Annotated in this window: 49 protein-coding genes and 2 tRNA genes (2 of these 51 cut by a window edge); 26 read left to right on the top strand and 25 right to left on the bottom strand. The window is 65.4% G+C overall.

All coding sequences use genetic code 11. The features are described 5' to 3' along the window. Nucleotides 1-24: the 3' end of a tetratricopeptide repeat protein gene (locus ABZ677_RS20205; RefSeq protein ID WP_358372607.1), read on the top strand. 864 nt of this gene lie to the left of the window's left edge; only the last 24 of its 888 coding nucleotides appear in the window; its start codon lies off the left edge, out of view; its stop codon occupies nucleotides 22-24. A 9-nt stretch (nucleotides 25-33) separates the two neighbouring features. Here ABZ677_RS20205 and ABZ677_RS20200 read toward each other — a convergent pair whose 3' ends face one another. From ABZ677_RS20200 to ABZ677_RS20190, 3 genes are read right to left on the bottom strand one after another with little or no spacing between them, the layout of a single operon-like run. Continuing rightward, nucleotides 34-1482, bottom strand: a complete 1449-nt coding sequence (locus ABZ677_RS20200; RefSeq protein WP_358372588.1) for a metallopeptidase — start codon at nucleotides 1480-1482, stop codon at nucleotides 34-36. After that, on the bottom strand, nucleotides 1483-3684 hold the full coding sequence (gene glgB, locus ABZ677_RS20195) for a 1,4-alpha-glucan branching protein GlgB (RefSeq protein WP_037193692.1): 2202 nt from the start codon (nucleotides 3682-3684) through the stop codon (nucleotides 1483-1485). An 11-nt stretch (nucleotides 3685-3695) separates the two neighbouring features. Beyond that, nucleotides 3696-5702 carry an alpha-1,4-glucan--maltose-1-phosphate maltosyltransferase gene (locus ABZ677_RS20190; RefSeq protein ID WP_094635627.1) on the bottom strand — a complete coding sequence of 669 codons (2007 nt, stop codon included), beginning with the start codon at nucleotides 5700-5702 and terminating at the stop codon, nucleotides 3696-3698. A 205-nt stretch (nucleotides 5703-5907) separates the two neighbouring features. Between ABZ677_RS20190 and glgP the strand changes: the two genes are divergently transcribed. After that, nucleotides 5908-8436 carry an alpha-glucan family phosphorylase gene (glgP, locus tag ABZ677_RS20185; RefSeq protein WP_094635626.1) on the top strand — a complete coding sequence of 843 codons (2529 nt, stop codon included), beginning with the start codon at nucleotides 5908-5910 and terminating at the stop codon, nucleotides 8434-8436. A gap of 7 nt (nucleotides 8437-8443) precedes the next feature. On the opposite strand, the gene ABZ677_RS20180 is transcribed toward glgP, so the two are convergent. Both ABZ677_RS20180 and ABZ677_RS20175 read right to left on the bottom strand, forming a co-directional pair. Next, nucleotides 8444-10492 (bottom strand): ATP-dependent DNA helicase, encoded by a 2049-nt coding sequence (locus tag ABZ677_RS20180; RefSeq protein ID WP_358372583.1) that lies wholly within the window; start codon nucleotides 10490-10492, stop codon nucleotides 8444-8446. Between the two features lie 50 nt (nucleotides 10493-10542). After that, on the bottom strand, nucleotides 10543-11799 hold the full coding sequence (locus ABZ677_RS20175; RefSeq protein ID WP_252342119.1) for a nicotinate phosphoribosyltransferase: 1257 nt from the start codon (nucleotides 11797-11799) through the stop codon (nucleotides 10543-10545). Nucleotides 11800-11949: 150 nt separating this feature from the next. Between ABZ677_RS20175 and clpS the strand changes: the two genes are divergently transcribed. The 8 genes from clpS (at nucleotide 11950) to ABZ677_RS20135 (ending at nucleotide 17799) form a co-directional block, all read left to right on the top strand. Then, entirely contained in the window at nucleotides 11950-12309 is a 360-nt protein-coding gene (clpS, locus tag ABZ677_RS20170; protein ID WP_306437425.1) for an ATP-dependent Clp protease adapter ClpS, read from the top strand. A gap of 38 nt (nucleotides 12310-12347) precedes the next feature. Continuing rightward, nucleotides 12348-12917, top strand: coding sequence for a DUF2017 domain-containing protein (locus ABZ677_RS20165; protein ID WP_037193352.1), 570 nt, complete (start codon nucleotides 12348-12350; stop codon nucleotides 12915-12917). Nucleotides 12918-12926: 9 nt separating this feature from the next. Beyond that, entirely contained in the window at nucleotides 12927-14012 is a 1086-nt protein-coding gene (locus tag ABZ677_RS20160) for a P1 family peptidase (protein ID WP_358372579.1), read from the top strand. 59 nt (nucleotides 14013-14071) lie between these two features. Next, entirely contained in the window at nucleotides 14072-14701 is a 630-nt protein-coding gene (locus ABZ677_RS20155) for a rhomboid family intramembrane serine protease (protein WP_358372576.1), read from the top strand. A gap of 112 nt (nucleotides 14702-14813) precedes the next feature. Then, complete coding sequence (locus tag ABZ677_RS20150; RefSeq protein ID WP_179274635.1) at nucleotides 14814-15572, top strand: cyclic nucleotide-degrading phosphodiesterase; 759 nt, start codon at nucleotides 14814-14816, stop codon at nucleotides 15570-15572. A gap of 21 nt (nucleotides 15573-15593) precedes the next feature. Further along, nucleotides 15594-16379, top strand: coding sequence for a ribonuclease PH (gene rph, locus ABZ677_RS20145; protein ID WP_037193345.1), 786 nt, complete (start codon nucleotides 15594-15596; stop codon nucleotides 16377-16379). After that, nucleotides 16372-16986, top strand: coding sequence for an RdgB/HAM1 family non-canonical purine NTP pyrophosphatase (gene rdgB / locus ABZ677_RS20140; protein ID WP_358372572.1), 615 nt, complete (start codon nucleotides 16372-16374; stop codon nucleotides 16984-16986). The genes rph and rdgB overlap by 8 nt, the downstream gene beginning before the upstream one ends. Before the next feature lie 3 nt (nucleotides 16987-16989). After that, nucleotides 16990-17799 carry an alpha/beta fold hydrolase gene (locus ABZ677_RS20135; protein ID WP_358372569.1) on the top strand — a complete coding sequence of 270 codons (810 nt, stop codon included), beginning with the start codon at nucleotides 16990-16992 and terminating at the stop codon, nucleotides 17797-17799. 2 nt (nucleotides 17800-17801) lie between these two features. Here the strand turns inward: ABZ677_RS20135 and ABZ677_RS20130 are convergent, their stop codons facing one another. From ABZ677_RS20130 to ABZ677_RS20115, 4 genes are all read right to left on the bottom strand, one after another. Beyond that, complete coding sequence (locus tag ABZ677_RS20130) at nucleotides 17802-18155, bottom strand: DUF3817 domain-containing protein (RefSeq protein ID WP_037193340.1); 354 nt, start codon at nucleotides 18153-18155, stop codon at nucleotides 17802-17804. After that, a complete protein-coding gene (locus ABZ677_RS20125) occupies nucleotides 18152-18553 on the bottom strand; it encodes a glucitol operon activator (protein ID WP_037193339.1) in 402 nt (133 codons plus the stop codon). Before ABZ677_RS20125 ends, ABZ677_RS20130 begins: the two co-directional genes overlap by 4 nt. An 89-nt stretch (nucleotides 18554-18642) precedes the next feature. Beyond that, nucleotides 18643-19299: a maleylpyruvate isomerase family mycothiol-dependent enzyme gene (locus ABZ677_RS20120; RefSeq protein ID WP_037193684.1), complete on the bottom strand. Its 657-nt coding sequence runs from the start codon at nucleotides 19297-19299 to the stop codon at nucleotides 18643-18645. Between the two features lie 85 nt (nucleotides 19300-19384). Continuing rightward, nucleotides 19385-19466 (bottom strand) — tRNA-Leu (locus tag ABZ677_RS20115). A gap of 83 nt (nucleotides 19467-19549) precedes the next feature. Between ABZ677_RS20115 and ABZ677_RS20110 the strand changes: the two genes are divergently transcribed. Beyond that, nucleotides 19550-20341 (top strand): TetR/AcrR family transcriptional regulator, encoded by a 792-nt coding sequence (locus ABZ677_RS20110; RefSeq protein ID WP_358372565.1) that lies wholly within the window; start codon nucleotides 19550-19552, stop codon nucleotides 20339-20341. Here ABZ677_RS20110 and ABZ677_RS20105 read toward each other — a convergent pair. Next, a complete protein-coding gene (locus ABZ677_RS20105; RefSeq protein WP_358372562.1) occupies nucleotides 20251-21039 on the bottom strand; it encodes a hypothetical protein in 789 nt (262 codons plus the stop codon). The genes ABZ677_RS20110 and ABZ677_RS20105 overlap by 91 nt on opposite strands. A 435-nt stretch (nucleotides 21040-21474) precedes the next feature. Between ABZ677_RS20105 and ABZ677_RS20100 the strand changes: the two genes are divergently transcribed. Beyond that, the gene (locus tag ABZ677_RS20100; RefSeq protein WP_358372559.1) at nucleotides 21475-30774 is read left to right on the top strand and encodes a fatty acid synthase subunit beta domain-containing protein; all 9300 of its coding nucleotides are present in this window, start codon (nucleotides 21475-21477) and stop codon (nucleotides 30772-30774) included. Then, a complete protein-coding gene (locus tag ABZ677_RS20095) occupies nucleotides 30774-31166 on the top strand; it encodes a holo-ACP synthase (RefSeq protein ID WP_008715184.1) in 393 nt (130 codons plus the stop codon). The genes ABZ677_RS20100 and ABZ677_RS20095 overlap by 1 nt, the downstream gene beginning before the upstream one ends. A 77-nt stretch (nucleotides 31167-31243) precedes the next feature. Here the strand turns inward: ABZ677_RS20095 and ABZ677_RS20090 are convergent, their stop codons facing one another. Continuing rightward, a complete protein-coding gene (locus ABZ677_RS20090; protein WP_037193331.1) occupies nucleotides 31244-31963 on the bottom strand; it encodes a TetR/AcrR family transcriptional regulator in 720 nt (239 codons plus the stop codon). Nucleotides 31964-32265: 302 nt separating this feature from the next. Here ABZ677_RS20090 and ABZ677_RS20085 point away from each other — a divergent pair, with 302 nt between their 5' ends. Both ABZ677_RS20085 and ABZ677_RS20080 read left to right on the top strand, forming a co-directional pair. Continuing rightward, nucleotides 32266-33657: a hypothetical protein gene (locus ABZ677_RS20085; RefSeq protein WP_358372556.1), complete on the top strand. Its 1392-nt coding sequence runs from the start codon at nucleotides 32266-32268 to the stop codon at nucleotides 33655-33657. A 61-nt stretch (nucleotides 33658-33718) separates the two neighbouring features. Continuing rightward, a complete protein-coding gene (locus ABZ677_RS20080; RefSeq protein WP_358372553.1) occupies nucleotides 33719-35083 on the top strand; it encodes a dipeptidase in 1365 nt (454 codons plus the stop codon). 4 nt (nucleotides 35084-35087) lie between these two features. Here the strand turns inward: ABZ677_RS20080 and bcp are convergent, their stop codons facing one another. Then, entirely contained in the window at nucleotides 35088-35561 is a 474-nt protein-coding gene (gene bcp / locus ABZ677_RS20075) for a thioredoxin-dependent thiol peroxidase (protein WP_358372550.1), read from the bottom strand. Between the two features lie 77 nt (nucleotides 35562-35638). Between bcp and ABZ677_RS20070 the strand changes: the two genes are divergently transcribed. The 8 genes from ABZ677_RS20070 to ABZ677_RS20035 all read left to right on the top strand — a co-directional run bounded on the left by ABZ677_RS20070 (nucleotide 35639) and on the right by ABZ677_RS20035 (nucleotide 42226). Continuing rightward, nucleotides 35639-35860, top strand: a complete 222-nt coding sequence (locus tag ABZ677_RS20070) for a DUF3618 domain-containing protein (protein ID WP_032375974.1) — start codon at nucleotides 35639-35641, stop codon at nucleotides 35858-35860. 92 nt (nucleotides 35861-35952) lie between these two features. Further along, nucleotides 35953-36026: transfer RNA gene (locus tag ABZ677_RS20065), tRNA-Lys, on the top strand. A gap of 132 nt (nucleotides 36027-36158) precedes the next feature. Continuing rightward, nucleotides 36159-37340: a lipase family protein gene (locus ABZ677_RS20060; RefSeq protein WP_358372547.1), complete on the top strand. Its 1182-nt coding sequence runs from the start codon at nucleotides 36159-36161 to the stop codon at nucleotides 37338-37340. 178 nt (nucleotides 37341-37518) lie between these two features. Then, nucleotides 37519-39015 carry an alpha/beta fold hydrolase gene (locus ABZ677_RS20055; RefSeq protein ID WP_358372544.1) on the top strand — a complete coding sequence of 499 codons (1497 nt, stop codon included), beginning with the start codon at nucleotides 37519-37521 and terminating at the stop codon, nucleotides 39013-39015. A 1-nt stretch (nucleotide 39016) separates the two neighbouring features. Then, entirely contained in the window at nucleotides 39017-39856 is an 840-nt protein-coding gene (locus ABZ677_RS20050) for a serine protease (RefSeq protein WP_358372541.1), read from the top strand. 78 nt (nucleotides 39857-39934) lie between these two features. Further along, nucleotides 39935-40105: a hypothetical protein gene (locus tag ABZ677_RS20045; RefSeq protein ID WP_358372539.1), complete on the top strand. Its 171-nt coding sequence runs from the start codon at nucleotides 39935-39937 to the stop codon at nucleotides 40103-40105. A gap of 83 nt (nucleotides 40106-40188) precedes the next feature. Continuing rightward, a complete protein-coding gene (locus ABZ677_RS20040; protein ID WP_094741630.1) occupies nucleotides 40189-41217 on the top strand; it encodes an LLM class flavin-dependent oxidoreductase in 1029 nt (342 codons plus the stop codon). Between the two features lie 115 nt (nucleotides 41218-41332). Then, nucleotides 41333-42226, top strand: coding sequence for a universal stress protein (locus ABZ677_RS20035; RefSeq protein ID WP_358372536.1), 894 nt, complete (start codon nucleotides 41333-41335; stop codon nucleotides 42224-42226). Nucleotides 42227-42235: 9 nt separating this feature from the next. Here the strand turns inward: ABZ677_RS20035 and ABZ677_RS20030 are convergent, their stop codons facing one another. Both ABZ677_RS20030 and ABZ677_RS20025 read right to left on the bottom strand, forming a co-directional pair. Beyond that, nucleotides 42236-42943 carry an enoyl-CoA hydratase/isomerase family protein gene (locus ABZ677_RS20030; protein WP_358372533.1) on the bottom strand — a complete coding sequence of 236 codons (708 nt, stop codon included), beginning with the start codon at nucleotides 42941-42943 and terminating at the stop codon, nucleotides 42236-42238. Between the two features lie 59 nt (nucleotides 42944-43002). Then, nucleotides 43003-44121, bottom strand: coding sequence for a hypothetical protein (locus ABZ677_RS20025; protein ID WP_358372530.1), 1119 nt, complete (start codon nucleotides 44119-44121; stop codon nucleotides 43003-43005). A gap of 122 nt (nucleotides 44122-44243) precedes the next feature. Here ABZ677_RS20025 and ABZ677_RS20020 point away from each other — a divergent pair, with 122 nt between their 5' ends. After that, complete coding sequence (locus tag ABZ677_RS20020; RefSeq protein WP_037193228.1) at nucleotides 44244-44525, top strand: Rho termination factor N-terminal domain-containing protein; 282 nt, start codon at nucleotides 44244-44246, stop codon at nucleotides 44523-44525. Nucleotide 44526: 1 nt separating this feature from the next. On the opposite strand, the gene ABZ677_RS20015 is transcribed toward ABZ677_RS20020, so the two are convergent. The 3 genes from ABZ677_RS20015 to ABZ677_RS20005 are packed head-to-tail and all read right to left on the bottom strand — an operon-like array spanning nucleotide 44527 to nucleotide 47719. Beyond that, nucleotides 44527-45015, bottom strand: a complete 489-nt coding sequence (locus tag ABZ677_RS20015) for an SRPBCC family protein (protein ID WP_358372526.1) — start codon at nucleotides 45013-45015, stop codon at nucleotides 44527-44529. A 20-nt stretch (nucleotides 45016-45035) separates the two neighbouring features. Next, on the bottom strand, nucleotides 45036-45989 hold the full coding sequence (locus tag ABZ677_RS20010; protein ID WP_358372523.1) for an ABC transporter substrate-binding protein: 954 nt from the start codon (nucleotides 45987-45989) through the stop codon (nucleotides 45036-45038). A gap of 41 nt (nucleotides 45990-46030) precedes the next feature. After that, nucleotides 46031-47719: a nitroreductase family deazaflavin-dependent oxidoreductase gene (locus ABZ677_RS20005; RefSeq protein ID WP_358372520.1), complete on the bottom strand. Its 1689-nt coding sequence runs from the start codon at nucleotides 47717-47719 to the stop codon at nucleotides 46031-46033. 119 nt (nucleotides 47720-47838) lie between these two features. Between ABZ677_RS20005 and ABZ677_RS20000 the strand changes: the two genes are divergently transcribed. After that, complete coding sequence (locus ABZ677_RS20000) at nucleotides 47839-48426, top strand: TetR/AcrR family transcriptional regulator (protein ID WP_230596355.1); 588 nt, start codon at nucleotides 47839-47841, stop codon at nucleotides 48424-48426. Between the two features lie 98 nt (nucleotides 48427-48524). Then, nucleotides 48525-50144 carry an MFS transporter gene (locus tag ABZ677_RS19995; RefSeq protein ID WP_358372517.1) on the top strand — a complete coding sequence of 540 codons (1620 nt, stop codon included), beginning with the start codon at nucleotides 48525-48527 and terminating at the stop codon, nucleotides 50142-50144. On the opposite strand, the gene ABZ677_RS19990 is transcribed toward ABZ677_RS19995, so the two are convergent. The 8 genes from ABZ677_RS19990 to ABZ677_RS19955 all read right to left on the bottom strand — a co-directional run. Beyond that, complete coding sequence (locus ABZ677_RS19990; protein ID WP_358372514.1) at nucleotides 50137-51033, bottom strand: SDR family oxidoreductase; 897 nt, start codon at nucleotides 51031-51033, stop codon at nucleotides 50137-50139. The genes ABZ677_RS19995 and ABZ677_RS19990 overlap by 8 nt on opposite strands. 154 nt (nucleotides 51034-51187) lie before the next feature. Next, nucleotides 51188-51550, bottom strand: coding sequence for an STAS domain-containing protein (locus ABZ677_RS19985; protein WP_358372511.1), 363 nt, complete (start codon nucleotides 51548-51550; stop codon nucleotides 51188-51190). Nucleotides 51551-51743: 193 nt separating this feature from the next. Next, nucleotides 51744-52673 (bottom strand): aldo/keto reductase, encoded by a 930-nt coding sequence (locus ABZ677_RS19980; protein WP_358372508.1) that lies wholly within the window; start codon nucleotides 52671-52673, stop codon nucleotides 51744-51746. 5 nt (nucleotides 52674-52678) lie between these two features. Then, a complete protein-coding gene (locus tag ABZ677_RS19975) occupies nucleotides 52679-53209 on the bottom strand; it encodes a giguanylate cyclase (protein ID WP_358372602.1) in 531 nt (176 codons plus the stop codon). A gap of 162 nt (nucleotides 53210-53371) precedes the next feature. Then, nucleotides 53372-54457 carry a glycosyltransferase family 4 protein gene (locus ABZ677_RS19970; protein WP_358372505.1) on the bottom strand — a complete coding sequence of 362 codons (1086 nt, stop codon included), beginning with the start codon at nucleotides 54455-54457 and terminating at the stop codon, nucleotides 53372-53374. Nucleotides 54458-54511: 54 nt separating this feature from the next. After that, a complete protein-coding gene (locus ABZ677_RS19965) occupies nucleotides 54512-55771 on the bottom strand; it encodes a hypothetical protein (protein WP_358372502.1) in 1260 nt (419 codons plus the stop codon). After that, nucleotides 55758-56867, bottom strand: a complete 1110-nt coding sequence (locus ABZ677_RS19960) for a glycosyltransferase (RefSeq protein WP_358372500.1) — start codon at nucleotides 56865-56867, stop codon at nucleotides 55758-55760. The genes ABZ677_RS19965 and ABZ677_RS19960 overlap by 14 nt, the downstream gene beginning before the upstream one ends. Continuing rightward, nucleotides 56857-57671: the 3' portion of a hypothetical protein gene (locus ABZ677_RS19955; protein ID WP_094741828.1), read on the bottom strand. 418 nt of this gene lie beyond the right edge of the window; 815 of the gene's 1233 nt are visible here — the last part of the coding sequence; the start codon falls outside the window, past its right edge; the stop codon is at nucleotides 56857-56859. Before ABZ677_RS19955 ends, ABZ677_RS19960 begins: the two co-directional genes overlap by 11 nt.

The raw sequence follows: 57671 nt of genomic DNA, 5'->3' as shown, positions 1-57671 counted from the left end.
AAACTCGCGTCCGCCCTGTACTGACAGCGGCACTCAGCTGTAGCGCGCGTCGCACCGATCCTTGCCGCCGAGAACTCCCGAACGGAACGCATCGACTCGGGAGAAGCCGGACGGCAGCGTCGTACCGTTGACGTCGCTGGCGGCGAGGCCGTCGTTGAGCAGTCCGGACACGGCTTCGTCGAGATCACCGGGGGAGAGCCAGACTTCGAGGTCCGTCGTTCCGCTCTCGACGCTCATCGCCGAGGTGATCACTCCGGACAGGCAGGCCGAGCGTAGGGCGGCCTGCGGATCGTCGAGCGTCTGGCCCGCTTCCTTCTGCACCGCGAGCGTGTAGCGCGAGGCGAACAGCACGTAGGCGCTGTAGTCGCCGGAAACGTTGAGCGGCAGGATGTCTCCGCGTCGGGGAGTCTCGGGCATTCCCTGCTCGGCGAGGCCCTCGACGTCGACACCGATGGTGTTGGTCGCCGGGCAGTACGACACCGGTGCGGTGGCCTCTGCGTCGGTGCATCCGGTGGCCGAACCGGAATAGTCGACGGTCGGCGGATCGGCGACGGGCAACACCTTCTCGAAGGATCGGGTGAAGGCACCGAGGGAATCCTCGGTCACCGGTAGCTCACCGGAGTCGTCGGGATCGCTGAACTTCTGCGGCAACGATGCTCGACGCGAATCGATTTCGGCCTCGTCGATGCCGGTGCAGGCCGCCGCGCCGTCGGTGAAGCCGATCTGCACGGCGGTGACGCGCTCGAATGCCGAGCCGTGCACCGATTCGGGATCGTTGGGATCGACGTCGCGCACGGCGACCGTCGCGGCGAGTACGCCGTTGAGTCCGTCCGAGGTGTTGATCGTGAAGTGCGGCGCATCGTCTTCGGCGACGTGGCGGATGAACGCGCCGGCGAAGCAGTCGGCCTGTTGCTCGGCCACGATGGTCGGGGTGTCGTCGCCGACGAGCCCCGATTGATGCTGAATGGCGTGGCCGTATTCGTGGGCGATCACCATCACGACCGACATCGGTCCGAATGCGTCGACCAGAGCCGGGAGCAGAATGGTCCGATCCCACCCGATCGAATCGTCGCGGGTGCAGTAGGCGGCGTTGGGGATGCCGCCGGTTCGGTCTCCGCAGAATCTGATACCCGATCCCTCGTCCTCGGACGCGTCCCACGAGACGACATTCGAGACCGGGGTGAACGACCCCTTGAACAAGCTGGAGTACTGCTCGGCCCAGAACTGTTGGATGTCGTCGATCGCGTTGGTGGCGAGAATGTCCGAGTCGGTGCCCTCGGCGTTCTCCACCTCGATCGTCGAATCGGGGACTCCCGGACGCGGCCCGCTCGGTCCGCTCGTGACCGGGAGTCCTGCGACGGTGAACGGGTTCTCGTAGATCGACACCGCGTTCCCACCGACGGTCTGCGCGCACGAGGTCAGCAGGAGCAACCCTGCAGTGGCGGCCGCGGCCAGTAGTCGGGGTGTGCGGCCGCCACTCATCTATCGCTCCAGTTTTATCCAGATCGCCCCGTTGGCGGGTAGTGCGACCTGGCCTGACGCCGGTCGACCGTGCCACGAGTGCGATGTTGCCGTCACTTCACCGAGGTTGCCCACGCCGGAGCCCCCGTACTCCGTTGCGTCGGTGTTGAGGATCTCTGTCCAACGGCCGGGTTCCGGTAGTCCCACACGATAGCTGCCGTGCTCGTTTCCGGAGAAGTTGAAAATACACGCGATGACCGAACCGTCGGATCCGTACCGCAGAAAGCTCAGCACGTTGTTCTCGGTGTCGTTGGCGTCGATCCACGAGTATCCACTCGGCGACGTGTCGAGCGTCCACAGTGCGGGGTGGGACTTGTACGTCGAGTTGAGATCGGACACAAGGGTTTTGACGCCGTTGTGCAGAGGTTCCTCGTCGATCTGGTACCAGTCGAGGCCACGCTCCTCGGACCACTCACGGGTCTGCCCGAACTCCTGTCCCATGAACAGCAGTTGCTTACCGGGGTGCGCCCACATGTAGGCGAGCATGCCGCGCAGGCCGGCCGCCTTGGCGTAATCGTCGCCCGGCATCCGCGTCCACAACGTGCCCTTGCCGTGCACCACCTCGTCGTGGCTGATGGGGAGAAGGTAGTTCTCACTCCACGCATAGACCAGAGAAAAGGTGATCTCGTGGTGGTGGTAACTGCGATGAATGGGATCACGCCCGAGGAAGCCGAGGGTGTCGTGCATCCAGCCCATGTTCCACTTCATGTTGAACCCGAGTCCGCCGACGTTCGTCGGGCGGGTGACGCCAGGCCATGCCGTCGACTCCTCGGCCACAGTGACGACGCCGCGGTGCTTCTTGTGCACCGTTGCGTTCATCTCCTGCAGGAAGGTCACGGCCTCGAGGTTCTCGCGGCCACCGTAGATGTTCGGCGACCAGCCGCCCTCGGGGCGGGAGTAATCCAGGTACAGCATCGACGCGACGGCATCGACGCGCAGTCCGTCGATGTGGAACTCGTCGATCCAGTACAGCGCGTTCGCGACCAGGAAGTTGCGCACTTCACGGCGCCCGAAGTCGAACACCAAAGTGCCCCAGTCGAGTTGCTCGCCGCGCTGTGGGTCGCCGTGCTCGTACAGTGGGCCGCCGTCGAACCGGGCAAGGGCCCATTCGTCCTTGGGGAAGTGCGCGGGAACCCAGTCGACGATGACGCCGATTCCGGCACCGTGGAGGTGGTCGACGAAGTAACGGAAATCGTCGGGGCTGCCGAAGCGCGATGTCGGTGCGTAGTACGACGTCACCTGGTAACCCCAGGATCCGCCGAACGGGTGCTCGGCGACCGGGAGCAGCTCCACGTGGGTGAATCCGGTTTCGGTGATGTATTCGGCCAACTGCTCGGCGAGCTCGCGGTACCCCAGACCCGGTCGCCAGGACGCCAGGTGGATCTCGTACACACTCATCGGTGCCTGCGTCGGCTCGATGCCGGCCCGGGTGTCGAGCCAGGACTCGTCGTTCCAGGTGTACGAGGACGCGGTGACGACCGAGGCCGTCGACGGTGGGATCTCGGTGGCGAAGGCCATCGGGTCGGCCTTGTCCTTGACCGAACCGTCGGCACCGTGGACGCGGAACTTGTACAGTGCGCCCGGCGCGATGTCGGGAACGAAGAGCTCCCACACACCGGTCGAGCCCAGTACGCGCATGGGCCAGCTGCGGCCGGTCCAGCCGTCGAAGTCGCCGACGAGGGTGACGCCCTGCGCTGCGGGGGCCCAGACCGCGAACGAGGTGCCGGTCACGGCACCGTCCGGAGTCGCATACGACTGTTGGTGCGCGCCGAGAATGTCCCACAGACGCTCGTGCCTGCCCTCGCCGAACAGGTGCAGATCGAGTTCGCCGAGAGTGGGCAGGAAGCGGTATCCGTCGGCGGATTCGGAGACGTGTCCGCCGGGCCACGTCACCACGAGGCGGTAGTCGATCAGGTCCTCGAACGGGAGCAGGGCCGAGAAGACTCCGTGCGCGACGTGGGTCAACTCGTGGTCGACGCCACCGACGCGGGCGACGACCTTCTCGGCGTCGGGCTTGAGGGCGCGGATCGCCGTTCCGCCCGGCACCGGGTGGGCACCGAGGACGGAATGCGGGTTGTAGTGCCGCCCGGCAGCGATGAGGTCGAGATCGTTGTCGGACGGGGCTGCGACGGTGTCTTCGGGTGTTCTCGGATTCTCGGTCACGTTGAATCCACTCACTTTCGGTTGCCGCGGTAGGCCAGTTCGATACGAGCCGGGTACGGGATGTGGGGGAGCGTGAAGATGTGCGCCACCGACGTCCAGGGCTCGAGCCTGACGAAATTGGTGTGGCCCCAGTCGTAGTGGACGCCGCTCACTTCGTCCTTGATCGTGAGGGTGTCCTGCCAGTCGTGGCCGAGGGCAGGCATGTCCAGGTGGATGGTGCCCTCTTCGGCTCCGAAGGGATTGAGGTTGATCACCACCAGGATCGAGTCACCGGTCTGCGGGTCGAACTTGGAATAGCCGATCAGCGCCTCGTTGTCGATGGTGTGGAAGTGGATGTTGCGGAGCTGCTGCAGCGCCGGATGCGCACGCCGAATCGCGTTCAGCGTGGTGATCCAGGGCTCGAGCGACTCGCCGCGGGCCAGCGCACCCTCGAAATCGCGTGGGCGCAACTGGTACTTCTCCGAGTCCAGGTATTCCTCGCTGCCCTCTCGCACGGCCTGGTGCTCGAACAGCTCGTAGCCCGAGTAGACGCCCCAGGTGGGTGCCATCGTCGCCGCGAGAGCTGCTCGGAGAGCGAACATTCCGGGTCCGCCGTGTTGCAGGCTCTCGTGCAGGATGTCCGGGGTGTTGACGAACAGGTTCGGCCGCGCGTCGTCGGCGCGTCGAGCATGCTCCTCGGCGAACTCGGTCAGCTCCCACTTGGCGGTACGCCAGGTGAAGTACGTGTACGACTGCGTGAAGCCGCGCTGCGCCAGCCCGTACATGCGCACCGGTCGAGTGAACGCCTCGGCGAGGAACAGCACGTCCGGATCGGTCTTCTTGACCTCGGCGATGAGCCATTCCCAGAAGTCCGGCGGCTTGGTGTGTGGGTTGTCGACTCGGAAGACCTTGACCCCGAGAGAGATCCAGTATCGGACCACGCGCAGCACTTCTTCGTAGATGCCACGTCGGTCGTTGTCGAAGTTGACCGGGTAGATGTCCTGGTACTTCTTCGGCGGATTCTCGGCATAGGCGATCGTGCCGTCCGGTAGCACCGTGAACCACTCGGAATGTGTTGCAGCCCAGGGATGGTCGGGAGCAGCCTGAAGGGCGAGATCGAGGGCCACTTCCAGGTGGTGCTCCTGTGCGGCGGCGACGAACGCGCGAAAATCGTCCTCGGTGCCCAGTTCCGGATGGATGGCGTCGTGCCCGCCGTCCTCGGAGCCGATGGCCCACGGCGATCCGACGTCCTCGGGACCGGGGGTCAACGTGTTGTTCGGGCCCTTGCGGTTGATGGTGCCGATGGGGTGGATCGGCGGCAGGTAGACGATGTCGAATCCCATCCGCTCGATGCGGGGCAACTGCTCGATCGACGTCGCGAACGTGCCGTGTCGAGGAGAGCCGTCCTCGTTCCATCCGCCGGTGGACCGAGGGAAGAACTCGTACCACGCACCGTTGAGGGCGAGATTGCGATCGACCCACACGTTGACCGCGCGAGAACGAGTCACCAGTTCGCGCAGCGGGTGAGCGAACAGCAACTCGGCGACCGACGACGCGAACGCGGAGGAGACCCGGGCAGGCAGCGGGCGATCGGTGTCGCGCAACGCGGCCGCGACATCGGCCAGCATCTGCCTGCTCTCGGCAGGAACACCGGTGGCAGCCCGCAGGAACAGCCGCGCCCCGATCTCGAGATCGTTCGCGAGCTCGTGAGCACTCTGGCCCACTCCGAGCTTGGCTTCGACGGCATGGCGCCAGGTGCTGATCGGATCGCTCCACGCTTCGATGCGGCAGATCCAGTAACCCGGCCGAGAGGGGACGAACACCGCGTCGAACGTGTCGGGTTCGCGGCCCGGTGTCATCGGGATGCGTTCGAGTTTGCCTCCCGGTCCGCGCACCGACAGTGTCGCGGCCACCGCGTCGTGACCCTCGCGCCAGACGTCGGCGGAGACTGGAAACGTCTCGCCCACCACCGCTTTCGCGGGGTACTTCCCGGTCGTCGTATCTGGAAGGACATTGTCGATACCAAGTCGACCTGTCACTTCACACTCCATTCTTCGCTAGAGGTATGGCTGCGCGGGCGCAACCTCTGATCGAACCGATATTGGTGTGCTTCTATTCGTCAACCGTAATGCAGCAATGCAGATGGCGCGTGCGCCGACGCATACTGCCCGTGACGGGCACCGTGGAGCAGATTTCGTGCAAGCCGCCCATCGACACAGGTGTCCGTGGGTAGGGTTCGACCCTGTGAAAGCTTTGCGCCGATTCACCGTCCGAGCCCACCTTCCCGCCCGCTTGAATGCCCTCGCCGAGCTCTCGACAAACCTCAGGTGGTCGTGGCACTCGTCGACGCAGGATCTGTTCGAGCACATCGATCCACTGTTGTGGACCGAACTCGAGCGCGATCCGGTGGCCGTGCTGGGAGCCGTCGCACCGGCGCGGCTCGAGGAACTCGCGGCCGACGAGCGCTTTCTGGCCGAGCTGGACGCCGCCGAGGCGGATCTGCACGACTACCTCGCCCGTCCGCTCTGGTACCAGAACGAACTGGCCGAGGGACGTGCTCTGCCGTCGGGCATCGGGTATTTCTCGATGGAGTTCGGCGTCACCGAGGTGCTGCCCAACTACTCCGGCGGCCTCGGGATTCTGGCCGGCGACCACCTCAAGGCTGCCTCCGACCTGGGACTGCCGTTGATCGGTGTCGGGTTGCTCTACCGCTCGGGCTACTTTCGCCAATCGCTGACGGCCGACGGCTGGCAGGCCGAACGCTATCCGTCACTCGACCCGCACGGTCTGCCGCTGCGATTGCTTACCGACGACGGCGACTCACCGGTGCTGATCCACGTGTCGATGCCCGGATCTCGGGTTCTGCGGGCACGGGTGTGGATCGCCCAGGTGGGACGCGTCCCGCTGCTGCTGCTCGATTCCGACATCGCCGACAACGACCCGGAGCTGCGTGGGGTCACCGACCGGTTGTACGGCGGCGACCAGGACCACCGCATCAAGCAGGAGATACTCGCCGGTATCGGCGGCGTTCGAGCGATCCGGGCCTACACCCGTGCCCACGGACTGCCCGATCCCGAGGTGTTCCACATGAACGAGGGCCATGCCGGCTTCCTGGGCGTCGAACGCATCCGCGAACTCGTCACCTCCGGAACCCTGGACTTCGACGCGGCGCTGGCGGCGGTGCGGGCCGGCACCGTCTTCACCACCCACACCCCTGTCCCCGCCGGCATCGACCGGTTTCCGGCCGATCTGGTGCGGCACTACTTCGGTAGTGCGGACGGCGGTGCGGACTCGGCGCTGCTGCCGGGTCTGCCGATGGATCGAATCCTCGCCCTCGGCGGCGAGAGCGACGCGTCGGTGTTCAACATGGCGCACATGGGGTTGCGTCTGGGACAACGCGCCAACGGTGTGTCGAAGCTGCACGGCATCGTCAGCCGCGAGATGTTCAACGACCTGTGGCGGGGATTCGACGCATCCGAGGTGCCTATCGGATCGGTCACCAACGGCGTCCACGCTCCGACGTGGTCTGCTCGGGAATGGGCAGAGGGGGAGCCGGGGCCGCTGTCGTCGGATCAGGTGTGGTCCACACGCAACGCCCTGCGCGCGCAACTGGTGGACGAGGTACGGCGCCGGGTGCGGCGCTCGGCGCTCGAACGCGGCTCGACCGAGGCCGAGATCAGTTGGACAGCAAATGTTTTCGATCCCAACGTACTCACCGTCGGTTTTGCGCGACGGGTGCCGACCTACAAGCGCCTGACCCTGATGCTCCGCGAACCCGAGCGGCTGCGCGCCATGTTGCTGGACCCGGTTCGTCCGGTCCAGCTGGTGGTCGCGGGCAAGTCGCACCCCGCCGACGACGGTGGAAAGGCGCTCATCCAGCAGATCGTCAGGTTCGCCGATCAGGCCGACGTACGGCACCGCATCGTGTTCCTGCCCGACTACGACATGTCCATGGCGCGATTCCTGTACTGGGGATGCGATGTGTGGCTGAACAATCCGTTGCGACCGCTCGAAGCGTGCGGCACCTCGGGCATGAAGTCCGCGCTCAACGGCGGCCTGAACCTCTCGATTCGCGACGGGTGGTGGGACGAGATGTACGACGGCGAGAACGGCTGGGCCATTCCCACCGCGGACGGCGTCACCGACGACAACCGCCGCGACGATCTCGAAGCCGCTGCACTCTACGAACTACTCGAACAGGCAGTGCTACCCAAGTTCTACGACCGCGGGGACGACGGTGTGCCGAGCCGCTGGATCGAAATGGTGCGGCACACGCTCGAGCAGTTGGGCCCGAAAGTGCTGGCGTCGAGAATGGTTCAGGACTACACGCTGGGCTACTACGCGCCCGCAGCGGAATCCGCGCGCGCGGCATCGGCCGATGATCACCGCGGTGCCACGGATGTCGCATCGTACCGCCGCCGCGTCGAACAGGCCTGGGGCGCAGTGAAAGTCACCCGCGTCGACAGCGAGGGTCTGCCGGACACTCCGGTGATCGGTGCTGAGCTCTCGCTGCGCGCCAACGTCGATCTCGGCGGCTTGGACGCGTCGGACGTGGTGGTGCAGGCGGTCGTGGGACGCGTCGACGAGGACGAGAACCTCACCGACATTCGCACGACGGCCATGACGCACGTGGGAACGGACGGCGGCGAGCACGTGTATGCGGGCGAGACGCGGCTGCCGCACAGCGGCACGGTGGGATACACGGTGCGGGTGCTACCTCATCACCACGGTCTGGCCTCGGATGCCGAGCTGGGTCTGGTGGCGACGCCCTAGGGAGCAGCTACTTTCCGGCGAGACGGGTGAGGGCCTTGCGGACCACCTCCGGGTCCGAGGTCTCCCAGAACGGCGGCAGCGAGGCACGTAGGTAGCCGCCGTAGCGGGCGGTCGCCAGGCGTGAATCGAGAACGGCGACAACACCTTTGTCGTCGACGCTACGAAGCAGTCGGCCGACGCCCTGCGCCAGCAGCAGGGCCGCGTGGTTGGCGGCGACCGCGAGAAAGCCGTTGCCGCCACGTGATTCGACGGCCTGCTGCCTGGCCACCAGCAGCGGATCGTCGGGCCGCGGGAACGGAATGCGGTCCAGGATCACCAGACTCAACGACGGGCCGGGGACGTCGACGCCCTGCCACAGAGACAGCGTCCCGAACAGGGAGGTGGCCTCGTCGTCGGCGAACTTCTGCACCAGTGCGCCGGTGGAATCGTCGCCCTGGCACAGGATCGGCGTATCGAGGCGCTCCCGCATCTCCTCGGCGGCGGCCTTGGCGGCGCGCATGGACGAGAAGAGTCCGAGCGTTCGGCCGCCGGCGGCGCTGACCAGCGACTCGATCTCGTCGAGGGAGGACTTCGAGAGGCCGTCACGTCCGGGTGGCGACAGATGCTTGGCGATGTACATGATGCCGGCCTTGGCGTGGTCGAACGGCGACCCGACGTCGAGCGAATTCCACCTGATCGACCCGGTGTCGGACGGCGGTTCCACGCCCGATGCCATCGCGGTGTCACTGCGCGACGGCTTCTCTGCGGGAAGCCCCCAGTTGACGGCCAACCCGTCGAACGATCCGCCGACGGTCAAGGTCGCGGAGGTGAGCACCACGGTGGACTCGGCGAACAGGCGCGCTCGGAGCAGCCCGCCCACCGACAGCGGGGCGATGCGGACGGTGCGTTTGACGTTGCCGCGGAAATCGTCGACGGCATGCCAGACCACGTCCTTGCGTTTGGCCGGGTCGGGTTCGTCGAACGCCGTGAGGACGCGTACGGCACTGTCGTGCACCTCGTCGACCGCGACGAGTGCGGCGCTGCGAGCCGCGGCAGCCTCGGGATCGCTGGCCGCCATGCCCTGCTTGTTGGGGCCGATCGCGGTGCGGACCGCCCAGGCGGCGTCGCGAATGGAGGCGAGCGCGGGGCCGACGCCGTCGGGCAGAGACTGCCAGCGGCTCGGGGGTAGCTCGTCCAGAATCGCGGCCCAGTTCTCGGCGGCTCCTTCGAGCTGATCGACCGTCTCTTCTTCGATCAACTTGGCGCTACGGCGCGCCGCGGCGGTGACGGTCGCGGCAGACAGCTCCTCGGTGGCAACGCCGGTCACTCGGTCGACCAATTCGTGGGCCTCGTCGACGACCACGACATCGTGCTCGGGCAGGATCTGAATTCCGGTGATCGCGTCGATCGCGAGCAGGGCGTGATTGGTCACCACGACGTCGACCTGGGCAGCCTCGGTGCGCGCGCGCTCGGCGAAGCAGTCCTCGCCGACGGGGCAGCGGGATTTGCCCAGGCATTCGCGGGCAGTGACGCTGACCTGACGCCAGGCCTGATCGCTGACCCCGGGCACGACGTCGTCGCGGTCGCCGGTCTCGGTCTCGGACGACCACTTCGTCAGCCGTACCACCTCGCGTCCCATCCGCGAGACGGCGAACGGGTCGAACAGTTCCGCATCCGGTGCCTCTTGCGCAGCCCCGGTGTGGATCTTGTTCATGCACAGATAGTTGTTGCGGCCCTTGAGGATTGCGAACTTCGGGCGGCGGCCGACGGCCTCGGTCAAGGCGTCGGACAGGCGCGGTAGATCGCGGTCGACCAGCTGCCGCTGCAGCGCGATGGTGGCCGTGGAGACGATGACGGTCTTGCCGGATTCCACCGCGTGTCGAATGCTGGGAACGAGGTACGCGAGGGACTTGCCGGTTCCGGTGCCTGCCTGCACCGCGAGATGCTCCCCGGTATCGATCGAGTGCGCCACCGCCGAGGCCATCGTCAGCTGATTGCTGCGTTCCTTGCCGCCGAGGGAGTGCACCGCGACCTGCAGGAGAGCGGGAACGGTTGGCAACTCGGTCTTCGACGGCACCGAAGCAGACTACTGCCGATCGCCCACCCGGTTCGGTACCGACACCGCTGTCACCCCTCGACGAAGCGAGTGGGTATGGCCGGTTCGCCCTGGGACAGCTTCAAGCCCTCCCACGGGAGGCTGACCAGGCGTCGGGCCAGCAGGTCACGGCCGTCGGCGAGTGTCGGTAGGTCGGCGACTCGTTCTCCTCCGCGGACCAACGGCGTGGTCAACGTCTCCACCGTCAGATCGCTCTCGACGGTCGGGGGAGCGTCGAACGGGTGCACGATCTCCTCGACTGCGGTGCCGGTGCGGCGCGCGGTACGCAGCGCCGCCTTGGTGCCACCGCGCGACTCCTTGTGGCTGCTGCGCTTGGCGACGGGAATGCCGTCGACGGTGACCAGCTTGTAGACCATGCCCGCCGTCGGTGCGCCGGAACCGGTGACGAGCGAGGTGCCGACGCCGTAGGAGTCGACCGGCTCGGCGCGCAATGCGGCGATGGCGTATTCGTCGAGGTCACCCGAAACGACGATTTTGGTCTTCGGCGCACCGAGGGCATCCAATTGGTCGCGTACCTGCCGCGCTAGTACACCGAGGTCGCCCGAGTCGATGCGCACACCGCCGAGTTCGGGGCCGGCCACCTCGATGGCGTTGGCGACACCCTGGGTGATGTCGTAGGTGTCGACGAGCAGGGTGGTGCCCACACCGAGCGCGCGCACCTGAGCCGCGAATGCGGACCGTTCGTCCGGGCCGTCGGCGGTGGTGTGCAGCAGCGTGAAGGCGTGCGCCGACGTACCCGCGCCTGGGACGCCGTGGCGTCGGACGGCTTCGAGGTTGGATGTCGCGGTGAACCCGGCGAGGTATGCAGCCCGTGAGGCGGCGACAGCTGCTTCCTCGTGGGTGCGCCGCGATCCCATCTCGATGATCGGGCGAGATTTCGCGGAGGTGACCATCCGGGCTGCAGCGGACGCGATGGCGCTGTCGTGGTTGAGGATCGAGAGCACCACGGTCTCGAGAACGACGCATTCGGCGAATGTGCCGCGGACCGTCAGAACGGGGGAGCCGGGGAAGTACAGCTCGCCCTCGCGATAACCGTCGATGTCGCCGGTGAAGCGGTAGTTGCGCAGCCACTCGACGGTGTCTGCGTCGAGAAATTCGGCCACGATGCGTAGCTCGTCCGGGCCGAACCGAAAGCGCGCGATGGCGTCGAGTATCCGGCCGGTGCCCGCGAGAACCCCGTACCGGCGGCCTGCGGGCAACCTGCGCGCGAAGACCTCGAAGCTGCAGACACGATCTGCGTTACCGCTGGCCAGAGCGGCCGACAGCATCGTGTACTCGTACTGATCGGTCAGCAGCGCGGTACTGACGTCGTCGGTGAAAATCGCGTGATCTGTGGTCGCGTCGTTGCTCACCTCGCTCACACTACGAGCGAAGGGGCGAGCGTGTGACGCTGGCCCGACACGCCGTACCCTGTGGACATGCCTTGGTTGACGGTGGATGGAACGCTTCTGCCCGTGGACGGCTTCTCGGCAGGTGGGGTCGTCGCCGCGTCACCGCAAGCGGTTCCGGCCCAGACCGAGGCCGTCGCTGCCGACGAATCCCACGACACCCCCTGGGTCACCATCGTGTGGGACGACCCGGTCAACCTGATGCATTACGTCACCTACGTCTTCCAGAAGCTCTTCGGTTACAGCAAGGCCAAGGCCACCGAGCTGATGATGCAGGTGCATTCCGAAGGCAAGGCCGTGGTGTCGAGCGGTGAGCGCGACGCGATGGAGAACGATGTTCGACGGCTGCACGCGGCGGGTCTGTGGGCCACCATGCAGCAGGACAAGTAGAAGCTCACCCCTCTTCGTCAGACAGGACATCAGCAACAGTGCGCACGTGGACGAGACGGAATTCGCTGTCCGGGGTCAAGATCAAGTCCGAGATCGATGCTCGTGAGGCCGCCGTACTCCGTTCGCTGGTCGGCTCGGTTCTCGGATTGCTGCGCGACCGTTCCGCCGCTGCGCCCACCGACGAACTCGCGGCGCTGACCGGTCTGCGTACCGGGCACAACAGCCCGCCCGAGGACGCCGCACTGGCTCGGCTGCTGCCGGACTTCCACCGCGCCGACCCCGGCCGCGACGAGGAGGACCCGGCAGACCTCAACGGTGCACTGCGCGGACTTCACGAGCCCGAGATCATCGACGAGAAGATGGCCGCCGGATCGACGATCCTGGCCACCCTTCCCGAGTCCGGTGGCAAGATCGTGCTCACCCAGGAGCAGGCGGATGCATGGTTGACTGGCCTCAACGACGTGAGGTTGGCGCTCGGCACGACGCTGGGGATCAGCGCGGATACACCCGATGTCCTCGACGAGGGCGATCCCCGCGCTCCACATCTCGACGTCTACCACTGGCTGACCTGGATGCAGGATTCACTCGTACAGGTCCTCATTCCCTAGGACGCACGCGTGACCGCTGCTTTCCAGACTCCCGGACCGCGGGATTCCCTGACCGACGTGGCAGGTCTGCTGGTCGGTCATCATCACGAACGCGACGACGATGCCACCATGGGTTCCGGCTCGGCGACCGGCTGCACGGTGGTTCGTGCACTCGGAGGTGCGACGGCGGCCGTCGATGTTCGCGGCGGCGGGCCGGGGACTCGCGAGACCGATCTGCTCGATCCGAGCCATTCCGTCCAGCACGTCAACGCGATCCTGTTGACCGCGGGCAGTGCCTACGGACTCGCCGCGGCCGACGGCGTCATGCAGTGGCTCGAAGAGCACGGCCAGGGGATTCCGATGGGCAGTCCTGACCTCGTCGTACCGATCGTGCCGGCCGCGGTGATCTTCGATCTTCCGGTCGGTGAGTGGACTGCGCGGCCGACGGCGGAGTTCGGCTATCTCGCGGCGGCAGCAGCAGCGACCGACTTCGCGACGGGATCGGTCGGGGCAGGAGTCGGTGCCCGCGCCGGAGTGCTCAAGGGCGGTGTCGGTACGGCCAGCACGGTGATCGAGGGCGGGCCGGCCGACGGTGTCACGGTCGCGGCGCTGATGGTCGCCAATCCGGTGGGCGCAGTGTTCGATCCGCGTACCGGCCTGCTGTGGGGTGTCGGCACGCTCGGGCCTGCGGCGTTCAATATGCGCAAGCCCGACGTGAATCAGCTGTGGGCCGCGCTCGCCCTCGAACCCAAAGGCACGGCACTGAACACCACGATCGGGGTTGTCGCCACCGACGCTGCGTTGTCGTCTGCGTCGTGCAAGCGGATTGCCGTCGCCGGTCACGACGGCCTGGCGCGGGCCGTTCGACCGGCACACTCGCCGCTCGACGGCGACACGATCTTCGCGGTGTCCACCGGCACCAGACCCGTCACCGCAGAGTCCTCGGTTCCCGCCGCGTTCTCGACGGAGCTACCGGTACTGGCCGCGGTCACCGAGGCCGCAGCGATCGTCGTCGAGCGAGCCATCGTCCGGGCCCTGCTCGACGCCACCTCGGTGGCCGGGATCCCTACCTACCGCCAGATCTTCCCGTCGGCGTTCGGTGGATCGGGAGCCTGAGCGCGGCTCACGCGATACCTCTGCCCGGTACCGTGGAGGGACCGAATCCGGAGGCGATCATGAGCGAGATCAGTAACCGTCCAGCCGAGCGTGAGCGGCCGGTCTGGATGCGGGCCGCCGTCCTGGTGGGAGCATTCACCGTGATGCTGTGGGTCATCGAGTTCATCGATGTGGCCAGCGGGTCGAGGCTCGAACGCAACGGGATCCAGGCCCGCTCGGTCGAGGGGTTGTGGGGCATTCTGTTCGCGCCCGTGCTGCACGACGACTGGCAGCATCTGATCGCGAACACCGTGCCGATCGCCGTGCTCGGGTTTCTGGTGTTGCTCTCCGGACTGGCGCGTGGTCTGGCTGCCACCGGGATCATCTGGGTGGTCGGCGGGTTCGGTACCTGGCTCACCGCCGGTTCCTACACGAATACGATCGGTGCGTCGATTCTGATCTTCGGTTTCATCGCATACCTGTTGGTGCGTGGCTTCTTCACCCGCAAACTGGGGCAGATCGCGATCGGCGTCGTGGTGTTCCTGCTGTACGGCAGCGCCCTGTGGGGCGTGCTCCCGAGTGACCCGAACGTGTCGTGGCAGGGGCATCTGTTCGGCGCGGTGGGCGGAGTGGTTGCCGCTCGGCTGTTGTCCGCCGACGCGCGAGCCGAGAGGGCGCGCGCGAAATCGCTCGATCGGCTCACTCCGTAGGCGCGAGGTAACTGCAGACACACCTGTGGTCGTCGGTGAATTTCGCCGACTCGCGCTGTGAATACTGCCCGAACGTTTCTGGTGATGCGCTCGGCGTGGCAGCATGGCTTTCATGCGAATTACCGTCCTGGGATGTTCGGGCAGTGTGTCCGGACCCGATTCACCCGCGTCGGGCTACTTGTTGGAAGAAGAGGAGACCGCGCCGGTCGTCCTCGACTTCGGTCCCGGCATCCTCGGGGCGTTGCAGCGCTACGCCGATCCGGGTGATGTGAGCGTTCTGCTCTCGCATCTGCACGCCGATCACTGCCTGGACGTTCCGGGTCTGCTGGTGTGGCGTCGCTACCACCCCACTCCGCCGGAGGGACGAGCGATCGTCTACGGACCCAAGGACACGGCGTTCCGGCTCGGAGTCGCCTCGGCCGAGTGCGGTGGGCAGATCGACGACATGTCCGACACCATCGACCTGCGTCGCTGGGTGGACGGACGCACCGTGGAGTTCGGGAAGTTGTCGATTCTGGCTCGGCAGGTGTTCCATCCGCCGGAGTCGTACGGCATGCGGGTCACCACTGCGCAAGGCCGTACGTTCGCGTACAGCGGAGACACGGGAATGTGCCAGGCAGTCCGGGATCTGGCGCACGGGGCCGACATGTTCCTGTGCGAGGCGTCGTGGACCGACAGTCCGGAGCGGCCCGAGGGTGTGCACCTGTCCGGCACCGAGGCGGGCCGAATCGCGCGCGAGGCAGGGGTAGGGGAGCTGCTGCTCACCCATATTCCACCGTGGACCTCACGGGAGGACGTCATCGCCGAGGCGAAAGCAGAGTTCAGCGGACCGGTGCACGCGGTTCTGCCAGGGGACGTCTTCACCGTCTGACGACGCGCTAGGCTTCGAGTCGTGTCCAGACGAGAAGACGGCAGGGCGGACGACGAGCTCCGCAACATCAAGATCACCCGCGGATTCACCAGCCACCCGGCAGGGTCGGTGCTGGTCGAATTCGGCAACACCAGGGTGATGTGCACGGCCAGCGTCGAGGAGGGCGTCCCGCGCTGGCGGAAGGGATCCGGCCTCGGTTGGCTCACCGCCGAGTACGCGATGCTCCCCGCTGCCACCCACACCCGCAACGGCCGCGAGTCCGTCAAGGGCAAGGTCGGTGGGCGCACCCAGGAAATTTCTCGTTTGGTCGGACGCTCACTGCGAGCATGCATCGACCTCGCTGCGATCGGCGAGAACACCATTGCCCTCGACTGCGATGTACTCCAGGCCGACGGCGGTACCCGCACCGCGGCCGTGACCGGTGCGTTCGTCGCGCTCAACGACGCGGTCACGTACCTGCGAGCAGCGGGGCGACTGGCCGATCCGCAGCCCATCTCGTGCATGATCGCCGCAGTCAGCGTCGGCGTCGTCGACGGCCGAGTGCGCCTCGATCTGCCCTACGAAGAAGATTCGCGCGCCGAGGTCGACATGAACGTCGTCGCCACCGATACCGGCACGTTGGTGGAAATCCAGGGAACCGGAGAGGGCGCGACCTTCCCCCGAACCACACTCGACAAGTTGCTCGACTCCGCATTCGTCGGCATCGAGAAGTTGTTCGAGGTGCAGAAGGAAGCACTGGCTTTGCCGTACCCCGGCGAACTGCCCGAGCCTGCGGCCGCGGAACCGAAGAAGAAGTTCGGTGCCTGACTCGAAGCTTCTGGTCGCGAGCCGGAACGCGAAGAAGTTGCGCGAACTCCGGCGGGTGCTCGACGCCGCCGGAGTGGCCGGAATCGAACTGGTCGGCCTCGACGAGGTGCCGCCGTTTCCGGAGGCCCCCGAGACCGGAGCGACCTTCGAGGAGAATGCACTCGCCAAGGCGCGTGATGGCGCGGCGGCCACCGGATTGCCTTGTGTGGCAGACGATTCCGGAATCGAAATCGATGCCCTGAACGCGATGCCCGGAGTGCTCTCGGCTCGCTGGTCCGGTACGCACGGGCAGGACGAGGCCAATACCGCACTGGTTCTGTCCCAGTTGAGTGATACCCCTGACGAGCGTCGCGGAGCCGCATTCGTCTCGGCGTGTGCCCTGGTGATTCCCGGCGGTGCCGAGACGGTGGTCCGCGGCGAGTGGCGCGGTGTGGTGGGCCGAGAGCCGATGGGGGAGAACGGCTTCGGCTACGACCCCATCTTCGTTCCCGAGGGCGACGGCCGCAGCGCCGCGCAGCTCAGCCCCGAGGAGAAGGACGCCGCCTCGCATCGTGGCCGCGCGCTACGCACGCTCGTTCCCGCGCTCGAAGAACTGACGGGGCGGTAGCTCGTGCGGGCGCGTGCAGTGCTGGGGCGTACGTCGGTTGCACTCGCAGCCGGCGCGTTGTGCCTGACGGGTATCCCGGCCTCGGCCACACCCGCGGCAGGCTCGTTCGCCGAGGCCCTCGCCTACTCGATCGCGCACCCGGGAGTGACTCCTCCGGGCTCGAACGACTTCTCGTGTGTTCCGAGCGCGCACCATCCCGAGCCGGTGGTGCTGGTGCACGGATTCCTGGAGAACTCCTACGCCAACTGGGCGTCCCTGTCGCCGAAGCTGGCCGAGGCCGGATACTGCGTGTTCGCGATCGACTACGGCAATACCGGGCCGGTCCAGGCCCTCGGTGCGCTCGAACCCATCCCCGAGAGTGCTGCGGAACTGTCGACGTTCGTCGATTCCGTGCTCGCGGCGACGGGCGCGCAGAAGGTGTCGATCGTGGGCCACTCGAAGGGCGGCACGGTGCCGCGCTACTACGCCCGCTTCCTCGGTGGAGACCGCACGGTCGCGCGGATCGTGGCGTTGTCTCCGCCGAACTACCCGACGGCAGGCCCTCCGGTGCAGGACGACGTGCTCGAACGACTGAACGAGGGCAGCGATACCGTCTCGGGCATCGACTACACCACGATCGTCACCCGATACGACCAGGTCGTCGTTCCGTACACGGCCTCGTTGCTCAGCGGAGCGGGAAACACGAACGTGGTGTTGCAGGACGTGTGTCCGTCCAACGCCGTCGAGCACACGGGAATCTCGTACGATCCGCTGGCTCAGCGGCTGGTGCAGAACGCATTGGATCCGACGAACGCGCAGCCGATCGGCTGCTGACGTCAGACGCCGAAGTCGGCTTTGACCTGCTTGGTGCGCTTGTGCTCGACGTAGAAGGACAGGAACGGGATGGTTCCGGCGAGCAGTGTGCCGATCGTGCGGGCGGCAGGCCACCGCACCTTGATGGCGAGATCCACCGTGAGCACGAGGTACACGAGGTAGACCCAACCGTGCACGACGGCAATCCAATTGGGCACGTTCTCGACCTTGAAGATGTACTTCGCGACCATCTCGGTCACGAGAACGAGCAGCCAGATTCCCGTGGCGTAGGCCAGAACTCGATAGCGCAGCAACGCGGATGCGATCTTCTGGGTCTTGTTCGCAGACGCCTGCGCCTTCTCCGGTGCCGAACTCACGTGGTGCTCCTGTCGGTCCCGCGGGATTCGTTCAGCTCCGCGAGGTAGCTGTTGTATTCGAGTAGCTGCCTGGCTTCGGGATCGTCGAGGTCCCTTGCGTCTGCCGCCGGCGCGCTGCGCTGGGGGAGCAGGTCGAGGGGTACCTCGGTGGGTCCGTCGGGCCGAGCTGCAGCTGCTTCGTCGGAGTCCTCGTCCTCGAGTCGGACGAACTTGCGGTAGGCGTAGACCACGAACACTGCGAACAGGGGCCATTGGAACGCGTATCCGAGGTTCTGACCGTTACCGCCTACTGCCTCGAAGCGTTCCCACTGCCACCAGCCGAGGCCCAGGCACACCGCCGCGGACACGATGACCAGCGCGATCAGCGCTGGCCGACGGTTCGGGCGGGATGAAGTCACTCCTCGACGGTACCGGAGGTACTACTACTGGAGGTAGTCGCGTGCTGCGGCCCGGCGGTGATTCTCACCATGGACGGTTCGGGTGCGGCTCATGCCCGACGACGGTTGGCCCGTGCCTGGGCGAGTTGCTCGGCACCGGGCCCGGTCACGTCCGCCAGAGCGCTGCTGCGTCCGGTCAGAACCAGGGCCAGGGTGCCGGTCGATCCTTCGATGACCGGGCCCTCGCCGCGGCTCCAGTCGAGATCGGTCGCGCGCCACTGCAGTCGAAGTTCGGGGCCCTTGAACGGTGCGGCACCGCTCGCGGGCACCAGGAAGTCGAGCATCGTGATCATGCGGTGGTCGGGAACGTGGTGCTCGATTCCCAGCGGCCTGCACACGTCGAGTCCGTGCACGATGACGTCGGACAAGGGGGCCAGCGGACCGTGGCCGGGCGGGGTGAATTTCTTGTCGGCGTGAGCGGTGAGCAAGGCAGGCAATTCGTCTTCGTGCTCGCGACGAACGCGTGTGGTCATCAGTTGATTGGCTCGGTCGAAGTTGCCTCGGGTGCGCACCATGACGAGCCCGAACTGCCAGAGCGGGACGATCAGTGGCACCACCAGATGGGCGGCGACGTCGCGGACCGTCCAGGCCTCGCACAGCGATGGGGTGTCCCATTGTTCAGGGGTGAGAGACTCGAGAGTTCTTGCGAGAGAACGTCTCTCGTCTGTGATCTCGGCGAAGATCGCGTCGTTCGCTTCCTCGGGCATTCGAACCGCCTTCACGTGTCGGTGCTTGTCGACCCTGGACCTGACCGAGCCAGGAGCATGTGAAAACCGGCCCGAACGACCGTCGTGCGCGAGGGGGGACTTGAACCCCCACGTCCTGAGACACTGGAACCTAAATCCAGCGCGTCTGCCAATTCCGCCACTCGCGCGTGCCGGTGCAGTCTACAACCGATGCTGTTGGGCGTGCGATGCGGTTCTTCGAGCCAGGTCGACCTCCGATTAGGCTCGCCGGGTGGCACCGAAGAAGGAGAACTCGTACGACCCAGCGCGCATTCTCGAGTTGCTCTGGCGAGTCGACGCCAAGCCGAGCCGTACCGGACTGAGCGTGGATGCGATCGTCGATGCCGCCATCGAGCTGGCCGACGCGAACGGTCTCGAGTCGGTGTCGATGCGGAACGTGGCCGAGCATCTCGGGGTCGGCGCGATGTCGCTCTACACGCACGTACCGGGCCGGGAGGAGCTGGCCGATCTGATGATCGATCGAGCGCGTGCAGACCTCTACTCGCACGTCGACGAGCCGTCCTCCGTCGTCGGCGGATGGCGTCCCGCGATGCGCTTCGTCGCCCAACGCAATTGGGCTCTGTACCAACGGCATTCGTGGCTTCTCGAAGCGGAGGGCGCACGGCCCGTGCTCGGTCCGCACACCAACGACAAGTACGAGGCCGAGGTGCGCCCCCTCGACGGCATCGGCCTGGGTGACGTCGAGATCGACTCCGTTCTCACGCTGGTTCTCACGCACGTCTCCGGTACCGCGCGAGCTCTCGCCGGCGTGACGCGTGTCAAGGAGCAGTCGGGCATGTCCGACGCCCAGTGGTGGTCGGCCACCGCACCGATCCTCGGACGGGTGATGGACCGCGAACGCTTTCCGGTGTCGTCCCGGGTCGGGACGGCCGCGGCGACGTCGTACGACGCCGCCAGCGACCCCGTGCACGCCTACCGGTTCGGGCTGGAGTGCATTCTCGACGGTGTGGAGGCTCTGATGTCTCGCGGTAGGCCTGCCGATCGCAGTTGCGCTTCGGAGTGACGCTGCTTCGCCCTGCGTGATGTGTGCTGGTATCGCCACACTGCGTGCTCGAGCGAGGCGAGATCGGTGCCGAGTGCGTTCGCTGCGGCTCCGAGGATCACGGGGGAGCGGTCCTCGGCGACTCCTGCAGCGAGGTTGTGGTGCAGTGGTTCGAGCGCGTCGGCGACGAACGAGCGCAGGTGCTCGGCTGCTTTGTCGGTACGTACGCCGAGGTGCACGAGCATGCATTCCCAAGTGGTTTCGCCGAGACCGGGAATTGCGCAGAACGCGTCGAATTGCTCGTCGGTGTGCTGCTCGAAGTCGGTCGAACGGGTCAGCCCCACCGATACCAACGTCTGTGCCGCCACGGCCGCGGCCGCACCCTTGGTTCGACTGTTCCCCGGAACCAGTTGACGGTTGGACAGAATCTCCACGAGTAGATCCGGTGTAGTGGCCAGTTCGGCGAGGGTTGTCAAATCGTCGAGTCGGTTGTCGCCGCGATGCGATCTCCATCGCTGGACCACCGCGCGGACCCCGCTGGTGGGGCCGCCGTAGGGAGCGCGCGCCGAGAAGATCGCATCCAGCAACGCCACCTCGCTCTCGCCGCGCCATCCCGGCGTCCAGTGTGGCGAACGAGATTGTGGCGCATGCGTTTCGATGTGTTCGAGCACCGCGTCGAGTTCTTCCACGGTGCAGATGTCCGTTACCGATGAATACATGAATTCCCCCCGGATTTCGTCGACCGCTCCCCTGATGTGCGGCTCGCTCGCACAAGGTAGGGGACCGCACCGACAAGGTCGCGTATCGCTTGTCTGTGCTCGAGATCACATCACGAAAAGATAACGAAAAATGCGAGGCTTTCCTCATGTTCTGGCGTCCCGGTCGATGCTCTCGCCAGCGTGGATGCGGGTTACCGGCGAGTTGGGTAAACAAAAAGTAAAGCCGCCTGGACCGACGTACTCGCTGGTAGCACTCGGACGTCCGAGCAAACCTGAGGATTTCCTCATGATTTTGTGTCAACCTTGAGCAGCGCGGAAGAGACCTGTCGACGAAGACCGGCTCACCGCTTCGACCCTGTAGCCCACGACGCACCAGGGCAGTCATCACAGCGAACGCCCCGACCCCCGAGGCGTCCACGAGAGGAATCTTCAGCCTTGACGATCAACGAGAGCACACCATCACACGGACGAGGCTCGCGAAGCTCCGGCAACGCAGACAAATCCCCTAGAAGCAATGGCGGCTCTCGGACTCTGGCAGATCGTTTCGCCGCGGGCGAGCCGTACGCACTGGCCTTCGGTGGCCAGGGTGCACCGTGGCTCAGCTCCCTCGAAGAACTGGCTCGCGACTCCGCGCTCGAACCCGAATTGACCGATCTCGTCAACGAGGCTGCAGTCACTCTCGCACCCGTTGCCGACGAGCTGCTGGTCGTCCGCTCCGTCGGCTTCGACCCGATCGGCTGGATGCTCGAACAGGACCTCGCCGACGACGACACCGCCGGCTCGTACGGACCGTCCGAGGCCGCGCTGACCTCCGCTGCCGTCTCGCTTCCCGGAGTGTTCCTCACTCAGGTCGCAGCACTGCGCGCGCTCAAGCTGCAGGGACTCGATCCCGCCCAGACCCCGCCCGTCAAGGTCGTCGGACACTCGCAGGGTCTCATCGCCGCGGAATCCGTCGCCGCCGACGGCGCACAGGACGCGAGCTTCCTCGCGATCGCCCAGCTCGTGGGTGCTGCCGCAGGTCTCGTCGGCCGCCGCCGCGGCATCATCGGTGCCGGAGACCGCGCGCCGATGGTCTCGGTTGCCAACGTCGAACCCGCACGACTGCAGGCGATCATCGCCGAACTCGCGATCGACGGAGCGCCGGAGCGATCCGCCGCCCTCGCCATCCGCAACGGCCGTCGCCGCGTCGTGCTCTCGGGACCGCCGGCCCAGCTGGCCCGCGTCCAGGAGAAGTGCGAGCAGATTGCTGCCGAGGAAGAGCGTGAACGCGACGCCAAGAAGCGTGGCGGCGCGGTGTTCGCCCCGGTCTTCGAGCAGCTTCCGGTCGAGATCGGCTTCCATCACCCCGCCCTGGCAGACGCTGTCGAACTCGTCAGCGCGTGGGCACAGCGTTGTGGACTCGATGTCGAGCTCGCACGCGACCTCGCACAGAAGATCCTCGTGGACTCCGTGGATTGGGTCGACGCCATCGACGGTGTCGTCGACGCCGGTGCCGACTGGATCCTCGATCTCGGTCCGGGCGACCTGCTCACCCGTATGACCACCCCGGCTCTGCGTGGACAGGGTGTGGGCATCATCGCCGCGTCCTCGCGCGGCGGCCACCGCAATCTGCTCACCCCGGGAGCTGCTCCCGAGGTCCAGCCCGCATGGTCCGCGTTCGCTCCCACCCCGGTCACGTTGCCCGACGGCCGCGTCGTCGTCGAGACCTCGTTCACCAAGATGACCGGGCGCTCGCCGATCCTGCTCGCCGGCATGACACCGACGACGGTCGACGCGAAGATCGTTGCCGCAGCCGCCAACGCAGGCCACTGGGCCGAGCTCGCCGGTGGCGGACAGGTCACCGAGGACATCTTCACCGATCGTGTCGCCGAGCTTTCCACCCTTCTCGAGCCCGGCCGCGCAATCCAGTTCAACTCGCTCTTCCTCGATCCGTACCTGTGGAAGTTGCAGCTCGGCGGACGCCGCATCGTGCAGCGTGCCCGTGCAGCGGGTGCGGCCATCGACGGCGTCGTCGTCACCGCAGGCATCCCGGAACTCGAAGAGGCAGTGGCCCTCATCGAAGAGCTGTCCGAGGCAGGCATCAGCTACGTCTCGTTCAAGCCCGGCACCGTCGCGCAGATTCGCGCCGTCATCCGCATCGCCAACGAGGTTCCGTCCTACCAGGTCAACGTTCACATCGAGGGCGGCCGCGCAGGCGGACACCACTCGTGGGAGGACCTCGACGACCTGCTGCTGACCACCTACGCGGAGCTGCGGTCACGGCCCAACCTCGTCGTCTGCGTCGGCGGCGGCATCGGCACACCCGAGCGGGCAGCCGAGTACCTCACCGGAACCTGGTCGGCCGTGCACGGCTACCCGAAGATGCCGCTCGACGGCATCCTCGTCGGCACTGCAGCGATGGCGACCCTCGAGGCCACGACGGCTCCCGAGGTCAAGCAGCTTCTGGTCGACACACCCGGAACCCCCGACTGGGTCGGTGCCGGTACCGCGAACGGCGGAATGGCTTCGGGCCGAAGCCAGCTCGGTGCCGACATTCACGAGATCGACAATGCCGCGTCGCGGTGTGGCCGACTGCTCGACGAGGTCGCCGGCAACGCCGACGCCGTGGCCGAGCGTCGTGACGAGATCATCGCCGCGCTCGACGGCACTGCCAAGCCCTTCTTCGGCGACGTCGCCGAGATGACATACCAGCAGTGGCTCGTCCGCTACCTGGACCTGGCCATCGGAACCGACTCGCGCAGCGATTTCGATTGCGGCGGCGAGTTCACCGATGCCGTGTCCGAGGCACGCGAATCGGTGTGGCTCGATGTCACCTGGCGCACCCGCTTCCTGGAGATGCTCCAGCGCGCCGAGGCTCGGCTGCACCCGGTCGATCGCGGACCCATCCCCACGTTGTTCGCCGACGCCGAGGTTCTCGAACGCCCGCGCGCAGCACTGAAGTCGCTGCTCGCACAGTTCCCCGACGCCGCCGACGTGGTTCTGCACCCGGCCGACATCACCTTCTTCACCTCGCTGTGCCGCATGCCAGGCAAGCCGGTCAACTTCGTCCCCGTCGTCGACGGTGATGTGCGCCGCTGGTGGCGCAGTGACTCGCTGTGGCAGGCACACGACGCTCGCTACTCCGCCGACCAGGTCTGCATCATCCCCGGAACCGTCGCCGTCGCGGGCATCACCCGTGTCGACGAGCCCGTGGGCGAGCTGCTGAACCGTTTCGAGAAGGCCACCGCCGACCAGCTTCTCGCCGAGGGCGTCGAGCCCACGGCCATCGCGAGCCGTCGCCACGCCGAGATCGCGCCCGGACTGCTGGGCATCGTGCTGGCTGCTCCCGACGTCACGTGGGCCTCGCGTATGACGCAGAACCCCGTTGCACGCCTGGGTGATCCGGCCGAATGGACCGTGGAATCCGAGACGGTTGCGGCGCACCCGCAGACCGGTTCGTCGCTGACCGTGCTCGATGCCGAGCACGTGGAGCTGCTGGTTCCACTTGCCCCGGGCAAGGAAGTTCGGATCCGCCTGACGGTTCCGGCCTCCACGATCGACGGCGGCGCTCCCGTCGTCACCGCGCAGGATGCTCAGCAGGCCATGTCGGCTCTGCTCGGAGTTGCTGCAGGCCAGGAGCTTCCGGCTGTCAAGGGCGGCGTTGCCCGGCTGAACATCGCCTGGATCCCCGATCTGATCGCCGATCACGCAGGCGTCACCGGATCCGGACTGCCGGACTCGCTGACCGTCAGCGGCAAGGCTGTTCCCGACGTTCTGGTCGGTGCCTGCTGGCCCGCCGTCTTCGCCGTCCTCGGCGCGACCCGTAACGCCGAAGGCATCGACGTCATCGAAGGCATGCTCGATCTGGTGCACCTCGATCACAGCGTGAATCTGGTCGGCGAATTGCCCACCGACACCTCGATTCTCGTGGTCAAGGCTGCGGCCGGAGAGGTGCTCGACACCGACCTCGGCCGCGTCGTCGAGGTCACCGTCGAGATCGGTGCCATGCTCGGCGAGGGCCTCGACGCTCCCGCCGTCGCAACTCTGGTGGAGCGCTTCGCCATTCGTGGACGCACCGGCAAGGGCGAGCTCGTCGACCCGGCTCGTGCAGGCGGCTCGGTGAGCGCCGACGCACAGGACACCCCGCGTCGTCGCCGCCGTCAGGCAACCATCGTCGCCCCGCGCAACATGGCTGCGTTCGCTCAGGTCTCGGGCGATCACAACCCCATCCACACCTCGGACGCCGCAGCGCTGCTCGCCGGTCTCGGCAGCCCGATCGTGCACGGCATGTGGCTCTCGGCCGCTGCGCAGCAGACGGTCACCGCAGTCGACCACGCGGACACCAAGACTCCGCCGCGTCGCCTCACCGCCTGGACCGCGCGCTTCCTCGGCATGGTTCGCCCCGGAGCCGAGATCGACGTTCGCGTCGACCGCACCGGATTCGACCAGGGTGCCGAACTGATCGAGGTTTCCTGCCGTGTCGCAGGCGAACTGGTCATGGTCGCCACCGCTCGTACCGCTCCGCCGAAGACCGTCTACGCCTTCCCGGGCCAGGGCATCCAGCGTGCGGGCATGGGCCTGGACGCGCGGGCTCGCTCGAAGGCCGCACGTGAAGTGTGGGAGCGTGCCGACAAGCACACCCGCAGCGCACTCGGATTCTCCATTCTCGCTGTGGTGCGAGACAATCCGACGTCGCTCAAGGCGCGCGGTGTCACCCACAAGCACCCCGACGGTGTGCTGCACCTGACGCAGTTCACCCAGGTTGCGATGGCCGTTCTCGGCGTCGCACAGGTTGCCGAATTGCGTGAATCCGGTGCGTTCGTGGAGAACTCGATTCTCGCCGGCCACTCCGTCGGTGAGTACAACGCCCTCGCAGCCGTTGCCGGTGTGCTCCCGCTCGAAGCCGTCCTCGAGGTCGTCTTCCAGCGTGGTTCGGCCATGCACGCGCTGGTTCCGCGTGATGCCAGCGGCCGCAGTGACTACCGCATGGCAGCCATTCGCCCGTCTCAGATCGGCCTGGCCGACCAGGACGTGCAGGGCTTCGTCGCCGGTGTCGCAGAAGAATCCGGTGAGTTCCTCGAGATCGTCAACCTCAACCTGCGCGGTTCGCAGTACGCCATCGCAGGCACGGTTGCCGGCCTCGGCGAGCTGGAGAAGAAGATCGCGATCCGCCGAGCCGAGTTCGGTGGCAAGGCCGCCTACATCATGGTTCCCGGCATCGACGTGCCGTTCCACTCCACGGTGCTGCGCGGCGGAGTCGACGATTTCCGCAACCGCCTCGAGACTCTGCTCCCCGAGCAGATCGATCCGGCGATCCTGGTGGGGCGCTACATCCCGAACCTGGTGCCCAAGCCGTTCTCGCTGAATCGCGAGTTCGTCCAGGAGATCGCCGATCTGGTTCCGTCCGAGCCACTGAACACCGTTCTCGCGGAATTCGATTCGTGGGCAGCACGGCCGAGCGCTCTGTGCCGGGTGATCCTGACCGAGCTGCTGGCATGGCAGTTCGCCAGCCCGGTGCGTTGGATCGAGACCCAGGACCTGCTGTTCGCAGACGAGTCCGACGGCGGCATGGGCGTCGAGCGCTTCGTCGAGATCGGCCTGGGAGCAACCCCGACCGTGGCGAACCTCGCGTCGCAGACCCTCAAGCTGCCGGGCCGCTTCGGCCACCCGGTCGAGGTACTCAACCTCGAGCGTGAGGCTGCGATCATCTACGGCACCGACACCGACCCGGCTCCGGCCGACGAGGAAGAGTCGACACCCGTGGAGGCCGCTGCTCCGGCGGCGGCTGTAGCTCCGGCTTCGGCTCCCGCGCCGGCAGCAGCACCGTCCGGCGGACCTCGTCCGGACGACATCGCGTTCGTCGCGGCCGATGCGACCAAGATCCTCATCGGCCTGTGGACCAAGTTGCAGCTCGATCAGATCGGGCCTGCCGACACCATCGAGGCACTGTGCGACGGTGTGTCCTCACGCCGTAATCAGCTGCTCGTCGACCTCGGCTCCGAGCTCTCGCTCGGTGCCATCGACGGTGCTGCCGATGCCGACATGGGCGCGCTCTCCGGCACGGTGAATAAGCTGGCTCGTACGTACAAGCCCTTCGGCCCGGTACTCAGCGATTCGATCAACGATCACCTCCGCAAGGTCTTCGGCCCCTCGGGTCGACGCCCGGCATCGATCGCCGATCGCGTCAAGAAGACCTGGGAACTGGGCGACGGCTGGGCGCATCACGTCACCGCCGAGGTCGCACTCGGCACCCGTGACGGTGCCTCGGTCCGCGGCGGTGCACTCGGCGGCCTGGCCGACGGCGCTCTCGCCGACGGCAATGCTGTCGACAACGTCATCGATGCGGCAGTAGCCGCGGTGGCCGCACGTCGCGGCGTCGCAGTCTCGATGCCGCAGGCAGGCGGCGGAGCCGGTGGAACCGTCGACGCTGCTGCTCTCGGTGAGTTCACCGAACACATCACCGGCCGCGACGGCGTCCTCGCCTCCGCTGCCCGGCTGGTGCTCGAGCAGCTCGGACTCGCGGATGCGCCCAACGCACTGCTGGCAGACGATCCCGATGCCGCTCTGGTGGAGCTGGTCTCGGCCGAGCTGGGATCCGACTGGCCTCGCCTCGTCGCCCCGGCGTTCGACGCCAAGCGCGCCGTCCTGATCGACGACCGGTGGGCCACCGCCCGTGAGGATCTGGCCCGGTTGTGGCTCGGAACGGCAGGCGACATCTCCGTCGAGTCCTTCGCCGGCGCGGGCAATGCCGTTGCGTCGCAGGCACAGTGGTGGAAGGCCAAGGCCGACTACGAGAACAAGACGGTGCTGGCCGAAACCTTCGGACGCATCGCGGACATCGCGGTCGCGTCCGAGGACAAGGGTCAGTGGGCCGACGAGGTCGCAGTGGTCACCGGCGGCAGCAAGGGCTCCATCGCAGCTGCGGTGACCGCCAAGCTGCTGGGCGGGGGAGCGACGGTCTTCGTCACCACCTCCAGGCTCGACGACGAGCGACTCGGCTTCTACCGCTCGCTCTACCGCGACAGCGCACGCAGCGGAGCGTCGCTCTGGGTGGTTCCGGCCAACATCGCGTCGTACACCGACGTCGATGCGCTCATCGAGTGGATCGGCAGCGACTTCATCGACACTGCCGGTGGCGCAAAGACTCTGGTCAAGGCCGGCGTCACACCGACGATGCTGTTCCCGTTCGCCGCACCTCGGGTCATGGGCGAGATGTCCGACGCCGGAGCTCGCGCCGAGATGGAGATGCGCGTGCTGCTCTGGTCGGTCGAGCGCCTGATCACCGGACTGTCGAAGGTCGGCTACGACAACGACATCGACACGCACCTGCACGTGGTGCTGCCGGGATCGCCGAACCGCGGAATGTTCGGTGGCGACGGTGCCTACGGCGAATCGAAGGCTGCACTGGATGCGGTTGTCGCCAAGTGGGGTTCGGAGAAGAACTGGGCCGAGCGGGTGTCTATCGCCCACGCTCACATCGGGTGGGTTCGCGGAACCGGCCTGATGGGTGGCAACGATCCCATCGTCGAGGCCGTCGAGGCCGAGGGTGTTCGCACCTGGTCGACCGAGGAGATGGCGACCGAACTGCTCGAACTGTGCACGCCTACCGCTCGTCGTCAGGCCGCGCAGGAGCCGATCGTCGTCGATCTCACCGGTGGATTGGCCAGCACCAAGCTCAATCTCGTCGAACTCGCTCGGGACGCGGCTGCGGCCGCTGCCGAGAAGACCGTAGAGGCATCCGACGATTCGGTGATTGCGGCACTGCCCGCACCGCCGCGGCTGTCGACGTCGACCACCGCCCCCGCGTGGCCGACACTCGATGTCGACCCGAAGGATCTGGTTGTCATCGTCGGTGCAGGTGAGCTCGGACCTTACGGTTCGGCGCGTACCCGCTTCGAGATGGAGGTCGACGAGCAGCTCTCTGCCGCAGGCGTTCTCGAACTCGCATGGAACACCGGCCTGATTGCATGGGAGAACGATCCCAAGCCGGGTTGGTACGACATCGAGTCCGGTGACCTGGTGCCCGAGGAGGACATCGCCGACAAGTACCACGACATCGTGGTCGAGAAGTGCGGTATCCGCACCTACGGCGACGACGGCGCGATGGTCGGCAACACCGCTCCGCTGATGACCTCGATCTTCCTCGACAACGACCTGACGTTCGTGGTCGGAACCGAGATCGATGCCCGGTCGTTCGCAGCAGCGGATCCCGAGCACACGTTGATCACGCCGGTCCCGGATTCGAGCGACTGGCAGGTCACCCGCAAGGCGGGCACCGAGATTCGCGTTCCGCGCAAGATGAAGCTCACTCGCACCGTCGGTGGGCAGATTCCGACCGGATTCGATCCCACCAAGTGGGGCATCTCGCCCGACATGGCCAGCTCGGTCGACCGTGTCGCACTGTGGAACATCGTCACCACGGTCGACGCGTTCATCTCCTCGGGCTTCAACCCGTCGGAACTGATGCGCTGGGTGCACCCCACGCTGGTGGCCAACACGCAGGGCACCGGCATGGGTGGCATGGAATCGATGCGCTCGCTGTACATCGACACCCTGCTCGGTGATGCTCGTGCGAACGACATCCTGCAGGAGGCTCTGCCGAACGTCGTTGCCGCACACGTTGTCCAGTCGTACATCGGTAGCTACGGCGCGATGGTTCACCCCGTCGCCGCCTGTGCGACCGCGGCCGTCTCCGTCGAAGAAGGCGTCGACAAGATCAAGCTGGGCAAGGCTCAGCTCGTGGTCGCCGGCGGCTTCGACGACCTGAGCACCGAAGGCATCATCGGCTTCGGTGACATGTCGGCCACCGCGGACTCTGCAGCGATGACCGCCAAGGGCATCAGCGATCGACGGTTCTCCCGGGCCAACGACCGCAGGCGCGGTGGATTCGTCGAATCCCACGGCGGCGGAACGATCCTGCTCGCCCGCGGAGACCTGGCACTCGAGATGGGCCTGCCGGTCCTCGGAGTGGTGGCCTACGCACAGTCGTACGGCGACGGAGTGCACACGTCCATCCCTGCTCCGGGACTCGGCGCGCTCAGTGCCGGTCGCGGCGGCAAGGATTCGGCGCTCGCGCTCTCGCTGAACGCCTTGGGTGTCAGTGCAGACGACGTGGCCGTGATCTCCAAGCACGACACGTCCACTGCAGCCAACGACCCGAACGAGGCGGAACTGCACACTCGCCTCGCCAAGGCCATCGGCCGTTCGGACGGCGCTCCGTTGTTCGTCGTCTCGCAGAAGAGCCTCACCGGACACTCGAAGGGTGGAGCGGCTGCCTGGCAGCTGATCGGCCTGTGCCAGGTGCTGGCCAACGGCGTCATCCCGCCGAACCGCAGCCTCGACTGCGTCGACGACAAGATGACCGCGTTCGAGCATCTGGTGTGGGCACGGGAGCCGCTGCGCTTCGGTGACTCGGTGCCACTCAAGGCAGGTTTGCTCACCTCCCTCGGGTTCGGCCACGTGTCCGGACTCATCGCTCTGGTGCATCCGCAGGCATTCCTCGAGGCCGTTCCGGCGGAACGGCGTGCGGAGTACATCGCCAAGGCGAACGAGCGCCGAATCGCCGGTCAGCGCAGGCTGATCTCCGCGATGGTGGGAGGAGACTCCCTCTACGAGCGGCCCGACGATCGACGGCTCGGACATGACGGGACGCCGGCCAAGGCGTCACGCGAACTGGAGGCAAACGTGTTGCTCAACGAGTCCGCTCGCCTCGGCGAGGGCGATGTCTACTCCTCCGGTCTGCCGGGTGCCATCTGATGGCGATCCTGGGAGTGGGTTTCGACCTGGTGACGGTGTCCGACTTCGCCGAGCAGATGGAGAAGGTCGGCACGACGATGATCCGCGACAGCTTCACCGCGGGCGAGCGGCGTCATGCCGCAACGAAGAGTTCCGACCCGACCCGCCACTACGCAGCACGGTGGGCCGCCAAGGAAGCAGTGCTGAAGGCATGGGCGACATCGCGATTCGCTCGACCGCCGCAAATCGGTGACAACCCGTATCCGTTGATCGAGGTCGTCAACGATGCGTGGGGTCGGCCGTCCATCAAGTTGCACGGGATGGCGCAGGAGTTCCTGCCGACGGTGAAGATTCACCTGTCGCTCACGCACGACGGCGACATCGCCGCCGCGGTGGCGATTCTGGAGGAGTGAGTTCGCTCCGAAAACGAGTCAGGCCCGTCCGATCCAGGTGATCGGGCGGGCCTTTCGTCTGTGCGGGCTCGGGTTGCTCAGCCTTGCTCGTTCTCGCTCGCCGAGCCACCGGAACGCCTGCTCTCTTTCTCTGCGACGAGCAGATAGGCCATCATGATGCGTTTGAGCTCGGCGACGGCGTCCTCGTGGCTCTGGCCGTCCTGCACGGAGAAGTTGAGCATCGAGTAGACGATGTGCACCAACACCTGGGCCATGAGGTTGCGGCGATGCCGAGGCGTGCGGGGAGTCAGCGGTCCGAGCATGCGCGAGACCTGCTCGGCGAACTCCCGCTCGTGAATCACCCCGGTTGCGCGCGTCGACGGTGTCGACTGCATGGCGAGCCACACTTCACGGCGAGACGGATCGGTCATCCACATGCCGGCCATGTGGTCGACGAAGTTGTTGAGGAACCGCACCCAATCCAGAGATGGGACCTCGCCGTCGAACTCGGCGAGTTCCTGTTGCACCCCCACGAGGTCCTGGCGGTTGAGCTCGCAGACGATGACGTACTTGTTGGCGAAGAACTGGTACAGCGTTCCTATCGGGAGTTCGGCGCGCGACGCGACTTCCTCGCAGGTGAACGACTCGAAACCCACGTCACTGAGCAGCTCGCGTGAGGCCTGCAGCAGCGCATCGAACTTGCGCTGGCTCCGCTCCTGGGTCGGACGTCGTCGCGGCATGAGCTCCTGAGTCTGTGCCGTCGACTCGAGCGCGGCGTCGAGACGGCGCGAGGACTGGGCACGAGCAGAGGATTCCACCCGGTCAGGCTATCCGGCGAGAGCGCTCGTTATCCACAACGGTCCGGTAGGTCACGTCCGCAGTCTCCGGTTCCGGGTCGGAGACGTGGGTTTCAGCCGGAGGTTTCGAAGAAACCTGGGGTCGACGACAATTGCTGGTTCCCATTGCTGTGACAAACTCCAAGACGGATCTGGACCAATTTAACCGTCAACAGGTATGGTTTAGGTAACAGAATCAAATTCCGTGCAGGGTGATCGTCGTTCGGATCCGCTGGATGACGTTCATGGTCGGGTGCCTCCACCCTGAGCACAGGGAGACTGCCATGGCAACCATTGGTATAGCGATCGAATCTGGCTCGATGCAGACGATTCTTGTCGAGCCGGCCTCAGGCGAGGTTCTCGCCGATCGGACGACGCCACTCGACCCAGACGCGGCCACTGTACTGACCGAAGCGATCGAGATCATGCGTGCCGAGGCCGCGACCCTCGACGCCGACGTCGACGCAGTGGGCGTGGTGTATCGAACCGAAGCCGAGCGCGCCGAGTTCGCAGCAGCCCTGGGGGACGAATCCGCAGTGCTGTCGTCCGCGTCCGAGTCGTTCCTCGGCTGGCTCGCAACCTCGAAGGAATTCGCCGACGCGAAGACCGTCCTTCTGTACTACATGGGCGAGGCGGGCGTCTCCATCTCTCTCGCCGACGCAGCCGACGCCTCGATCACTCCGGCGAAGACTGCTGCGCTGGACTCCATGTCGCCCGAGCGAATCGGCAGCACCATTCCACTGGCGTGGGAAGTGGTGGATCAATCCGGCAAGAAGCCCGAGTTCGTGGCCCTGTTCGGTGACTCGTCGAGTAGTCGAGACCTGGTCGACATCCTGTCCCTCGGGCTCGGCGTTGCCGTCGTACGCGTGGGTGCTGCGGACCAGGTCGCGGCGCGAGGAGCTGCGCTGCTGGCACATCGGGACGAGCCGGCAGTGGTGGCCGCTGCGCCGGTTGCATCGGCGATCGCCGACTCGACGCCGGTCGAAGCCGCGGACGCCGAGGTCGTAGCAGCCGACGAGGCCGATGCCGAGATTGCCGACGCCGAAATTGCGGACGCCGAACCCGAGGCCGAGGAGACCGTCGAGGTAACGAAGGCTGCGGATCTCGACACGGCGGTAACGCAGCTTCCGGTGCCCGCAGTGCTTTCGGTTGCAGGCGCGAAGCCGGCCCGGTCGGCAGGATCCGGACGCAAGCTCGTGCTCGCCGCAGTGCTGCTGGCCGGGGTGCTCTCCGCAGGTGTCGCGGTCGCTGCGACGTTGCCGGGTGAATCCGAGACGACTGCAGAGCAGAGCGTCGATCGACGCGATGCCGGTGCGGATCTGGCGGGGGCAACCAGGCAGGCGGATCCGACGACGTCCGATCCCGTTGCGGTGGTGGTGCCGCCGGTGCCGGCCGTTGTGCCGCCGCTCGCGACGATTCCCCCGACAGTGGACGCATCGACAGTTGCCGAGCCTGCACCGACGACCCAGGCCTGGGCAACGCAGGATCCGCCACGTCCGGCTGCCGAAGCCCCGCAGCCGGCACCTGCACCGACCAGGGTGGATCCGCCACAGTTCACCGTTCCTGTTCCCGTTCCTGAGCCGGGCAAGTCACCCGAACAGCTCGAGCAGGAAGCGTGGGACCGGCACTGGCAACAGACGGGGCAGTGGTTCGAGCAGGAGTTCTCCGGCGGCTGACGGTGACGAGTGATGACAGACTGGCTACGGCCCGTCTGTCATTTTCTCGTTTGGAGGATTCATGCCCGCCGATGCGCGATCCGTCGACGTTCGATCTGCAATCGCATCGCAGATGCCTCGAGCGAAATCGGAGTTGGCAGAGTTGGTCCGGTTCGCCTCGGTGCACGATCCCCGGCAGTTTCCGGTAGAGGAATGCACGGGTGCGGCGCAGTGGGTGCAACGGGCCTTCGTCGACGCGGGCATTCCCGACGTTCAACTGATCGAGACGGTCGACGGCTCACTGGCGGTGGTCGGCTCGCGGCCGGCTCGTACGGGAGCGCCGACCGTTCTGCTCTACTCGCATTACGACGTTCAACCTCCAGGTGACGGAACACTGTGGGACACCGAGCCTTTCGACCTCACCGAACGGGACGGTCGTTGGTACGGGCGGGGTTCGGCGGACTGCAAGGGCAATGTGATCATGCATCTGCTGGCGCTACGGGCGCTGGGGGAGTCGCTCGAGGTCGGCGTGCGGATCGTCTGTGAGGGTTCGGAAGAGATGGGCACCGGTGGGTTGGAAGCGCTCGTGGAGCAGCGCCCCGAACTGTTTTCGGCAGACATGGTGGTCATCGCCGATACGGGCAACGCGAAGGTGGGTCTGCCGACGGTCACCACCACGCTCCGCGGTATCGCGAACGTCGTAGTGCATGTGGAAACCCTTGCTGGAGAAGTGCACTCGGGCATGTACGGCGGGCCTGCGCCCGATGCTCTCGCCGCGTTGGTGCAGGTGCTCTCGACGTTGCGCAACGAGCAGGGCGACACCGTGGTCGACGGACTGGACGGAACGCAGACCTGGGACGGGGTCGAGTACGACGCCCAGCAGTTCCGTGCCGATGCCGGCGTGCTCGATGGCGTCGGGCTCGCGGGTTCGGGCTCGGTGGCCGAGGCGGTGTGGGCGCGGCCTGCTCTGACGATTCTGGGGATCGACTGCCCACCGGTCGTGGGTTCGGCTGCTGCGATCTCGCCTCGTGCGTCGGCACGGGTCAATTTGCGGGTGCCGCCGGGAATGGAACCGCAGCGGGCTCAGGATGCGTTGGTGGCTCACCTGGAGGCGCGTACGCCATGGAATGCGCGGGTCACCGTCGAGCGTGAGGCGATCGGGTCGCCGTTTCGGGCCAGAACCGACGGGCCGGGTTACGCGGCGCTGTCCGAGGCGTTGGAGGAGGCCTTCGGGCATCCCATGGGGACGGCGGGGCAGGGCGGGTCCATTCCGCTGTGCAACGCGTTGGCTCAGGTGCTGCCGGACGCCGAAATCGTGCTGATGGGCGTCGAGGAACCTCGGTGCCGGATCCACGCTCCCAACGAGAGCGTGGACCCGACGGAAATCGAGAAGATGGCCGTCGCGGAGGCGTTGTTCCTGCAGCGGTTGGCCGGCTCGGACGAGTGAGGTCTCAGACCGCTAGATCGCGGCGGAGCTTGGCGACATGGCCGGTGGCGCGGACGTTGTACTGCGCCACCTCGATCTTGCCTGCTTCGTCGACGAGGAACGTGGAGCGGATGACGCCCTCGTAGACCTTGCCGTAGTTCTTCTTCTCCCCGAATGCGCCCCACGCCTGCAGGGTCGTCTTCTCCTCGTCGGAAAGCAGCGGGAACGTCAGCTCTTCCTTGTCGCGGAACTTGGCGAGCTTGGACGGCTTGTCGGGGGAGATGCCGATGACCTCGAGGCCTTCGCCGTTGAGCTCGGTGAGACTGTCGCGGAAGTCGCAGGCCTGCTTGGTGCAGCCCGGGGTGCTCGCGGCGGGGTAGAAGTACACGATCACCTTCTTGCCTGCGTAGTCGGCGAGAGAGACGTCGTTGCCGTCGGCATCGGGCAGGGTGAACGCCGGAGCGGTGTCGCCCGGCTCGAGCTTGCTGTATTCGGTCACCGCACGAGAGTATCGAAATATCGTCGTGCTCTAGGCTCGACTGCGACCGAGACTATTTGCAACAAGCTGGAGGACACGTGGCCAAGGACACCGACCGAATCGAGCGCGAGATCGAGGCCGCTCGCAATCAGCTCGCCAGCACCCTGGACGAGCTGAGCGTCCGTGCCAGCCCCAAGAACATCGTCGCCAACACCAAGCAGTCCGTGGTGGCCAAGCTCAACGAGCCGGCAGTGAAGTTCACCCTCCTCGGAGTGGGCGCAGTGGTGGCAGTTCTCGTGGTTCGCAGGATCTTCAACTGACACGACAGGCGCTCCGACCAGCCGATTTCACATCTGGCGGCATCTGCTGTTAATGTTTCTCCCGCACCGCAGAGAACACGCGGTGCGGATCGGCGCCATTAGCTCAGTTGGTTAGAGCAGCTGACTCTTAATCAGCGGGTCCGGGGTTCGAATCCCTGATGGCGCACAACAGATGCCCTTGCCAGTGGAAACACTGGCAAGGGCATTTTTGTGGTGTTTTTCCGACCGTGACGTGGGTGTCGCAATCCACGGACACAGAATGCGGATCCGCACTTCGGACCGCATACTGGCTCGCGAGATGAGACTGCCTTTCGTCACCTTCGCCCTGTCCGTCCTTGTCGGGTCTTTCGTCCTGTCGGCCGCACCCGTCTCGGCGGCTCCCGGTGGTGCCGACTTCTACGGTGAGCCCGTCGTCGGCCTGGAGGCATACGCTCCCGGGTCCATCGTGCGCCGAGAACCCGTGCCGCAGCTCGACGTTCTGGGATCGCACACCGAGCGCATTCTGTACCGATCGGCCGATCCCCGCGATCAAGCGGTGGCGGTGTCGGGGCTGCTGGTCACGCCGACGCGTGCGTGGTCCGGTCCCGGGCCCCGGCCCGTGATCGCTTATGCGCCAGGCAGTTACGGGGTTGCCGATCGTTGCTCGGGCTCGTCGCAGCTGGGATTGACAACCACGATGCCGGCACTGCTGCCACTACTGGCGCAGGGGTATCAGGTGGTCACGACGGACTATCAAGGGCTGGGAACCCCTGGCGAATACGAGTTTCTGGGTCGGATCGCCAGTGCCCGTGCCGTGCTGGACTCGGCACGGGCTGCGGCACGGGAGACCGACGCGCCCGTCGTGCTCTACGGCTACTCGGCGGGCGGCGTCGCGTCGGCCGCTGCTGCAGAGCTCGCTTCCACCTACGCGCCCGATGTTTCCGTGGTCGGTGCTTTCGTCGGTGCCGCACCGACCGATCCGGTGCTGCGTGTCGACGGCCAGGACGGCTCAGAGTCCGCCGCGACGATGCTGTACACGATCGGCGGCCTGATCGGCGCTCACCCCGACCGGGCCGAACAGATTCGGGCACTGTTCAACGATCGCGGGCGGGCAGCTCTCGATGCGGCACAGAATTTCTGCACGATCGACGCTCTCACCTACGGACCGTTGCGATCCGAGGACCTGACTGCTGACGGCTCTTCCCTGGGAACACTCATGGCCGGGCCCGTGCTGGGTCCGCTGGCGGAGGAGAACACCATCGGATTCACCGCGCCCGTCGCACCCGTGATGATCGTGCACGGCGTTCACGACGCGTCCGTCGAGATCGAGCAGAGCCGGCTCCTGACGGACCGCTGGCGCGCCGCAGGCGTCACGGACATGACCGTCCGAGAGTTCGACTTCGGAACCGATCTGGTGCCCGCGTTCGATCATCCGGCCACGAACGTCGCTGCCTACCCCGAATTGATCGAGTGGATTGCCAGGCTCGTGACGCAGGCCTAGCTCGACTCGCAGAAGCGACCATCGGCCGTTCCCCCGGACCACCCCTGCCTGCATCCGGCTGTTACACCCTTCGCGCGCGATTGGTACAGACGCCGGACGCCACAGAGACGGTGTGAAGACATCGGCAGACGAAGTTGGAAGCGTGAAACTTTCGAGAATTACTCGTGGGAGCGTCCGAGTGGCTGTGGTCGGTTCGGTTGTCGCGGCTGGTCTGACGTCGGGCGTAGCCCAGGCCGAGCCCGAATGGTCACCAGCCCCGACTCCACGGGTCGACATGAAACCCTGCAACGACGTGATCCTGGACTTCGATGCCAAGTTCGACGCTCTCGGCGGCGCTTCCGCGACCCGAGAGCTGGAATGCGCGACGATCGACGTGCCGATGGATTATGCCGAGCCTGACGGGCGAAAGATCGCACTCACCTTTTCTCGACTCCGTGCAGCGGACCCGGAAAAACGGCGAGGTGTGTTGATGACGCATCAAGGTGGGCCCGGGCAGGGTTCCATCACGTACCCATTGGAGTTGGCCGACCGTCCGATACGGGATGCGGTCCGTGAGTACGACATCGTCAGTTTCGATTACCGCGGCACTGGTGCCAGTACACCGTTGAACTGTCCGCCGACATCTGTTCCGCACCCCAGCGCGACCGGTACGCAGAAGGTGGACTTCGATGCCGGCTTCGACTGGACGTCCCAGGCCAACAAGGCACTGGTCGAATGCGAGCCGGAGTACGTGCGGCAGATCACCACCCCGAACATCGCCCGCGACGTCGATCGTGTTCGTGAGGCTCTCGGTGAAGAGCAGATGGCCTACTACGGCGTGTCATACGGAACCGTCGTCGGTATGACGTATCGAGCGATGTTCGACGACAAAGTCTCGCGAATGTGGCTCGATTCGATCCTGGATCCGGAGTTTCGCGACGGCTCCGACTACGTGTCCCAAGATGAGCTCAGCCGCTCATCCAATCGAAAACTCTTTGCGTACCTCGCGCAGAATCAACGGTTCTACAACCTCGGAGACACCGAGGAATCGACCCGCGCTTCGGTCGAAAAGATCGTCGACGACGCGGAATCGAGGTACAAGAGCGGAGACACCGTTCTGATGCGCAACGACATACTGTCGCTGCTGCTCGACCCGCCTGCGATGGCGGCGCGATCTTTGCTGACGTTGCGAGACGGACAACTGCCGTCGAAACTGATTCCTGTAGGGGGAGAAAGCAATCCTCTGTTCTTCGATGACAAGATCGATTCGGAACTGGCCGGCTCGAACGAGTCGTACACTCCTGTCTTCTGTGCATTGTCCGAGGGTGGTCGTGATGCGGACGACGTGTGGAATCGATACATGGAGTGGCGTGCCGAGACACCTGCCGACAATCTGGTGATCGAGCGTGCGCCGTCCTCGATCTGCGCGGGTTGGCCGTTCTCGACAGACCGCCCGGATTGGTCCACGGCGGGAAAGAGCAGTCCGCTTCAGATCGGAGCACACCGGTACGAATCGACAACGCCGTATGCCGGAGCCGAAAAAGCCAGAAATATCTTGAATGGCTCGTTGTTCACTACGAACGATTCTAGGCACAGTGCATCGATTTTCACCGAATGCGGTGCCAAAAGAATATCCGAATTTCTGCAGGGATCCGCTCCGTACGATTCCGAGTGCCTGGCGCGGGAGGAGAGCTAGTATGCGAACGTTCATGTTTCGGATCGTCACAGTAGGCGCGCTGGCAAGTGTCCTTGCAGGCGTGGTCGGGTGCTCTGCGAATCCGGGAGATTCAGACCCGCCGCCGACTGCCGAGGATATTTCGTACCTTGGAACGGGCACCTTCGACGGCTGTTCGGGTTCACTCGTCATCGATGACGGAATGTCCAAGGAAGACAAGGCTTTGTTCTTGACCAACGGGCATTGTTCGCTCGACGACAGCGTGCTCGGGAGGGCAAATATCGACAAGCCTTTGCAGGAATCGGTCAATCTATCGGATGCGGAAGGCGCAGGTATCGCCGCCGTGCAAGTCGAGAAGCGCGTCTATTGGACTATGACCGAGACGGACGTGGCACTCCTTCAGTTGAGTAAAACCTACGGTGAGATCGATGCGGATTTCGGTATCAGGGGGCGCATGTTGGATCCCGAGCCAGCTAGGGTCGGCCAAGAGATCGAGGTGGTGGCGGCGGCTGTCGGAACGTCGGTCCAATGCTCGGTGGCGCGAGTGGTACCCACCGTGATGGAGGCTGGGCTCCAAACGAGAGACGTCATGTCTTACTCAACGGAATGCTCTTCGCAACCCGGCGCGTCCGGTGCTGCTGTGATAGATCGAAAGACCAACAAGATAGTGGGAATCAACAACTCGCACAACACTTCCGGTGGTCAGTGTCTCATCGACGAACCCTGCGAGGTAGACCGAGATGGCAAGATTACGGTAGTCGCGGGCGCGAGCTATGCACCGCCGATCGCGGCGCTGGCTACCTGCCTGAAGGCTGGGACGCTCGACCTGGGAGCCAGTGACTGTGTGCTCCCGAAACCGTGATCGGTCACCACGGGCGGATTCACTGTGGAATGTGCTCTGTTCGCGGCCGTGGTCCGACACCTCGGTACGGTGTCGGACATGGACGGTTTCGAGATCGGCGACGGTGTTACGACGGTCGATGGACCCATGAGCGGCCTCTACGGAACCGTGGTCTGGTTCTACGAGGAGAAGCAGCAGTTGCTCGTTCGTTTCGGCGCGTCGCAGCAGATGTACTACGCGGCGGAGGAGCTGAAGCGTTGGGGAGAGTAGTCGCCTGCTCGATCTCGCATCGGAATAATTGAATCTTCACTGATGCTGTTGCAAGCGACCATCCCGACTCGAAAGGTCCCACCATGCATCTGGGCGTCGACAGCTTCGTCTCTTCCGTGACCGATCCGACCGACGGCCGGGTGATCGCTCCCGAGGAGCGAATGGGTCACCTGCTGGAGGAGATCGCCCTCGCGGATCAGGTCGGGCTCTATTCGTTCGGCATCGGCGAGCATCACCGCAGTGAGTACTACGACTCGGCTCCGTCGATCATTCTCGCCGCGGCAGCCGCGCGCACCGAGAACATCCGACTCGGCAGCGCAGTCAAGGTACTCAGCGCCGACGATCCGGTTCGGGTCTTCCAGGAGTTCGCCACTCTCGACCTGATCTCCAAGGGCCGGATCGACCTGGTCGTGGGACGCGGATCCTTCACCGAGTCGTTCCCGCTGTTCGGACTCGATCTGGCCGATTACGACTCGCTCTTCGCCGAGAAGCTCGACCTCTTGCTGCAGATCCGGGACAACGTCGAGGTGACCTGGTCCGGTCGGCACCGCCCGGCGCTGAACCGTCAGGGCATCTACCCACGTCCGTTGCAAGATCCGTTACCGATCTGGGTCGGTGTCGGTGGGACTCCCGAGTCCTTCGCTCGCGCAGGGCTTCTGGGGCTCCCACTGATGATCGCCATCATCGGCGGCGAACCACGACAGTTCGCTCCGCTCGTCGATCTGTACCGGCGCGCCGGAGCCCAAGCGGGTCACCCTCCGGAGAAACTGAAGGTGGGTCTGCACGTGTTCGGCTTCGTCGCCGAGACCACACAGGCTGCGGCAGACACGATCTACCCCGGCTGGAACGAGATGTTCACCAAGATCTCTCGGGAGCGTGGATTCGCCCGACCGAGCAGGCAACAGTTCGACGCCACTTCCGGTCCGAACGGCGCGTTCTTCATGGGAGATCCGAAGACGGTGGCCGACAAGATTCTGCGAGTGAGCGAACAACTGGGCGGTGTGGACCGACTGTCGTTGCAGATGACAAATCCGCGGCTGGCCCACAGCGACCTTCTGCGCGGCATCGAACTACTCGGCACCGAAGTCGCACCTCTGGTTGCTCCGGCATAGCCGTTCCGACCCGAAGTGCCCGCAATCACGGTGGCCAAATGCCCTAGTGGGCCGTGGACGAAGCGTCGATCGTAGAAGACGACGCAGAACACCGTCTTCGGCCAACGGAGGAACGATGGACCACACGATCGCGGCAACCACATTCGACGGACCGCTCGCGGTCGTGGTCGACGGCTCGCCCACGGACAAGGGGGTGGCCGAATGGGCGGCGCATTTCGCCGGGGCGGCCTCGACATCGGTGCGCCTCGTCCACGGTGCACCGAAAGACGAGTGGAGTGCGGCCGTCGCCGCCGAGCTGAACACCACCGACTTCCCGACGCGTCTGCGGCAGGAGGGCGAAGGCGTACTCGCTCGCGCTGTTGAGGTGGTGCACGGAGTCGATCCCCAGGTGGCGGTCGAATCGGAGGTATCGGAGCTGTCGGCTGCACGTATGGCCAAGACGCTCTCCGCGGACGCGGCGATGCTCGTCGTCGGCGCATGCGAGTCGGGTCCACTGCGCGACATCGTCTTCGGGTATTCGCCGACGGCAATCGTCAACGCCGCGACCTGCCCGGTGCTGGTGTGGCACGAACGTCGTGACTCGGGATCCGAACCGGCGCCCGTCGCAGTGGGGGTCGATGGATCAGAGCCGTCGAAGCGCGCACTGTCGGCAGCATTCGAGCTTGCGAGCATCCTGGATGCAGAGCTGCTCGCCGTCCACGTGGGTGCCGTGCACGAGACCGACCAACTCGACTACGGCACCTCCGTCGACTGGCAGCACCTTCGTGAGGCGGAAAGACGGTGGTTGCAGGCCAACGTCGATGCCTATCGAGACAAGTATCCGTCGGTGCCGGTCCGGGCAGTGTCCGTCGGTGCCTCGGCGGCACACGAACTTCGGTCGATCTCCGCTACGTCTCAGGTGTTGGTCGTGGGAAGCCGTGGCCGAAATCGCTTCACCGCAGCGATATTGGGATCAGTGAGCCAGAACTTGGTGCATCACGCCGAATGTCCGGTGCTCGTGGTGCACTGACGGCGTCACCTAGTTCGAGGCCCATTCCATTTCGTCGACGCCTGCGACAGGCGTCAGCAGGGAACGGATCTCACCGGCGTACATGGTGCGTTTGATCTCGCCCAGAACGTCGCCACGAGTTCCGGCCAGGTCGCCGGCGCGGGCGACGGCGTCGTCGAGCAGTGAATCGGCGGCCGACACGGCATCGACCAAACCGAGTGCCATGGCGTCGCGTCCGCCGTAGCGGCGGCCGGTGGTGAGTGCCTCGTGGAAGGCGTGCGGTGCCAGCCTCGCTCGCACCATGTCGACGGTTCCCGGGCTGTAGGTCGCCCCGATGTTGACACCGGGGAAGCACAGGAAGCCGCGATCGGACCGCATGATTCGGTGGTCGTGAGCCATCACGAAGAATGCGGCACCACCGAACGTGTGTCCCTGCATGGCCGCGACCGTTTGCATCGGAAGTGTCAGAAAGCGCACCAACATCTCTTGCACGGTGCCGATGAACCGGTTGATCTGGTCGAGGTTCTCGGCACCCCACGACAGGTCCACTCCGGTGGAGAAGTACTTGCCCGTCGCTGTTGTGACGAGCGCAGCAGCACCGGAACTGGCCTCGACCTCGTCGAGCAGAGTGTTGATCTCGGCAACCCAATCCGGGCTGATGCGATTTTCGGTGTCGTCGACACCTCGACTTCCGAGGTTCAGGACGAAGACATCGGCAACGCGTTCGAGGTATGGCATATCCCGAACGTACCCACATCTTGTTGTTCTCACTCACAACGCCGAGGGTTCGTCGGTGGTTACGAAGACGCGGTAGCCGACTCTCGACGAATGAGTTCGCGGTGACCGTAGGTGGCGCCGAGGATGTCCTCGCGATCTGCCACGGAGGAGCCGACCGCGCCTGCCACCGTGCCCAGCGAAGCGGCAAGCCATGCCAGGGCGAAGTAGTCGCCGAGAGTCGCGTCGCGACCGATCTGCGCGGTCAGGAAGTCCGGTGAAATGACCACTGCTGCCGAGAACAGTACGACCGCGAACAGCAGCGCGTACATGCAGAGCGCACCGGTCAGGACCGTTCCGAGGGTGGCTGCGTTGTACATCCAGCGATCGATCGTCGAGCTTCGGAACGAGCGTTTTTCCCACAGCCCATTGGGAAAGATGACCCACACCGTCATGGCCATCACCGCGGTGACTCCGATCATCGCCAGTCGTCCGAGGCTCATCGACGCTGCCATCTGCCAGATGCTCGCGTAGAACACGCCGAAGGCGGACGCCGCGCTCGCGGCAGCAAGCGCACCCGACAACGTGGGAACCAATCTCCACGGGCGATTACACCGAATCATCCCTGATACCAACCTGGTTCGGCCGAACATGCTCGACGTCAGCAGAACTTCGGCACCTTCCCCGGAATCGCTCGGAGCCCAGCGAGACCGAGAGTATCTTCGCGGCTGCCGAGAGGGGTCGTCGGCTTCGATCAACTCGTGCAACACCGCGAGAGCGGCGGTGACGGCGCGTCGCCGGACCGCAAGCGTTCCGAAAGAGGGCACGTACAGCGCGCCTGTCGTGCCACCGCGAATCTCGGCGATCACCGGGCGCGACCCGAGACGGCGAGGTACTTCCGACACACACAACACGATGTCGTAGTTGTCGGTGGCTTGCACCGATGCCAGCCACTGACCGAGTGGGGCGGCACCGGTCGCGGTGGGTGGGAGGGGAACCGACGCTCCGGACACCCGTAGTTCCCGCCGGTGCCCGTCGATCATCGCGTGGTCGGGCAACTTGTCGATGATGGCGGACGCGACGGTCGACGCGAAGCCGTCGTCACTGACCACGCCCACCGAGAGCGGTGAATCGTCTGCGTCGGTGGTGTCGTGGTGGCCGGTGTTGTCTCGGCCCGCAGAGGCCGATCGATCGAAGTGCATCTCGATCGCTTACCCGATGACGCTCGGTGCACACCACTCGTCTGCCGCGGAACGAGGTTTGTCGTCGTGCAGACCGGGTAGCGCATTCGATAAGTCGATGCAGTCCAGCGAGAGGAAGTTCGATGCCGGCGAAGAAGAACGAAACCGGGGACCAGCCGCAACTGAAGGATCAGGCCCTGTACGAGAAGCTTCGAGAAGAGGGCAACTCGAAGGAGAAGGCTGCTCGAATCTCGAACGCGGCCGCGAAGGAGGGCAGGGATCAGATCGGTGAGAAGGGAGGGAAGTCCGGATCCTACGAGGACTGGACCGTGGACGAATTGACCGACAGGGCCAAAGAACTGGGCCTCGAGGGTTACTCGAAACTGAAGAAGGAGGAGCTCATCGACGCGCTCCGACACCATTGATTCACTGCGGGCGCAGCGACGAATAGTACTCCTGCTGGGATGGGTAGTAGTCGTCGAAACTCGGGAGTGGGTCGCCGTTTCCGGCCGCGACGAACATGTCCAGGTAGTACTCCCACCCCGGTCCGATCTCTCCCAGACCGTCCGTGCTCGTGCAGCTGTGTACGAGCATCAGAACGGTCCCAGGGCCTCTCTCGGTCAGACGGACCTCGAGAGGCCACTGGCCCTCGCCGGTCATCCGCACTGCCAGGAGGCCCGGCGGCTCACACGCGTCGATGATCATGTCCGACGCGGGCGCATCCTCCTCGAATGCCATCGTGACGCGAACGGTGTTGTGCGAGATCCGCTCCCACGGACCGAACCACAGTGCCGTCCGGGACGATTCGGTGAGGCGTGCCCATACGTCCTCACGTGGTGCCGAGATGGTGCGGCTCAATTCGAGGGCGAAGCCGGTGTCGGTGGTTCTCAGTGTGCCCAGGGGAGTCGGTGCCATCGAGTGATTATGCATCTCGGTCAGCTCCGGGCGTAGAGCTTCTCCACCAGGCCGAGGGTCCACAGCGCGGTCAGTGGTCCACCGTCGTTGGTGAACTTGTCGGTCCGCACGATGCGGTCGTCTCTCACGGCAGGCAGTCCACTCCAGAGCGGATTGGCGTTCATGGCCTGCAGGTCCTGCTCCGAGGTGATCGAGGCAATCATGGCCACTGCGTCGGATGCGGCAGTGACGTTCTCCGGGCCGTACTCGATTTCGGGGTCGGCGTCGTTCCAGGCGGAAGCGAAGCGGGCTCCCACGTCTTCGAGCACGATGGAGGTCACCCGGTCGCGTCCTATCGAGATCCCACCTTCCTCGGACGTACTGATCGGCAGGACCGCGGTGTTCGCGATCGCGTCGGCATACTGCAACATGAGCTCGTCGACGCGAGAGGTGTACTCGCTCAGTATCGTTTCCGCCTCGTCCCGAAGATTCAGTGCCGCGCCGATCGTTGTGACGTCCTGCTGCCAGCTGACTCCGGTGCCGGTGGAGCCCACCGGCAGTACCGGCGCAATTTCGCTGAGCTGGTCGTATATCTCCTCGACTACTTCGTCGCGACCGATGATCAAGTCCGGTTCCACTCGGGCAATTGCTTCGAGATCGACCGTGTTTCGGGGGTAGAGCTCTGGCACTCCGTCTGCAAGCAGCATCCTGGTGGGCTCGGTCAGTGGACCGGGAATTTCCGGCGGAGCCTCGGTTTCCACCGGAATCCCGACGATGGGCAAGTCGAACGCCAGGGCGATGTCCAGGTCGCGTCGTCCGTCGATGACGACGACCGACTCGATTCGATCCGGTACCTCGACGGTGCCGAACTGCGTGGTGGCCGAATGGGTCGCGGAGTTCGTGGCCGCCCGTTCGGTGTCGACACCACAAGCCGAGAGCAGAGATGCAACCAGGAACGCGCCGAGGGAGACGGACAAGTGGGGGACTGTCTTCACGACTTAAGTAAACCAAACCTAAGTCGATTGTGAGGAACTGGTCATTCGTCGAACTCGATGCGGACCGAGATCGGGTCGGTCTGGAGCGCTCGGAAGCCGGCTCCGATGATGCGTCCGAGGAGGGGATTGCCGGAGAACGACCTCGCTCTGACGACGACGTCGTCGTCGGGTACGAATGTGGCTGTGCCGCTGCGCCACTGGTTGCCCACTCGAATCCGGATTCCCGGTATGTTCGCGATATTGGCACCCCAACCGGACCTGGTGCCGTGCTGCGATACCAGCCACGCACCGGAATCGTCGAATGCCGCCGACACCGGCACGCGACGGGCGAGCCCGGTCTTGCGTCCCACGGTCTCGAGGTCGGTCACCAGGGAGGTCGTCACTCCCAGGGACGTCAATCCGTTCACGATGGGATTGGCGAGGTACTTCCCGATCAAGCGCTCGCGGCGGAACTTCGTCACGGCAGCAGATGTGTCCGTCCGAGCGGCACCTCGGCGGTTGCGGAACGCGTCCCAGCCGTTGCGCTGCATCATCGTGGCGGCAGTCTTCCACGCCGGACGGCTCGAATTCGGCTGCCGTCCAGCGCCGATGAGCTGCAATTGGTCGGTGTGCCACTGCAGATCGAGTGCGCCGTTGATCTGCTTGAACGCGCTGGACTTCGACGGGACGCGAAGAGCCACGCGCGGCGACTCGACACGATCCAGCGTGCCGTCGACCAGAGAGTTCGCGACGGCCGGGGCGAGGGCAGTCGGACGGCCGAGGCCGACCATGTCGCACTCACCCGACTGCACTGCCGCATTCATCACCGAGCGGGTGCGGAAGCCGCCGGTGACCGCCAGCGGCACGGTTCCTGCCGCGTCGCGCACCGTCCGCGCGTACTCCAGAAAGTACGCCTCACGATCGCGGGTGCTCGCAGTGCCCATCATCGCGGGTGATTCGTAACTGCCACCGCTGATTTCGATGAGATCGATGGATTCCCGAACGAGATGCTCGACGGTGATGCGTGATTCTTCCTCGCTGAAGCCGCCGCGTTGGAAGTCCGCGGAATTGAGTTTGATTCCCACTGCGAAACTCGGGGACACCGCTGCTCTGATTGCGCGGACGACTTCGAGTACGAATCGCATCCGTCCGTCGAGGTCGCCGCCCCAGGCGTCGTCGCGTCGATTGGACAGCGGCGACAGGAACTGCGAAACCAGGTATCCGTGCGCCCCGTGGATCTGGACGCCGTCGAAACCGGCCGTCTCGGCCACGGCCGCTGCGGTGGCGAATCGGCCGATGATGTCGCGGATCTCGTTCTCGCTCAACGCCCGCGGTGCCGGAATTCCCGGGATGTTGGGGGCGACCGCGGACGGTGCAACGGGCTTGGTGCGGGTGACGATCGGGTTGGCCTGCCGGCCCGGGTGATTGAGCTGCATCCAGATGGGGGCACCGCCGTCGGACGTTGCTTTCGCCCAACGAGCCAGCGCGTCGCGGTCGCGGTAGTCCTCGATGACGACATTGCCCGGTTCGCCGAGGTGAGATCGGTCGATCATCACGTTGCCGGTCACCACCAGGCCGTAGCCGCCCGCGCCCCACTGGCGGTACAGCGTTTCGAGGCGGGAGTCCGGACCGTGCTCGGCGGTGGACAGTCCTTCGCTGAGAGCTGCCTTCATCACACGATTCGGCAAGATCTGCCCGCAGGCGAGGGTGAGCGGGCTGCTCAGGTCGATCACGTCGGTGTCAGGGGACATGGCGTTTCTCCGGTTCCTGGACTGCGGCTCAAGCTATGATGGACAACATAGATACAGAGGGACTGTAGATGTAACGAGGCGTCACGTCAATCATTGTGGTGTCCTCGGGAGGGGTTTGGATGGCGAATCGAAGCAATGCTCGGGACGACATGTTGCGCAGCGCCGCGCACCTGTTTCGTCGACGCGGCGTGGACGCCACCTCGCTGGCGGACGTCATCGATCATGCGGGCGCGCCGCGCGGGTCGATCTATCACCATTTTCCCCGCGGCAAACCTCAGTTGGTGGAAGAGGCGACCCGTACTGCGGGTGCCGCGATGAGCGCGATGATTTCGGCCGGCCTGGCTTCCGCCGGTCCGTCTGCGACCGTGCGGGCCATTCTGGAGGGATTCCGCAGCGAACTGCTGGCCACGGATTTCGTTGCGGGCTGTCCTGTCGCGCCGGCCGCGCTCGAGGGGCTGCATGCGCCGCAGGCCGTGGCCGCGGCAGGTGAGTCCTTCTCGTCCTGGGAGGACGTGATAGCGGCGTCTCTGTGGCAGCGCGGATTGACTCGCGAGCGGTCTTACGCGTTGGCGACATTCGCGATCGCCGCCATCGAAGGTGCGCTGATCATGGCCAAGGCGCAGCGCTCCACCACGGCGTTGGATCGGACCGAGGGGGAGTTGTCGGCCCTGCTCGAGGCGGTGCTGGAGGCGTCGGCCGGCCGCTGATGCCGGCCAGGACGGGGCGGCAGGTGTTGCTATAACTTCCAGTTACAGCTAACTTCCCTTCAGGAACTATGCCAACTGTCATAGTGGAAGGGATTCCGATGTCGTCATCCACCACCTCCCGTCACCTGGCGGACGTGCCCCAATTCCGTCGGCGATACCTCGCGCTGATCGTGATCTGCGCAGCCGAGCTGCTCGTCGTGCTGGACAACACCGTCGTCAACGTCGCGCTGCCCTCGATGGGACTGCAGCTGCGTGCCGAGATGAGCGGATTGCAGTGGGTGGTCGACGCCTACACGCTGACGTTCGCTGGATTGCTGTTGGCGTTCGGTCACCTCGGCGATCGCTACGGTCGTAAGAAGATCATGGTCGTCGGACTGGCGGGTATTGCGGTGATGTCGGTCGGCGGCGCCGTCGCAGCCGATCTGGGCCAGGTGATCGCGGCCCGAGCGGCTATGGGAGTGTGTGCGGCCGCGGTGTTTCCGGCGACCCTTGCACTGATCATCAACATCTTCACCGACGCCAAGGAGCGAGCGCTGGCCATCGCGGCCTGGACGGCCATGGCCGGGTTCGCCATCGCCATCGGCCCGACGGCTGGTGGATTCCTGCTCGAGCACTTCTCGTGGCATTCGGTGTTCTGGATCAATGTTCCTGTGGCACTGCTCGTTCTGGTGGCTGCGCTGGCCTGCGTGCCGGAGTCCAAAGCAGAGCATGTCGGCAAGTACGACCCCCTGGGCATCGCGCTGTCGTTGGCGGGCATCACCGTGCTGGTCTGGGCGATCATCGAAGCGCCACACAACGGTTGGTTGTCTGCAACGAGCGTCGGAGCCTACCTGGCAGGATCGGCTGCCATCGTCGCTTTCGTCTGGTGGGAACTGCGAACACCGTCTCCGGTGCTCGATTTGAACCTGTTTCGGAACCGGCGATTCTCACTGCCCGCGTTGGCAATTGCCGTGGCGTACTTCAGTATGTTCGGCTTCCTGTTCATGATCACCCAGTATTTCCAGGGGGTGATGGAGTTGACCCCACTGGAGTTCGGCATCCACTCGCTGCCCTTCGCTGTATCCATCGCAATCGGTGCGCCGCTGGCGACGATCGTTGCGCAACGCATCGGAACCACTGCCGTGATCGTCTTCGGGCTGATGGTGATGAGCACCGGAATGTTCATCGCAGGGCAGGTGGAAGTCGAAACGCCTTATCTGGGGCCGGTTCTCGTCTCGATGATTCTGATGGGCCTCGGCTTGGCGATCGTGCAGGGCCCTGCCACCGAGTCGATCATGTCCTCGGTGACGCTCGACGAAGCAGGTGCGGGCTCGGCGGTGAACGACACCACGCGAGAGGTGGGCGGGACGCTCGGGGTAGCCGTGCTCGGGTCGATCGTCGCATCGATCTACACCGCACAGGTGAGTCCGAAGATCGATGCGATACCCGACGCGATCATGGAGCCGTATCAGAAGGCGTTCGCGCGCGAGACGGTCGTCAGCGTGATCGAGATCGTGAAAGCGCCGACCAACCCGATCTTCGCGACACAGAAGGCCGACCTGATCTATGCGATGAAAGCTGCTTGCCTGGAAGGCTTTCAGCTCGCGTCGTTCGTCACCGTCGGAGCCGCTGTCGCATGTGCGCTTGCCGTCGCGCTGTTCCTGCCGTGGCGACGACCCGAGGGAAACGGTGTGCTGCTCGCGTGGCGCGCTGAAGCGGACGGCGACAGGATCAGTTGAAGGGCGTGCCGCCGGTGACCGCGATGGTCTCGCCGGTGATGTAGCTCGATTCGTTCGATGCCAGGAAGACATACGCCGGTGCCAGCTCTGCGGGTTGTCCCGGTCGCCCCAGCGGGACGGTCTCGCCGAACTTCTGGTACTTCTCCACCGGCATCGTCGCGGGGATGAGCGGTGTCCAAATCGGTCCCGGCGCAACAGCATTGACGCGAATTCCACGCTCGGCAAGGTCGCCGGCGAGGCCCTTGGTGAAGGCCACAATTCCTGCCTTGGTCGTGGCGTAATCCATCAATTCCGGAGAAGGATTCGATGCTTGAATCGAGGTGGTGTTGATGATCGTCGATCCTGCGTCCATGATCTCTGCAGCGCGTTTCGAGATCCAGAACAAGGCGTACAGGTTGGTCTTGAGCACCCGATCGAACTGCTCGGTGGTGATGTCGGCTATCCCGCCCATCTGAGCCATCTGGAATGCGGCGTTGTTGACGACGATGTCGAGCCCACCGAGTACCTCTGCTGCGGTGTCGACCAATTGCACGCACTGCGACTCGTCGGTGAGATCGCAGGCGATGGCTCTGCCTGCCCGGCCCGCTCCCTCGATGAGGTCGACAGTGGTCTGCGCGTCAGGACCCTCGGATTCGAGGTGTGCGATGACAACGTCGGCACCCTCGCGTGCAAAGGCAAGTGCAACAGCACGGCCGATACCCGAGTCGCCACCGGTGATCAGTGCTCTGCGGCCGTGCAGACGATCCGATCCACGGTACGAATCCTCACCATGGTCGGGAACGGTGACCATGTCACGGGTCAGTCCTGGGTGCTCGAGACGTCCTTGCTCGGCCCGGTCTGGCATCGGAAACGCGGTTGTCGGGTCGGACTTGCTGAACTGGTCGGACATTGTCGATCCTTGCCTCGGTGTGCGTGAAATGCTCCACGCGGCAAGTCGAACGAGCCGCTTCGGTTCAGTGGAGACGACTCACGGCGAACGTGCCGTCCGGAGTCGCTGTCCTCCTGGGGTTTGCCGAATCGTGCCGACCGCAAACCTCCACCGGTCATGCAGCGCGCGGATCTGCCCCGATGGTCGCCGCGCCCAATGCGTCGAGAACGAGGCGTGCGGGCCGCGTCGGAGCGTAGATCTCGAGCCGGCCTGCACTGCGGGCGGCGGCATCGACGATCACGCATGCTGCCCCCGAGTACATGAAGGTGACCGCTGACAAGTCCAGCAGCACAACCGTTTCGCCGCGCAGAGCGTCGTCGAGCGCCTGCGCGAGATCGGTACGAGCCCCCAGGTCGAGATCGCCCGACGCACGGACGACAGTCAGGCGAGGGGAGTAGAACTCTGTGCCGATGGAGTAATGAGCATTGCCGCGCTCGACGGGGGCGAGGTGAGAATCGAAGTGGTCGGTGACAGTCACGGTGCGAACCTCTCAGTTCGGATGGCCTAGCGACCGACGTGCACGGGGCGAAACCCGAGGGCTACAGGTTCCGGTGCATGCCGTGCGGTAATCCTGACAGCGCAACGTCACCGAACCGAAGCTTGATCATCACGGACCGATAGCTAGTCGGTAACGATAAGGTAACGGAAGATGAGATGCTGCTGAGTGTCGTTCAGGGCAGTGTGTGGCCTGCCGTTCGGAACAGGCGGTACCACTCCTGCCTGGTCAGGCGTAGGTCCGAACCGCCGGCAGCTTCGACGACTCGATCGGGACTCGTGGTGCCGAGCACGACCTGGATGTCGGCCGGGTGCCTGGTGATCCAGGCCGTTGCCACCGCTGACGGGGTGGATCCGTGTGCGTCGGCGATCTCGTCCAGTGCCACATTCAGTTCGGGGTAGTTCTCGCGGTCGCCCACGAACACGCCGGAGGGCGTACCGCTCTGGAACGGTGACCACGCCTGCAGGGTGATTCCACGCGTTCGCGCGTAGTCCAGCAAGCCGTTGTCGCGGTCGATCGATTGATCCTCGGTGCCCATGTTGGCCGTCAGACCCGCCGCGATCAACGGCGAGTGCACGATGCTCAGCTGCACCTGATCGAACAGAATAGGTTGAGTGACAGCAGTTTTCAGCAACTCGATCTGGCCGGGTGTGTGATTGGAGACGCCGAAGCCCAGGACTTTGCCCGACGCGTGCAGGTGATCGAACGCTGCTGCGACCTCATCCGGCTCGACGAGGGTGTCCGGTCGGTGCAGTAGAAGCGTGTCCAGGTACTCGACACCGAGGGCCTCGAGTGACGCCTCGACAGTGGTGACGATGTGTTCCTTGGAGAAGTCGAACCAGCCCTCCCGAATGCCGACCTTGCTCTGAATGCCGATGTGCTCGCGTTGCGACGAAGTCAGGGTGACCGCATCGCCGAATCGCTTCTCGCACGTGTGAGGCGTACCGCCGTAGATATCGGCATGGTCGAACACCGTGACGCCTACGTCGAGAGCGGTGTCCACCAATCGTCTGATCCGGTCGTCGTCCAGATCGGTGATGCGCATGAACCCCAGCACGATGCTCGAGACGTCTGTCCCGGTGTGGGGGAGGGTGAAGGTGTGCATGTCGGTTACTCGAACTCCAGACGCATCGATTGGGTGGTTGCCTGCAGCAGCAGGGCGAAGCCGGTGAAGGAAATGACGATCGGAGCCCACAGGACCACCGCCACGAACGTGTCCACGCCGCGCTCGATCACGATATAGACCGCGACGACCGTGGTTCCGAGCAGGCAGAGAGCAATGTGTGTGGCCAACCGCCACTTGTCGAAGAAGAAGCCGGCAAGCATGCCGATCGGGATGAGGAATGCGCATTTTCCGAGCGTGACCTCGGGTGCGAAATCTGCCGTGATGGTGGCCCCGAAAATTGCGACGTTCGCGATGACGACGAAGGCGAACGCCTGCCCGAGCGTCGGCCACGGACCGAACCACCAGAACGCGCCCATGATGTATGCGGCGATCATGCACGTCCACTGCACTATCGACGGGATCGTCGTCGTGGCTCCGTAGCCGAATGCGAGCTCGAAGGTCACGACGATGGCCATGGCCAAGGCGGCAGCGGAGACGATGCGTTTGACCGCGGTGGTCAACGCGAGGCTGGTCATCACGCCGATACACCATTGATAATGCTCGTTGGATCTCGTCATGGCGCGAGTCACATCAGCCCCCATCGTTCCAATCGGGTCCCGATTGAAACACAGCCGCCTGCGCCGGGGTTCGACTTCGTTCATTTTCCCGCGCGGGTGCTCGCGCGATGGGCATGACTGTCAGCTGATGAGGCGGTGCAGCAAGGCGGGAAGTGTCTCGGCGATGTCGTGGCGGCTTGCAACTCGGTCCCTCGCGGCGTCCCCGAGAGTCCGCCGCCGATCCGAATCGGCCACCACCGTCGAAATGGCGGCCGCGAGGGCTGTGGCGTTGCCGGGCTCGACCAGTATCCCGGCACCGTCGACGAGGAATTCGTGGGTACCGCCGTGATCTGTTCCGATCACCGGCAGCCCGTGCGACATCGCTTCGAGTACCGACAAGGGGCCGGCCTCCGGAGACGTACTGGCCGAAATTACGACGTCCCACCTGCGGAGAGCGGACTGGGCGTCGGTGTGCCCGAGAAACTCGACCCTGCCGCCGAGGTCCGGTTCGGCCGCACGTGCGTGGAGCTCCGATACGTAGTCCCGATCGCCGGGGAAGCTGCCTCCTGCCAGCTCGACTCGGATGTCGGGAAGAGTGGCCACGGCATCGAGGAGAACTCGGTGACCCTTCCACGGTGTCAGCAGAGCCAACATACCGACGACCGGCGGGGTGTGAAGTTCGCCGCCGAAGCGAGGCACCGGCCACGGCACTCCGTTGTGGGATACCACCACGGGAAGGCCGGCCGCGCGGAGCGGAACTGCCGTTGCTTCCGACACCGACACCGCGACACGGACGGCGGGCCGCGCGAATCGAACCACCACCCGCTGCTTGAGCGAGTTCATGGTGTCGTGAACGAGCCACGACGCACCGCGGGTGGGCCTGCACAGTCGTACGACGGGGAGCGCGAACAGCGAGTTGACGACGGTTGCGGTTCCGGGGGCACGCGCGACGGTGCGCACTGCGCGCGCGGCTCCGATCCATCTGCCGACCAGGCGTACGGCGGCGACGACGCGTGCGGCCCCGTGCTCACCTCCGAGGCCCAGCTCGTCGATCCGGATGTGTCGGGTTGCGCTCGGCAGGCGATGCGCCAGTGGTCCCGCGGGGCAGGCGATCACAGTTCTGTGGCCGCGGCGCTCGGCCTCGTCGATCAAATTCAGCAGTACCTTCTCGGCACCGGAGACCTGTCCCGTATGGGCGAGGAAAAGCACGGTCGACTCGTCGGTCATGTGTGGGCCCGTCTGTGTGGCAAGGGTGGTTCGAGAAGTCGAACTCGTTACTCGTCATTCATGGTGCAGCAGAGCGACGGGGTCTTCACACATCCTCTGCAGCGCCGAATCGATGACCGCGACGTCGATCATCTTGCTGCAGAACGATGCCGTGTACGTTCGCCCACCGGCAATCTCGGCGATGAGCATGGTGCAGCCGTCCGGGCCGTCCGGTTCGAGCGATGCGGCCATCTGCGGCGGTCTGCCGTCGTCGAACCAATCGAGATGATCGAACACCCGCACTCGCCCGAGGTCGCTGACGGCCAGCCTCAGTGTTTCGGGAACCTCGACGACCGAATCGGTCTGCGAGCGAGCAACAGGCCGAACTCGCGACGCAGCATCGCGCAGCAGTGACATCGCCAATACTGCTATCGGCCAACCCGATTCGATCACCTCGCGCATTGTCGCAGTGATGCCGACGGGTGACGTGCCCGACGGGAGGTGAAGTGGAATGCCGACGGCAAAGTTCCCGTGCGAATTCTGTTGCGCCGAATCGAGATAACGTCGACTGTTGAACAAGACCATGATGTGCTCGGCGACGTCGACGCCCTCGGCCCGCAGAGCCGCACTCCACAGTGCGATCGAGATCGACGCGGCGGTCGCTCCTGGCATGTGCTCGGCCGTCCAGTGTTTGAGTTCGTCCACACGGGCTCGGCTCATGTACGCGGCTCGGCTGACCTTCGCGGCTTCCCAGTTCTCGATTCTGCGACGGGGAGCGGACTCGCCGTCGGCCTCGGTTCGGTGGCGACCGCGCAGCTTCCAGAAGTCCGCCAAGGTCTTCGGATTCCGAGAATAGTGACGCCACAACGCTTTCCATGTTGCGCTCGCCGGTAGTCCCACCGCGAGCCCGGGGACCAGTGACTCGTCGGCATCGTCGCAGAATGCCGCCAACATCATCACGCCGATCTGGCCGTCCCCGATTCCGTGCGAGTAGTCGATCGCGAGATGGTCGTCGAACACGACCACGTCGAGAGGGCTGCGTTCTCCGTGTCGAGATCGAATGTCGGTGAGCATCTTGCCCAGGTCGTCCGTGGGATCGGTGCTCGCGGAGACGTTGTCACCTGCGATGCCGGTGCGGTAGCGCCACAGACGAGCGTCCGACCGCGGTTCCAGGGCGAGGTGTGCCTCGGTACCGACCTGTTCGGCGGCCGTGAGCGTTCGTCTCGTACGTCCGACGTCGAGACCACGAACGGGGCCGACCGCGGTGACAATTCGGGTATCGGCGAAGACACGATCCAGCGCAGTTGCGCGGTATCGACGCTCAGCGGACGGCATCGACGACCTCCTGCATCCGACTGCGGAAGTTTGCCCGCGAAAAGCCCTCCGCCCACGCGCGAATGCCGGCGCGGTCGTAGTCTGCGGGGTCGAGGGAGCGCATGGCCTCGGCAAATCCGGCGATCACGTCGTCGTCGGAGCCCGGAGCCACGTGCACCCCGGTCTTTCCGGGTACCACCGAGTCCATGGCACCGCCGTCGCCCAGGGCGATGACGGGTGTTCCGGTCGCCATGGACTCGACGGGGACGATGCCGAAGTCCTCGACTCCCGGCATCAGAAGGGCGCGCGTCGTCCGATGCAGTTCGAGAAGCTTCTCGTGTGAAACTCGTCCCAGGAAGGTCGTTTTCGGTCCGGCCAGTTTCCGGCAGGCGTCCATCGCACGGCCGTCTCCCGCCACCACGAGGGGAACGCCGGCCTCCGCGGCCGCGCGCACCGCGATGTCCGGACGCTTGTAGGGGACCAGGCGACCCGCGAGCAGGAAGAAGTTCTCTCGCTCGACGGACGGATCCGGCGTGAATCCCTCGGTGTCGACGGGAGGATGGACCACCACCGCGTCGTCACGGCCCCACCAGTCCTCGATGCGACGTGCAACTGCAGTCGAATTGGCCACCACGGTGGTCAGTTTCGGTGCGGCAGCGATCTCGCATCGGCGGGCAATGGCCGACAGTGCCGTCAGGATCGCTGCTCCGGCTCTACCGCCGCCTTCGCCTGCGCGTAGTTCGGGGTCCCAGGCCCACCGTGCCGGGCTGTGCACGTAGGCGATCACCGGGGAGTCGGTGGCGAACACGGCCTGGGTTGCGAAGGCGTGGTGGCTGACCACGACTGCATCGAAACCTTCGAGCGGCATGCGCCGAAATGCCAGCGGCATCATCGGAAGGACGGGCGCGTAGGACCGCTGCCCCAACGCGTTGTACAGCCGGTTCAGGCTCGACGTGTGCACCTCGCGGCCGATCCCCGACGGGACCCCGGCCGGCCTGGAGATCGGCGCGAACACCTCGGCCGCAGGCCAGTGCAATGCGAGCTGTTCGATGACGTGCTCGGATCCGGCGATCTCGGTGAATCTTTCGTGTACTACGGCAATTCTGTCAGCTGGCATGGCTTCGGCCTTCCGGCGCGATCGTCTGCGCGGTCTGTTCCACTCGTCGGGTCGAGTTCTTGCTCTGCAGGACCAGGTGCACGGGTATGTCGAAGTCGTCGAGCCGCCGCAGCGCGGCGGTTGCTGCCTTCTTGTCCCGTCCACGGCTGGACACCAGCACCACGACGGTCTCGACTTCGCCCACCTCCGTGTGCTGCCACCACTGCTCCGACAACCCGAATTCTGCGGTGCCTCGGCGATGTTCGGTTGTCCGATGCCGATCGTGAGTCGACTCCGACACGGCACCCTCGCCGACCAACAGGACGATCACGCTGTCGCCCCTGGGAGCTGCGTGTCGAGCCCCCCTCGAGGCGGGTCGATCGCCGCGTTCGAGTGCTGCCATCCGCGCAGCTACGGCCGGCGGCACCGCGTCACCCGCCGTCGGGTCGAAGTGCGCTCCGTACTTGCGGGAGACCCGACGTGCCCAGGAACGAGAGGGCCTGCGTCCGAGGCGTCCTCGCAGCAACACGATCAGTTCGGCCGCGACGATGAGGGCTGCGAGAGCGGCTACGAGTGCCTCCGAGACCGGTTTCGGTGACACCGGTGTGGTGCTCTGCTCGGGGTTCGACAGCACGACCAGTCGATCTCCTCCCGCAGCGGCCTCGACTTCGCTCAGGCGGGTGCGCAGTTCGGCCAGTTCGGACACGGCTGCGGCCCGGCTCGGGTCGTCGGCGGGGAGAGCGTCCACTCGAGCCTGTTGCGCATCGATCGAGGACTGCGCTTCCTCCGTGCGCTCGCGAGAGTCGCGGATCGCGTTGGCAGTGC

The sequence above is a fragment of the Rhodococcus sp. NPDC006774 genome, assembly GCF_040636045.1.
GTDB lineage: Bacteria > Actinomycetota > Actinomycetes > Mycobacteriales > Mycobacteriaceae > Rhodococcoides.
This window is presented reverse-complemented; position numbering and strand designations above follow the sequence as displayed.

Coding starts and splice junctions, on each gene's coding strand:
- ABZ677_RS20080 (WP_358372553.1), top strand. CDS start 33,719: ATGCCCGCCGATGCGCGATCCGTCGACGTTCGATCTGCAATCGCATCG.
- ABZ677_RS20020 (WP_037193228.1), top strand. CDS start 44,244: ATGCCGGCGAAGAAGAACGAAACCGGGGACCAGCCGCAACTGAAGGAT.
- ABZ677_RS19965 (WP_358372502.1), bottom strand. CDS start 55,771: ATGCCGTCCGCTGAGCGTCGATACCGCGCAACTGCGCTGGATCGTGTC.
- ABZ677_RS20050 (WP_358372541.1), top strand. CDS start 39,017: ATGCGAACGTTCATGTTTCGGATCGTCACAGTAGGCGCGCTGGCAAGT.
- ABZ677_RS20030 (WP_358372533.1), bottom strand. CDS start 42,943: ATGCCATACCTCGAACGCGTTGCCGATGTCTTCGTCCTGAACCTCGGA.
- ABZ677_RS20035 (WP_358372536.1), top strand. CDS start 41,333: ATGGACCACACGATCGCGGCAACCACATTCGACGGACCGCTCGCGGTC.
- ABZ677_RS19960 (WP_358372500.1), bottom strand. CDS start 56,867: ATGCCAGCTGACAGAATTGCCGTAGTACACGAAAGATTCACCGAGATC.
- ABZ677_RS20005 (WP_358372520.1), bottom strand. CDS start 47,719: ATGTCCCCTGACACCGACGTGATCGACCTGAGCAGCCCGCTCACCCTC.
- ABZ677_RS19990 (WP_358372514.1), bottom strand. CDS start 51,033: ATGTCCGACCAGTTCAGCAAGTCCGACCCGACAACCGCGTTTCCGATG.
- ABZ677_RS20150 (WP_179274635.1), top strand. CDS start 14,814: ATGCGAATTACCGTCCTGGGATGTTCGGGCAGTGTGTCCGGACCCGAT.
- ABZ677_RS19975 (WP_358372602.1), bottom strand. CDS start 53,209: ATGACCAGCCTCGCGTTGACCACCGCGGTCAAACGCATCGTCTCCGCT.
- ABZ677_RS19995 (WP_358372517.1), top strand. CDS start 48,525: ATGTCGTCATCCACCACCTCCCGTCACCTGGCGGACGTGCCCCAATTC.
- ABZ677_RS19980 (WP_358372508.1), bottom strand. CDS start 52,673: ATGCACACCTTCACCCTCCCCCACACCGGGACAGACGTCTCGAGCATC.
- ABZ677_RS20000 (WP_230596355.1), top strand. CDS start 47,839: ATGGCGAATCGAAGCAATGCTCGGGACGACATGTTGCGCAGCGCCGCG.
- ABZ677_RS20025 (WP_358372530.1), bottom strand. CDS start 44,121: ATGCACTTCGATCGATCGGCCTCTGCGGGCCGAGACAACACCGGCCAC.
- ABZ677_RS20120 (WP_037193684.1), bottom strand. CDS start 19,299: ATGCCCGAGGAAGCGAACGACGCGATCTTCGCCGAGATCACAGACGAG.
- ABZ677_RS20095 (WP_008715184.1), top strand. CDS start 30,774: ATGGCGATCCTGGGAGTGGGTTTCGACCTGGTGACGGTGTCCGACTTC.
- ABZ677_RS20175 (WP_252342119.1), bottom strand. CDS start 11,799: ATGCTGTCGGCCGCTCTGGCCAGCGGTAACGCAGATCGTGTCTGCAGC.
- ABZ677_RS20060 (WP_358372547.1), top strand. CDS start 36,159: ATGAGACTGCCTTTCGTCACCTTCGCCCTGTCCGTCCTTGTCGGGTCT.
- clpS (WP_306437425.1), top strand. CDS start 11,950: ATGCCTTGGTTGACGGTGGATGGAACGCTTCTGCCCGTGGACGGCTTC.
- ABZ677_RS20200 (WP_358372588.1), bottom strand. CDS start 1,482: ATGAGTGGCGGCCGCACACCCCGACTACTGGCCGCGGCCGCCACTGCA.
- ABZ677_RS20015 (WP_358372526.1), bottom strand. CDS start 45,015: ATGGCACCGACTCCCCTGGGCACACTGAGAACCACCGACACCGGCTTC.
- ABZ677_RS20045 (WP_358372539.1), top strand. CDS start 39,935: ATGGACGGTTTCGAGATCGGCGACGGTGTTACGACGGTCGATGGACCC.
- ABZ677_RS20085 (WP_358372556.1), top strand. CDS start 32,266: ATGGCAACCATTGGTATAGCGATCGAATCTGGCTCGATGCAGACGATT.
- ABZ677_RS19970 (WP_358372505.1), bottom strand. CDS start 54,457: ATGACCGACGAGTCGACCGTGCTTTTCCTCGCCCATACGGGACAGGTC.
- ABZ677_RS20040 (WP_094741630.1), top strand. CDS start 40,189: ATGCATCTGGGCGTCGACAGCTTCGTCTCTTCCGTGACCGATCCGACC.
- ABZ677_RS20105 (WP_358372562.1), bottom strand. CDS start 21,039: ATGTATTCATCGGTAACGGACATCTGCACCGTGGAAGAACTCGACGCG.
- ABZ677_RS20155 (WP_358372576.1), top strand. CDS start 14,072: ATGAGCGAGATCAGTAACCGTCCAGCCGAGCGTGAGCGGCCGGTCTGG.